Below are 57,671 nucleotides of genomic sequence, written 5' to 3'. Positions count from 1 at the left end.
GAAGCGTTGTCGGGGGATCTCGCCAGCCTGTTGCTCGACATGCGTCTGGCCCAGGATGGCTTTCAGCGTTTGGCACCCAATCTGTTGTTGGCGCCAGGAGACGAATGACCACAGCGTCTACACTCGCCGAACAGTCTTTTGTTTTCGGGAGTGGCTGATGCCTGCCAGCGGTGCCCTGCGTTTACCTTCCGTTGATGGTGTGTTGCGTCACCCGGCGTGCCTGCCGCTGGCCCAACGTTATGGGCGTGAGGCGTTGTTGACCTGTTTGCGGCAGTTGCTCGATGAGCTGCGTTCGAGCGTGCTGAACGGGCAGTTGTCTGCGATTGAAATCAGCCCCGAAGTGCTTGCCGGTCGCGTGGGTGAACGCTTGGCCCAGCAACAGCGCAGCCAGGTTCGACGGGTGTTCAACCTCACCGGCACGGTGTTGCACACCAATCTGGGGCGGGCGCTGTTGCCGGAGGAAGCCATTGACGCCGTACAAATGGCCGCGCGATACCCGCTCAATCTGGAATTCGATCTGGCCAGCGGCAAACGCGGCGACCGTGACGATCTGATCGAAGGCCTGATCCGCGAACTGACCGGTGCCGAAGCCGTCACCGTGGTCAACAACAATGCCGCTGCGGTGCTGCTGACCCTCAACAGCCTCGGCGCGCGCAAGGAAGGCATCATTTCCCGTGGCGAGCTGATCGAAATCGGCGGCGCCTTCCGCATCCCCGACATCATGGCCCGCGCCGGCGTGCGTCTGCACGAAGTCGGCACGACCAATCGCACCCATGCCCGCGACTATGAAGCGGCGATCAACCCGCGCAGCGGTTTGATCATGCGTGTGCACGCGAGCAATTACAGCATCGAAGGATTTACTGCGCGCGTACCGACCGCTGAACTGGCTGAGTTGGCCCATCGGCATGGTTTGCCGCTGCTGGAGGATCTGGGCAGCGGCAGTCTGCTGGACCTGACGCGGTGGGGCTTGCCGGCCGAACCGACGGTGCGCCAGGCGCTGCTGGACGGCGCGGATATTGTCACCTTCAGCGGCGATAAATTGCTTGGCGGCCCGCAGGCCGGGTTGATCGTCGGGCGCAAAGAACTGATCGCGAAGATCAAGAAGAACCCGCTCAAACGCGCATTGCGGGTGGACAAATTGACCTTGGCGGCGCTGGAAGCGGTGCTGGGTTTGTATCGCGATCCGGATCGATTGCCCGAACGCCTGCCGAGTTTGCGCCTGCTGACTCGGCCGCAAGCGGAGATTTTCGCTCAGGCTGAACGTTTGCAACCGATGATGGCTGAGGTCTTGGGCGAACCGTGGCAGGTCAGCGCCGTGCAGGCCTTGGGCATGATCGGCAGCGGCAGCCAACCGGTGGCGCGTTTGCCGAGCGCGGCGCTGTGTTGTCGCCCGCAAGTGTCGAAGCGTTTGCGCGGGCGTTGCCTGTTGAATCTGGAAGCGGCGCTGCGCGCGTTGCCGATCCCGGTGCTCGGTCGCATCGACGACGACGCGCTGTGGCTGGATCTACGGCAACTCGACGACGAACAGGCGTGGCTTACGCAATTGCCGCACCTGCAGGTCGACCCGTGATCGTCGTCACGGCGGGGCACATCGACCACGGCAAGACCTCGCTGCTGCAAGCGCTGACCGGGCAAACCGGCGACCGCCGCCCGCAGGAACGCGAACGCGGGATGACCATCGACCTAGGCTATCTCTACGCCGAACTCGAACCCGGCGCGGGGCTGACCGGGTTTATCGATGTGCCCGGCCATGAGAAATTCACCCACAACATGCTCGCCGGCGCCCAAGGTATCGATCTGGTGTTGTTGGTGGTCGCGGCGGACGACGGCGTGATGCCGCAGACCCGCGAGCATCTGGCGATAGTCGAATTGCTCGGCATCCCGCGCGCGCTGGTGGCGATCACCAAATGCGACCGGGTCGAAGCGGGCAGGGTGGAGGAGGTTCAGCGGCAGGTGCTGGATCTGCTCGCCCCGGGGCCGTTTGCCGAGGCGCCGATCCTGACCGTGTCGAGTCAGAGCGGGCAGGGCATTGATGGATTGCGCGAGGTTTTGCTGCAGACGCAGAGCGAAGTGCATGAACGCAGCCGTGAGGGTGGTTTTCGCTTGGCCATCGACCGCGCCTTCAGCGTGGCGGGTGCGGGGATTGTGGTGACCGGGACGGCATTGTCGGGCGCGGTGGCTGTCGGCGACAAACTCAGCCTCGGGCCTTTGGGCAAATCGGTGCGAGTGCGCGGCCTGCATGCGCAGAATCAACCTGCCGAACAGGCCTTTGCCGGCCAGCGAGTGGCGTTGAACCTCACCGGCGAACGCCTCGAACTGGCGCAGATCCATCGCGGCCAGTGGCTGCTGAGCGAATGGCTGCACGCGCCGACGCAACGGCTCGACATCGACTTTCAACTGCTGCCCGGGGAACGCACTTTCGAACACTTTCACCCGGTGCACGTGCACCTCGGCACGCAGGATGTCATCGCCCGGGTGGCCTTGCTCGAAGGCCCACGCTTGAGTCCCGGTGAGCGCATGTTCGCGCAACTGCTGATCAATGCGCCGGTGCACGCGGTGAAAGGTGATCGACTGATTCTGCGTGACCAGAGCGCGCAACGTACCCTCGGTGGCGGCCAGGTCCTCGACCCGTTCGCCCCGGCGCGACAACGTCGTAGCCCCGAACGTCTGGCGCAACTGCGCGCCTTGGTCTCGGGGGACGAGTTCGAACAGGTCTTGCCTGTGCTGCTCAACTACAGCGCTGGCGGCCTCGACCCGCTGCGGCTGGAGCGCCAATTCAATCGCCCGCGCTCAACCTGGGCATTAGCGGAAAACGTACGCCTGATCGACACCCGCCAAGGCTCGGTACTGTTCAACGTGCAGCGCTGGGCGCAACTGGAATTCACCCTGCTGGAACAACTCGCGCAGTTCCATGAGCTGGAACCCGATCAGATGGGCCCCGATCGCGATCGCTTGCGGCGCTTCAGTGGTCTGGCGCTGGAGCGTTCGACGTTTGTCAGTTTGCTGGATGAGTTGCTGACCGCCGGCTCGATTCAGGCGAGCGGGCCATGGCTGCACCTGCCGGATCATCAGGTGCGCTTGAATGCCGAGGACGAAAGGCACTGGCTAGGGTTGCAGCCGTTGTTCGAACAGGCCGGTTTCGATCCGCCGTGGGTGCGTGACGTGGCGAAAGCGCTGGGGCAGGACGACGCCGTGGTACGCCTGCTGCTGCGCAAACTGGCGCGGCTCGGGCTGATGCATCAAGTCGTGCGCGACCTGTTTTTGAGTGACGTGAAACTGCGCCAAATGGTCGACGTGCTACTCAAACTCGCCAAGGAAAATCCGCAGATCCAGGTGACAAGCTTCCGCGATGCGCTAGGCTTGGGACGCAAACGCTGTATTCAGTACCTCGAATATTTCGACCGCGTCGGCCTGACCCGACGCCTCGGCGAATCCCGCCAGATCCGCCCCGACAACACGCTAGCCCACGCCGACGCACAATGAGTTCAAGGAAGGCAATCGCGCCCGGTGGCGCGGCCGGGCTTCAAACCCGGTTGGGGACGGCATCCGTTCCCGGGCAGGTTCGACTCCGGCTGCCTTCCGCCAGTTTGCCAAAAGCAAAAGATCGCAGCCTGCGACATCCGAGACGTTGCCAGAGATTGCGCTGCGCTTCCATCCGATCATGCAGCACTCTGACGATCGCGATGCCTTACGCTGAGCGACCACTGCGTCGCGAGCGTTCTGGTCGCTCCAGCGGAACGCGCAGAAACCGGCAGTCAGGCAGAACGAGCGAAATTCACCGATGTAATAGGCCTTGCCGGGTTCAAGGCTCATCGGCAGATTGAATTTCTCTCGTGCCTCGGCGGAGGTGAAAACAATGCCGAGCCCAGCCGAGTTTGAATAACTGGAACATGCACATCCCTGAATCTGCGAATTGAATGACGGCAGACAGGGAGGTCAATCAATGCCTTCCTGGCTTGGCGTTTTTTGCGGGTGCGCAGGATAAGGGAGGTAGTGGCATTTGGCTGGCGGTGATGGCCGTGCTGCGTGCACAGACCCATGACTCAAACTCGTGGGTGCCAGCCTGCTGCCGATAACGGTGGCTCAGTCAATGAAAGAGTTGGCGGTGCTGGCCAAATCGCTGGCAGGCTGGCTCCCGCAGGTTGATTGCATTTCAGGCAGGATGGTCGTGTTGTGTCAGTAGCCGAGCGGGTACTGGATCACCACATAAATCCGATCAATATCATCCCCGGCCTGGGCCTCATTGGCCCGGTGCGAAACATGCGATACCTGCACCGACAAATCCTTCGCAGCGCCCGACTGGACGATGTACTTCAGATCAATATCGCGCTCCCAATGCTTGCCCCCGTCACCTTGCTGCGGCTGGTATTCACCGCTGTCGGCATCGAACGGGTTATACGCGCCGCCCTTGGGCGCACGGGTGCCGTCGATGTGGCTGCCGGTCACGTAGCGCGTCATGAACTTCAGGCCTGGAATCCCGAAGGCGCCGAGGTCGAGGTCGTAGCGCGCTTGCCAGGAACGTTCGCCGGCACCATTGAAATCGGCGTATTTGATTGAGTTGGCGAGGTAGATCGAGTCGCCGCCGACGAAATCGAAGGGTGTATTGCCATTGATCTGTTGCCAGCCGAGCATCACTGCGTGTGGGCCCAAGGCGTATTTGCCCGACAAGCTGAACGCCGTGTTGTCGATTGCCCCGGCCAGTGCCCGGCCTGTGTCTCGGGTGTGATAAAGATTGGCGTCGAGCAGCACGCCTGATTGCTTGAAGTGCAGGTTGGCGTAGTACTGATGCCAGGTGTCCGTCAGTTCAGACGCGTACAGCGCGCCTCCGATAGGACTGTCGCTGAACAGGTCGGCGCCGAGAAAGCTGATCCCGCCAGCCTCGGTGTTGGCGCCGTAGCCGTAAAAATCGCCTTTGCCGGAAGAACTGTCCTGATTCTTGAACGCCGTGAAATGCCCGGCCTGGAAGTTAACGTTGTCGATTTCCCGGCTGTTGAGCAGAAAACCCGTGGCGTATTCCGGTTGCAGACGTTTGTCGGAGGTATCGAACACTGGGGTTTGCACGGTCATTTCGCCGAATGCGAGCGTGGTGCGTGAGGCTTTCAACTTGAGGGCGGCGCCGGCGCTGGAATAATTGCTTTCGCTGCGGCCGTCGCTATCGACCGGCAACAACCCAGTACCGGAATGGCCTTTACCACCGTCCAGTTTCAGGCCGGTAAAGGCATGCGCATCGATACCAAACCCGACGGTCCCGGCTGTGAAACCGGATGAGAAGGTGCCGATAAACCCTTGTGCCCATTCCTGTTTGTAATTTTTTCCGGTGGGCGAGGGTGAGCGGTAGTCGTTGCTCAGGTAGAAGTTGCGGCTGAGCACTTCGGATTTGGCATCGTCGATAAAACCGCTCGCGACAGCCGTTTCGGTCAGCCCGCACAGCAGCAATAACAAGGTAAGACGCGAGCATGTGGGATTGATCATGATCGGTGGCCCGCATTAAAGAATGTGGCACTGATGATCAAGGGAATATTAGCGGGGGGATTGAGTCAATGTGCTGTGTTGATGAAAGTTGCCAGCGCGCCAATCCACTGTGGGAGCGAACAAGCCCGCTCCCACAGTTTCGATCGCGTTACGACAACGGTGGCGTGCGTGGCGGGATCATCCGTTTGCTGCCTGTCGACTCAAACGCAGCCGCGAGATGCAGCAGGCTCGAATCGTCGTAGGCACGGCCGGCGAAGGTCAGCCCGACCGGCATGCCGATATCCGCCATCACGCCCATGGGCACGGTGACTGTCGGCACGCCCAGGTGACGGATCGCGAGGTTGCCGTTGGCGACCCAGACGCCATTGCTCCAGGCGATGTCGGCCGATTCTGGATTGATGTCCGAGTCCGCCGGACCGACGTCAGCAACGGTCGGAAACAGCACGGCGTCGAGGCCCAGTTTATCCATCCAGTCTTCAAGGTCGATGCGCCGGGTCTGTTCGAGGCCGCGCAGGCCATCGGGCACGGTCGGGATTTCGTTCCACGATGTGATGCCGCGTTCGGCCATGCGCACGTATTCGTCCATGCCAGCGGCCAGGTCGCCCTCACGGTTGGGCAGGGTGCCCGGGTCGTGAGGGAAGATTTTCGGCCCATCAACTTCGACCAGACGATTGAGTTTCGGGTCGCCGTTGGCTTGCAGAAAATCGTCGAACGCCCAGGCGCTCAGATCCCACAGTTCATGATGAAGAAACTCTTTCGACACCAGACCACGGGTGAACACGGTCGGCGCACCGGGACGGTCACCTTCGCAGTTGGAGACCAGCGGGAAATCGGTTTCGATGACTTCGGCACCGGCCGCTTCGAGGGCCTGCCGCGCCTGTTTCCACAGGTCGATCACCGAATCACGGGTGTTGATGCGCTGGCCGGTCGGGCCACCGATGCCCGGCGCTTCGCTGGTGCCTGCATCAGGGTCGGCGTTGATGAACATACGCGGTACGGCGAAACGCTTGCCGGCCAGCGCGGCGCTGTCGGCAGCCAGTTCGGCGTAAGCGGCGGGGCGCACGGAACTGACGCTCGGGATCGGCACCCACGGTTGCAGGCGCCACAGATCGCCACGGGTGTCGGGGTCTTCGGCGACGATGATGTCGAGCACTTCCAGCAGATCAGCCATGGTGCGGGCGTACGGCACGACGACGTCCATGGTCGGGGTCAACGGCCAATTGCCGCGCACCGAGATCACTCCGCGCGACGGCGTATAGGCACACAAGCCATTGTTCGACGCTGGGCCGCGACCGCTCGACCAGGTTTCTTCGGCCAGACCGAACGCGGCGAAACTCGCGGCCGTGGCGGTGCCGGCACCATTGGACGAACCCGAGGCGAACGGCGCAGTCAGGTAGTCAGCGTTATAAGGGCTTTCGGCACGGCCGTAGACACCACGTTGCATCCCGCCATTGGCCATCGGCGGCATGTTGGTCTTGCCCAGGCAAATCGCTCCGGCACCGCGCAGGCGCTCAATGGTGAACGCATCGCGATAAGCGACCAGATCGGCAAACGCCGGGCTGCCAGACGCTGCAGTCAGGCCTTTGACCAGATAACTGTCCTTGGCGGTGTAAGGAATGCCGTCGAGCGGGCTCAGCGTTTCGCCCTTGGCGCGTCGGGCGTCGCTGGCCAGTGCTTCGTTGAGGGCTTCGCGATTGCGCACGACAACGGCGTTCAGCGCTGTCGGGGTGTCGGCGCCGTCGTAGGCATCGATGCGGGCGAGATAGGCCTGCACCAGTTCAACCGATGTGGTCTGGCCGGATTCCAGCGCAGCACGCAGTTGGGCAATGGAAACTTCGGTGACTTCGATCATGCGGTCACCGCCATTTGCAGTTGAGCGTCATTTATCTTGGAAGGGGCATTCATATCGGTTCTCGCTGCACGGCTTTACGCGACAAGGTTAAGACTGGCGCCTATTTAACACCAATCCTTCATCCAAACGACAGAACACCCACGTCACGGGCCGTACGGTCCGCTGGAATCCGCGCCCCTCAGGCCGTTTGAGTGTCATCGAACCAGCCGCGAATCATCTGGGTAAAGAACAGGTGCGTCGTATCCCACCAGCGTTTCCACCAACTGCCTGCTTCAGCGTCCTCAAGTGCGATCAACGGACGACTCCCCAGTAGTTGCCCGGCATCGTACAGCTCCAGTTTCCCGACGACGGTGCCCAGGGCGATAGGCGCTTGTAGCGCCCCATCAATCTCGATGCGTGTCTCTATTTTTCGATGTCTGTTCTTGGGCAGGGTGATGGTCATGTCGTCGAGTAAGCCCAGAGCGATCGATCGTTTCTCGCCTTTCCAGAGCGCAGCCGTTTTGAGTACTTCCCCGGCTTTTTTGTAGGTTTGGGTGTCATAGAAACGAAAGGCGTAACCCATGAGTTTTTCAGTTTCTGCCGTTCGTTTCTGCGTGCTGGTTGCGCCAAAGATCACGCTGATCAAACGCCGCCCGTCTCGACGCGACGAGGCCACCATGCAATAGCCAGCCGCTTCGGTATGGCCAGTCTTCAGTCCGTCGAAGCTGTCGTCTCGCCACAATAGAAGGTTGCGGTTGGCTTGCCGTATGCCATTCCAGGTGAAATGTTTTTTGGCGTACAGAGCATAGGTGTCAGCCCCTTCGTTGATGATCGCCCGCGCCAATATCGCCATGTCCCGGGCCGATGAGTAATGGTCTGGCTGAGGCAGGCCGGTGGAGTTCATGAAGTGTGTGTTGCGCATCCCCAAGGCCGTAGCCGTTGAGTTCATCATGCCGACGAAAACGCCTTCGCTTCCGGCGACATGTTCGGCGAGCGCCACGCTGGCGTCGTTACCCGAATCGATGATCACGCCGCTGAGCAAATCGTGAACCGAAACGGAACTGCCTGGGTCAAGAAACATGCGCGAACCGCCGGTACGCCAGGCATTTTCGCTGACAGTGACCATGCCATCCGCTTTGATACGCCCGGCCTTGATTTCGCGCGTGGTGACAAATGCCGTCATCATTTTGGTCAGGCTGGCCGGCGGCAGGCGCAAATCGCTGTTGTGACTGGTGATAACGGCACCCGTTGCTCCGTCGATGAGTATCCAGGCTTTGGCACCGAGCTTCGGTGCAGCAGGGATCATGGCGCCTCGGGTGTTGTTGTCAGCCAGAGCAGGGTGGGCCAACACAACAAGCGATGTTGCGCAGAGCAGGGTGAACACACATCGGAACAACAGGCATTTCACAAGCAAGAAGCCTTGGGTCAGCAGAAAGTGCCGCCACGCTAGCCCCCGAGCATGGGGCGCTCAAATTAAGCCGGGTTAAGTTTAATTTAATGTTCCGGTGCGGATAGCCTGACATTCAGGCGGGGGCCATCGGGCAATGAATCAGTACGCGGGTGCCACGCCCCATCGCAGCAGGCTGAATATCCAGCGAATAGCCGTGCAATTTGACGATGGCCGCGACCAACGATAAACCGAGGCCATGTCCGGGCTGCATTCTGCTTGCCTCCCCTCGATAGAGCCTGCGAATGACGTGCGAACGGTCCGCCTCGGGTATCCCGGCCCCGTCGTCGGCCACTTCAATGACAACCGTTGAATCCTCGATGCTGCCGCGCAACGTGATATGCCCGCCCTGCGGCGTAAACTTGATGGCGTTATCCAGCAAGTTGACCAGCGCCTCAAACAGCAGCGATGAGTCCCCATACAATTTGGGCAAGTCACTGGTGATCTGCAGGGACAGTGTTTGCGAACGGTCCAGCGCCATAGGCTCATAAAACTCATGTGCCTGTTGCAACAGCGCCATGATCGGAAACGGCGCAAATGCCGAGCGTCGGCGGATATCGTCGAGTTCGGCGACCCGAAGCAACCCCTGAAAGCGCACCATGATCGATTCACTTTCTTCAAGGGCCTGGTTCAATGTCTGCTGGTGATCAAGATCGAGTGGCAGTTGCTGGAGCTGATAAAGCCTGGCGCGCAGACGTGTCAGTGGCGTGCGCAAATCATGGGCAACCCCGTCGCAGACACTTTTGACTTCATGCATCAATTGCTCGATATGGTCGAGCATTGTATTGACGGCATTGGCCAGCATGTCCAGTTCATCACGGCGAGCGGAGAGGGGTAAGCGCTCTGCGAGGTTGCCTGAAACGATACTTTCCGTACACAACTGAAGGCGTTTGACACGCCGCAATGGCCGGCGCCGCAATAAGCGCCAGCCGATTAATCCGGGAATCAGCGTCAACGAAAAACCCCACATCAAGGCCTGTTCGATAATCCCGCCCACGGCAGAAATCGAACCACCGTCACGCGCCAGGATAAGCATGTGCCCGTCGGGGCGTCGTGCTAACAGGGCATAACTGCTGCGGGTTTCTTTATTGGGTAGCGCAATGCTCAGCCCACGTTCCAGATAATGAACCTTGCCATCATCGGGCAGGCTGGAACGCAGTTTGAGCAGGTCTCCGGCAACGTGCTGCCCATCGGCGGTGAACAATCCGTAGGCATCGATTCCGGGGGTTGAAAAGGCTTCACTGGCCGCCAGTTCATTCACCAGTTTTTCGTCATCGATCTTTTGATAGTAGTGGGCGCGTTGCAGTAATGTTCGCTCTGCAACGGTTCCCAGGTAGTGGGAGATTTCCCAGTACAACACGCCTGTAAAGAGCGCACCCCAGGCCACGAAAAACAGGGCATAGAACCCGATCAAACGACTACCTGACGAGCGCCATTCCTCAGTTTTTGGCAGCAAGGACATAACCCGCACCGCGTATCGTATGAATGACGGGCGTCCCTTCATCGCCTTCAAGCTTTTTGCGCAGCCGACCAATGTGCACATCGATAATGTTGGTGCCCGGGTCGAATCGATACCCCCAAACCTCTTCGAACAGCATCGTGCGGGTGACCAACTGGCCGGCGCTACGCATCAGGTAGTTGAGCAGTTTGAACTCGGTGGGCAGCAGCACGATGGGTTCGCCATTTCGAGTCAGTTTGTGCTCGACCAGGTCCAGTCGCAGGTTTCCACAACTGAGTTGCGGATGGCTGGCGTCGGCATGAGTGCGCCGAAGCAATGCGTCAAGTCGCGCAACCATCTCGGTAGCGGAAAAGGGTTTGGTCAGATAATCGTCGCCGCCCGCTCGCAGACCCTGAACGCGCTCATCGACGTCGGAAAGTGCACTGATCATCAGCACCGGCGTCTGAATCCCAAGGCTGCGCAATGTGCTGACAATCGTCAGTCCATCGAAGTCGGGAAGCATGCGATCCAGGGTAATGGCGTCAAAACCACCGGCAATCGCCGAGGCCAGTCCGTCCCGTCCGGTAGCGGCCCATTTTGAACTGAACCCGTGGCGTTGGAGTTCAGCGATGATGACTTCCGCCGTCACCTTGTCGTCCTCTATGACCAACGCGCAACTCATATTTTCCTCCATTGGAATCTGTTTTCGGCCATTGCGACGTAATGTCGACACCCAGTGCAGGCATACCCTAGTGATCTGCGATCAAGCCGAACATTAAAATTATTTAACCCACCTTAACGCCGTCGTCTGCCGTGCGGGTGCCCATTTAAGTTCAAGTGCACGGCCTGTGTCAGCTTTGCGGGGGAGGGCAGGCGAATTGGCCAGACGGATATGGCCTTTGATCAGATCGCAACAAGTGAAACGAGCAGCCCGCAATCGCTGGATTTTCCTGCTGTAGCCTTGATCAATATAGAAATGCAGCGCGGTGCCCTTGGGCACCGCGCATGACAGTCAGCCCGGCTCTGCAAGAGTGCGGGTGAGTGCAGTGCCTTACGGCAACGCGTAAGCCATTACGTAGTCGCCACGATCGGTCGACTGACGAGCGCCACCTGCGGTGATGACGATGTACTGTTTGCCGGTTTTTGGCGACACATAAGTCATCGGGCCGCCCTGGCTGCCGACCGGCAGGCGGGATTTCCAGATTTCCTCACCGTTGGCGCTGTTGAAGGCACGCAGGTAGAAGTCCTGAGTGCCGGCAATAAAGATCAAGCCTCCTTGAGTCGACAGGGTGCCGCCGAGCGTCGGCAGACCGACCTTGATTGGCAAGTGCATGCGAATACCCAAAGGTCCGGTGTCTTCAACGGTACCCACGGGTACTTGCCAGGCGATTTTTTGGGTCTTCATGTCGATGGCTGTCAGCGTGCCGAACGGCGGCGCCTGGCAAGGAATGCCGGCGACCGACAGGAAGCGGTTCTTGTTCACCGCGTAAGGCGTGCCCTTGAGCGGTACGGCGCCCATGCCGGTGTTCAGCGCTTCGCCACCGGAAGTGGCCTGCCCCTTGTTCTGTGAAGGGATCATCTGAATCCACAGACCCAGGCGCATGTCGTTCACGAAGATGAAACCATGTACCGGATCAGTGGAGATGCTGCCCCAGTTCATGCCACCCAGCGAGCCCGGGAAGCTCAGGGATTTGTCGGTGCCTGGCGCGGTGTACAAACCGTCGTAACGCATCGATTTGAAATCGATACGGCACAACAGTTGGTCGTAAGGCGTGGCCCCCCACATGTCCGACTCGGTCAGGTGCTGGGCACCAATCTGCGGCATGCCGACCGATTTTGGCTGGGTAGGCGAGTAAGGCTCGTTAGGGATGTTCGCTGCCTTGACCGGCACTTCCTCAACGTTGGTCAGCGGCTTGCCAGTGGCGCGATCCAGCACGTAGATCTGCCCGGCCTTGGTACCGATGACCAGCGCCGGTACGGTTTTGCCGTCCTTGGTGAAGTCGATCAGGCTCGGCTGCATCGGCAAATCGAAATCCCAGAGGTCGTTGTGGACCGTCTGGAAGACCCACTTTTCCTCGCCATTGTTGGCGTCCAGGGCCAGGATCGAAGCGCCGTAGGTGTGATCCAGCTTGCTGCGTTCGACACCATAGATGTCGGTGGAGGAACTGCCCATGGGCAGGAAGACCGTGTTGGTGGCCGCGTCGTAAGACATTGGCGCCCAACTGTTCGGCGTGCTGCGCACATAGGTGTTGCCGTCTGCCGGCGCCTTTTTATCCTGCGGGTTGCCCGGGTCGAAAGCCCAACGCATGGCGCCGGTGATCACATCAAAACCACGAATCACGCCGCCCGGCATGTCGGCTTGCACGTTGTCAGCCACGCGACCGCCAACCACCACGGTAGTGCCTGCCATCAACGGTGCGGAAGACAACTGATAGTAGCTGTCCGGGACATCGCCCAGACCGGCCTTGAGATCCACTTGACCATTGTTGCCAAAACCCTGGCAGAACTCGCCGGTGTCGGCATCCACCGCGATCAGGCGAGCGTCGATGGTGTTGGTCAGCAAGCGGCGCTGGCAGTTGGCAACTGGCGCTGGCTGGCCCACGGCAACGGGTGAGCTACCCGACTCGGCAACTGCTGCAGTCGCGTCGAAATAGGCCATGCCACGGCAACGTTGCCAGACTTTTGACTGGGCGTTGATGGCGTTCTTCCAGAGTTCCTTGCCGGTGTCGGCATCCAGCGCAATCAGATTGTTGTGCGGGGTGCAGATAAACACCTTGTTGCCGATTTGCAGTGGAGTGAGCTGGTCTTCGGCGCCGTTACCGTCGCTTTCGGCGACGTCTGCGGTGTGATAGGTCCACGCCACTTGCAACTTGTCGACGTTGTTGCGGTTGATCTGATCCAGTGCAGCAAAGCGGCTGCCGCCTTCAGTATTGCCGTAGTGAGCCCAGTCTTTCTGGGCTTTTTGCGGATCAACCGGCGTGATGCCCGGGCCGGTGCCCGTAGCCGCAACCGTCGGGTGCGCGACGAACATGTTGCCGGCGGCCAAGGCCAGACCGACCGCCAGTACCCCAGCAACGGCATAAGCACCGCGCCCCGGAACGCTGCCATTGGCACGTTTCAATACTGGATAGACCAGCGTGACGACCAGGCCCACTGCGCTGAACATGAACAGGCGCGAGAACACTGGCCAGAACACCAGGCCGGCATCGTTTACTGCCCAGATCGCTGTCCCCACCAGAAACGCTGCGAACAACCAGGCACCGGCCGGTTTGAAGCGAGCAATCAGCAGACCGGAGGCCGCCATCACCAGCCCACCCACCAGGAAGTACCAGGAACCTCCCAGACTGACCAATTTCACGCCGCCAACGGCGAGTGCCAGACCGAGGAGGGCAATGATCACGCCCAGCCCTACCAGAATGAATGTTGATACGCCCGAGAGGCGTTGACTCTGCTTCACGTTGAATGTCCCGTCGAAATGAGGCGGGCAGTATATAGATAGGTAACTATCTGGTTAAAACATAATTTCGAAGTGAGGCGCCGCACGCAGAGCAATCAACCGCTCAAGGGAAGGGTGGACGTGCGTGCCCTCACGACGCCCATCACCGTTCATCGATTGCCGGACGGGTACCTGCTCCATAGCCTCCTTGTCCTATCCAGGCTTCCAAAGCCTTCGCACTCATAGGTTTGGCTATAAAGTAGCCTTGTGCATCCGAACATCCCCACTGCATTAAAAGGTCGAGGATTTCTCCGTTTTCTACACCTTCCGCAACCACCCGGTAGCCAAGTCCCTTCGCCAGCCCTATGAGGGTTTTAACGAGTTTTTTATCATTTTGATTGCTACCCAGCCCGCTGATCAGCGATTGATCAAGTTTGACGGTGTTGGCTGGAAGTTCCTTCAAGTACGCCCAGTTACTGTATCCGGAGCCAAAGTCGTCAACGGCCACTTCTACGCCAAATTGACGAACACGCTCCAGTTGCCGTATGACTTCTTCAGGGTTTGTCATCAGCATACTTTCGGTGAACTCAAGCTCAATGCTCGCAGGGGCCAAATCGTGCTGTTGAACTTCATGAATCATCGCGTCCACGAACTCTGCGCTTTCCAGATCGCTGACGGTTATATTCATCGCTATCCGCAGGCTCAAACCTTGTGCTTTCCAAACAACGGCTTGTTGCACAATCGCGTTGAGCACCCATATTCCTATGGAGGGTATTAGTGCGGTCTTCTCAGCCAAAGGTATGAATTCAGCAGGGCTGATGTTCCCGAGCGACGGATGAGTCCAACGGAGCAATGCTTCGACTGAATCACAGTTTCCTGACGATAGATTTATTTTGGGCTGATACACGAGGCTGAACTGTTTGTCCGCGTTGACCGCTTCAGGTAACGAACTGAGTAACCTGAAGGCGCGTTGTTGCGCTGCATCAAATTGCGGCTCATAAAGAGACCATCCCAACTGGCGGTCACGGGCTTCATCTGCAGCGCTGACGACCAGGCGCAGCCAGTCCTGCTGGGGATCTTCCGATTCCAGAATAGGCAGAACACCTATCCCCACCTGCATCAAAATGGGGATGGCGTGGCATTCAACCGGTTTTTTGAAGTTATGCAGGATGCTTTCGCAAATAGGCTCAGCCGTTTGATCACCCTTGAGAATGAAGCCAAACCGCGTCGGGCTGATTTTATAAAGCAAGCAGTCTTGAGGTAACAGTTTCTGTAGTCGGGACTTGATAGCCAGGATCAGGTCTCCTGAAAAACTATAACCCAGTGCTTTCACTATATCGTTGAGGAACTTCGGCGAAATGACGTCGATCGCATAAATCTGGCAGGTGTCTTTGATCTTTATCGTTTGACGTATATCTTCCTCAAACCTCACTCGATTGAACAGGCCGGTGGGTTGATCTACGAAGTTGCGAGATCGCACGCCACGTATGCGCATCATGACTAATTCAGCGAAGGCATTGAGCATCGTCACGTCACGATCACTCATGGGAGAGCGTGCAACGGTATCAATGATGCAAAGACTTCCCAGTGTAAAACCATCCTCCGTAATGAGTGGCGCGCCCGCGTAATAACGAATATGCGGATGCCCCGTGACCAACGGATTGTTCTTGAAACGGGTATCAAGTGTTGCGTCCAACACCTCCAGCCGGGTGTTGTCCAGCGTAGAGTAGGCGCAAAAGGAAGTCTCTCTGGGTGTCTGAGTCTCTTCAAGCCCCACGCGTGCCTTGAACCATTGCTGGTGTTTATCGACGATTGAAATCAGTGCTATTGGTGCGTTGTAGTACGCAGAGGCCATCGCGACGATCTTGTCGAAGACATCGTCGTCTTCGCAGTCGGTTGGACAAAATTTTTCGACCTCTTTTAGCCGTTCAATTTCATTCGGCGGAATGGGAGCGCCTTCGCCCATGATATCCCTCGCAGTGGCTGAGTTCTTTCGACAAAGTATCAGACATGGCCATCATTATGATGTTGTTTTTCAATTCACCTGACCTCCAACAGGATAGAGTGTCCGCCAATGTCTGCTCATAAGACCCCTCACTCGATTCGTGCAGTCGCGCCTAGCGGTTCCAGCGAACGGTCGGGCAAAAAAACCGTACATCAATCGTTATGTGAAGAATGAATCGTCCGCTGTTTGTTTCTCTGGATGGGCCCAAGGGGACCGGCAAAACCACGCTGTTGGAAGCCATTACGAAAGCACTGAGGGCTGACAATAAAAAGGTGATCCGACTCTGCGAGAAAAAAAGCGATCCCTACAGGGGTGAAACAATGGCTCTCGTCAACCAGCTCGTCCGGCATCCCTCTCGGGATTTGGAATTGCGGGTTTGTGAGCGCTTTGCCGATAGCCGTGCCTGGATTTCCCGACACGTGCTCGATAAACAACCCCCAGACAGCATCATCCTGATCGATCGCTGGTATCCGTCTGAGGCCGCGTTTCGGCGGATAGTCCCGTTTGCAGAGATTCTACAGTTGAACATTGATCGAGCCGTGCGAGTGCCAGACGTGCATGTCGGGGTTGTCACCGCTCCTGATATTTCATGGGCGAGGGCAGCGACACGACGGCGTGGACTGAGCAGTACGGTGATCCATAAGCTGGAAGAACAGATCGCTTGTACCAAGGCGTTCGAGCAAGCGATTGCAGATAACGGCTGGGTGCTATGCCGCAACGAAGGAACGATCAAAGACGCGACGATGCAGGTGGTTTCTGAAATTCACAGAGTCCTTTGATGATTTTGAGATATTCCAAAAGAAAACGGACGACGTTGCTGGGGCATCTGACACCTCGCTCTGGCGAGTATGCTCGCTCAAATGAGTGTCCGGTTTCATAGACCACTCCAAGTCGAGACGAGATTCTGCAATCCAACGTTCATGAAAGCTTCACGAAATTGCTGCAGTGTTCGGGAACCCTTATAAGGAGTTTCCTCGATGATACGTTTGATGAAGTCTGCTGCGCTTGCCGTTACCGCATCTCTTTTGGCTACCTCAATGTCCTTCGCAGCGGAAAGCGTCCGACTCACGGGCTCGGGAGCCAGTTTCCCGGCACCGATCTACCTCACCTGGTTCAAGGATTTCAGCAAGAAAACCGAAGGTGTCACTGTGGATTACCAATCCAAGGGCAGCGGGGCGGGTGTGCAGGACTTCCTGAATAAAACCGTTGATTTCGCCGCCAGTGACTCGGCGATGAAAGACGAAGACATCGCCAAGGTTGCCGAAGGTGCGCAGTTGCTGCCGATGACCGCGGGTGAAATCGTGTTGGCATTTAACCTGCCGGGCAATCCTAAAGAGCTTAAATTGCCACGCGATGTTTACTCCAACATCTTTCTGGGCAAGATCACCCAGTGGAACGACCCGCAGATCGTTGCAGCAAACCCGGGCGTGAAACTGCCTGATATGCCGATCACGGTTGTCGTGCGCGCAGACTCCAGCGGTACCACAGCGGTATTCACCAAGCACTTGTCGGCGATCAACCCGCAGTTTCAGAAGGACTTGGGTGAAGGCAACACCGTCAACTGGCCGGCCAGTGACAAATTCATCAAATCGCCGAAAAACGATGGTGTGACGGCGACGGTGCGCCAGACTCCGGGCGCTATCGGCTACATCGAATACGGTTTCGCCAAGTTGGCCAAGGTCAACTTTGCCCAACTGCAGAACAAGGCCGGCAATTACGTTGTACCTAACGCGCAAAGCGGTGCAGAGGCCCTGGCAGCGGTGAAAATGCCCGACAGCCTGGTGGCCTGGCTGCCGGATCCGGACGGCGCCAAGTCGTACCCGATCACGTCCTACACCTGGATGATCTTCCGCAAGCACAACGAGAGCCCGGCCAAAGCCAAGGCCATGCGCGAAATGGTCGAATACAGCCTGACTGAAGGGCAGAAAATCGCCGACTCGATGGGCTACATCCCCCTGCCGCCATCGATCGTCGATCAGGTTCGCAAAGCCTCCGCCAACATTCAGTAACGCTCGTGAGGCCTCTCTCGGTATGCGCGGCAAGCCATGCCGGGGGAGTTCCTACTCTGATCCGGAACTCGCCAATGAACACACCTTTTGTCGTACCGGTTAACCCGGCTTCTGCCTGCCAGCCGCCCTCTGCAAAGGACTTCCTGGTTGATCGCATCTTTCGTGCGCTAGCGCGAATAGGGGTGGTTCTGATTCTGGCGTTGGTCTTTGCGCTCATATTTGAAGTGGGACGCAAGGCCATTCCAGGCATGGAAAAGCACGGCCTGGATGTGATTTTTGGATCCGTCTGGGACGTTAACCAAAGCAAATACGGCATTCTGCCGGCCATTTGGGGCACGCTCTACAGTGCCCTGATCGCGTTGCTGATTGCAGGCTTTTTCGGTGTGAGCATGGCGATTTTCCTGACCCAGGATTTCCTGCCGGCGAAGCTGGCAGCCGTGTTTCGCACCATCGTCGAATTACTGGCAGCCATTCCCAGCGTCGTTTATGGCCTCTGGGGGATTTACGTGGTAATCCCGGCGATTCGCCCGCTCACGGCGTGGCTGAACAGCGAACTGGGCTGGATACCTTTTTTTGGCACGTCCTTGAGCGGGCCAGGACTGCTACCTGCGGCACTGGTACTGGCCATCATGATTCTGCCGACCATTGCTGCCGTTTCGCAGGACGCCCTGACCGGGGTCCCGATGAAAACCAAGCAAGCCGCCTACGGCATGGGGACCACCCATTGGGAAGCGATTCTCAAGGTGATGGTGCCATCCGCGGCCACTGGTATTTTCGGCTCGCTGGTTCTCGGCCTGGGCCGCGCGCTGGGTGAAACCATGGCGCTGGCCATGCTGGTGGGCAACGCTAACAACATTTCGCTTTCTCTGTTTGCACCGGCCAATACGTTAGCGGCCTTGCTGGCGCTGAATTTCCCCGAAGCCGGGCCGAACGAGATCGAAGTGTTGATGTACGCCGCACTGGTGCTGATGTTCATCACGCTACTGGTGAACATTATCGGTTCGCTGATCATGGTCTACGCCCAGCGGGGTACCCAATAATGACGGATCTCTCATCTCCTATCACCGCGATGCCGAGCCTACAGCGCCGGTTCGAAGGCCGTGCCCTGCGCAGCCTGGTGCTGACGACACTGGTCTGGGCTGGCGCTCTACTGGCCAGCGTGCCGCTGATCTCGGTGCTCTACATGCTGATCACGCGCGGAGGGGCACGTCTGAGCCTGGAGGTGTTCACCGAACTGCCGCCAACCGGGTTCGAGACCGGTGGTGGCTTCGGCAACGCGATGGCAGGCACCTTCGTCATGGTCGGTATCGCGGCGGCAATCGCGGTTCCGGTCGGCATCATGGCGGCTATCTTTCTGGCTGAACTGGGGCCGGACAGCAAGCTGGCAAACGCCTCGCGCTTTGCCGCCAAGATGCTCACGGGCCTGCCATCCATTCTCGCCGGGGTGTTTGCCTATGCGCTGGTGGTGATGACCACCGGTACTTACTCGGCACCGGCGGGCGGCGTGGCGCTGGCGGTACTGATGTTGCCCATCGTCGTACTCACGGCTGAAGAGTCGATGAGGATGGTGCCCAAGATCATGAAGGATGCCGCCTACGGCATGGGCTGCACCCGCTCGCAGGTCATCTGGAAAATCGTATTGCCTACCGGTATGCCGGCGATCCTGACGGGCGTCATGCTGGCCGTGGCTCGCGCGGCGGGCGAAACCGCGCCGTTGTTGTTTACCGCGTTGTTCAGCAACTACTGGATTTTCCACGACGGCAGCCTGGCAGTCATGAATCCGACAGCATCGCTCGCGGTACTGATTTACAACTTCTCCGGCATGCCATTCGACAATCAACTCGAACTCGCCTGGGCAGCTTCGCTGGTGCTGGTGATGATCGTGCTGGTTGTGAACATTCTGAGCCGCATTTTCGGCAAGCCCAAGTATTGAAAACGGGAGCATCTGAATTTTGAACGTATCAACTGCGCCAATAGCCGCTCCTTTTGTCACCCAGACACCTGTGGTCATGGACTGTAAGCTCGACAAGATTTTCTACGGCAACTTCATGGCGGTGCGTGACAGCCATGTACCCATCGAAAAAAACAAAATCACCGGTTTCATCGGTCCGTCTGGCTGCGGCAAGAGCACGGTGCTGCGCAGCCTCAATCGGATGAACGATCTGGTGAAAGGTTTTCGGTTTGAAGGGCACGTGCATTTCCTTGGGCAAGACGTCTATGGCAAGGGCGTTGATCCGGTGGTCGTGCGGCGCTACATCGGGATGGTGTTTCAACAACCGAATCCATTCTCGATGAGCATTTTCGACAACGTTGCGTTTGGCCTGCGCCTCAACCGCTACAAGGGCGACCTGGGTGACCGCGTCAAGCACGCCTTGCAGGGCGCCGCGTTGTGGGATGAAGTCAAGGACAAGCTCAAGGTCAGCGGCCTGTCACTCTCCGGAGGCCAGCAGCAACGGCTTTGTATCGCTCGGGCCATCGCGACCGAACCGGAAGTCCTGTTGCTGGACGAGCCCTGCTCGGCACTCGACCCGATCGCTACCCGACGGGTCGAGGAGCTGATGGTTGAGTTGAAGAAGGATTACACCATCGCTCTGGTCACCCACAATATGCAGCAGGCCATCCGTGTTGCTGATACGACGGCCTTTTTCTCGGTTGATATTTCCCAGGGCACGCGCACCGGCTATCTGGTTGAGATGGGCCCAACGGCGCAGATTTTCGATAACCCGCGCGAACAAATGACGGGGGATTACATCAGCGGCAAGTTCAGCTAAACAACCAGCGTCCGGTTGTTTACCTTCTTATCCACCGTTTCTCAGGATTGCCAATGTCTGTAACGCGTCGTCTGGATTTGTCTGCCATTGAACGCGCCCTGCGAGAGGTGCAGGGTCGCTTTTGCGAGCTCAGCAGGTACTTCACCGAGCAGCGCGATCCCTTGACTGACGAAGTGCTGCACAATGTGCTTGAAGGTTATGCGTTGATTGACGGCTATGTCGCCAGCGGCGTCGACCTGTTCGACCTTCAGCAACTGAACCTGATGCTTGAGATCAATGCCACTGTACTCTGTGGCACAGACCCGGTCCGCCGACAGGAGTACGCTCAACATCTGGCCGCCACCGAGGAACACTTCTTCAACAACGTTGAGGGAGGAATAAAGGACTTGTTCAATTGGTACTGCGCGTATCGCAGCGAATCAGTCTGGAAGCGTGCGGCCGGTGTTTATGTGCGAATCCTCAGCAAGCCGCAGTTGTTTATTGAAGGCAATAACCGCACTGGGTCGCTCCTCGTCAGCTATTTGCTCATGCGCGCCGGTTTGCCTCCGTTCGTACTGACGCTGGAAAACGCCGAGGGCTACTTCAACCCATCATCGGTCATACGCAACTCTGCAAAGCATGGAGTCAAGGCGTTGTACGAATTACCCAAGATCAAGAAAAAATATGCAGCCTTCCTGGAAAATCAGGCGCCTGAATCGATGAGTTTTTTTCTCAGCGACAGGGCCCTGCACGTCTTCCAAGGGGGAAATTGATGAACGGGTTTCCAATACCCGCCAAGTATCGATCCTCCGGTAGCCGGGTATGGCAAGCCTTGCGGTGTGCTATCCCGATGCACGTATTCAGACGTCAGCGCATCCGGGTTTCGTTCGATATCGATGACACGCTGGCCTGCCAACTCCACCACTGCGCAGTCGAGCAGAGCTGGTTGCCGGCCTGTGTTCATCGTTGGCTGGGGGAACCACTGCGAATCGGAACGCGCGCTCTGAGCCGAGAGTTGCGTCGCCAAGGCTGCAGTATTTGGGTCTATACGTCGTCCGGCCGGACACCGTCCTACATCAGACGTTGGTTGTTGCTATATGGCATCCGTGTCGACGGGGTGGTCAACAGTGTGTTGCATAACCGTGCGCTGACGATCAATGGGTTGTCAAAAGGCCCGTCGAAATTCCCGCCGGCCTTCGATATCGACTTGCATGTCGATGACTCCGAGGGCGTACGCACGGAAGGGCATGATCACGGCTTTCGCGTTGTTGTCGTGCATCCGGAGGATGAGAACTGGGCGCAGAGAGTCCTGGATGCCGTCGCCGAAGTCCAGGCGCAGCTCGCTTGGCAGCAGCTCAGGAGCAACATGCCCGCGCCACAACGCTCAGAAGTCGCGTCCTCCTGATTTTTAGTGCATACAAAAACGCCGCTCAGTGAGCGGCGTTTTTGGAGCAGGCAATGAAGCTCAGCTATAGGTTGTGAGCCTCAGTCGCTTCAGCTCCAGGGACGGTCTCCATTCTCGTCCTTGATGCGGGTCGGCAGGCCCATCACATCCAGCGCCTTGAGGAATGGCTCGGCCGGCAGTTCCTCGACATTGGCCATTCGCTGCACATCCCACTCGCCACGGGCGACCAGCAACGCTGCGGCTACCGGTGGTACGCCAGCGGTATAGGAAATGCCCTGGCTATCGGTTTCGGCGTAGGCTTCCTCGTGGTCGGCCACGTTGTAGATAAACACCTCGCGCGGTTGACCATCCTTGGTGCCCTTGACCAGATCGCCGATGCAGGTCTTGCCGGTGTAGCCGGGCGCCAGCGAACTCGGATCAGGCAGCACGGCCTTCACCACTTTCAGCGGCACAACTTCCAGGCCTTCGGCGGTCATGACCGGTTGCTCGGAGAGCAGACCGAGGTTTTTCAGTACCGTAAACACATTGATGTAGTGTTCGCCGAAGCTCATCCAGAAACGCACATTGGGCACGTTGAGATTCTTGGACAACGAGTGCACTTCATCATGGCCGGTCAGATACAGATTCTGCGAGCCGACTACCGGCAGGTCGTCGGTACGCTTGACTTCGAACATGGTGTTGCTGGTCCACTGGCTGTTCTGCCAGCTCCACACCTGTCCGGTGAACTCACGGAAGTTGATCTCCGGGTCGAAATTGGTGGCGAAATATTTGCCATGGGAGCCAGCGTTGACGTCGAGAATGTCGATCGAGTCAATGCTGTCGAAATACTGTTGTTGCGCCAGCGCTGCATAAGCGTTGACGACACCTGGGTCGAAGCCCACGCCGAGGATGGCCGTGATGTTCTTCTGTTTGCACTCATCCAGGTGGTTCCACTCGTAGTTGCCGTACCACGGCGGAGTCTCGCAGACCTTGCCCGGCTCTTCGTGAATGGCGGTGTCCAGGTAGGCCACCCCGGTATCGATGCAGGCACGCAGCACCGACATGTTAAGGAACGCGGAACCGACGTTGATCACGATCTGTGATTCGGTTTCCAGGATCAGCGCCTTGGTTGCTTCAACATCCAGTGCATTGAGCGAAAAGGCGCAGATGTCGGCGGGTACCTTGAGGCTACCCTTGGCTTTGACGCTGTCGATGATGGCCTGGCACTTGGAGATGTTGCGCGACGCGATAGCAATACGACCGAGTTCGTCGTTGTGCTGCGCGCACTTGTGGGCCACCACCTTAGCGACACCTCCTGCACCAATGATAAGAACGTTCTTTTTCAATTGCTTTCTCTCTCCTGTATCTGTCCGTTTACGAAAGGCTGGACAGGTAGTCTTCATAACCAAATTCGCGAACCACTTCGACTGTACCGTCGAGTTGTTTCACAACGATGGATGGCATTTTCAGGCCGTTGAACCAGTTCTTCTTGACCATGGTGTAACCCGCGGTGTCGACGAATGACAGCCGATCACCGATGGCCAGCGGACGGTCAAATTGATACTCACCGAAGATGTCCCCGGCCAGGCACGACTTACCGCACACCATGTAGGTGTGATCACCCTCGCTCGGCGCCAGTTTAGCGTTGAGGCGATAAATCAGCAGGTCAAGCAGATGGGCTTCGATGGAACTGTCCACCACCGCCAGGTGCTTACCGTTGTAGAGGGTGTCGAGCACCGTGACTTCCAGTGAGGCACTGTTGGTGATCGCCGCTTCGCCAGGCTCCAGGTAGACCTGAACGTCGTACTTTTGCGAGAACGCCTTGAGCCGTGCGCAGAACGCGTCCAGCGCATAGCCTTCGCCGGTAAAGTGAATACCACCGCCCAAGCTGACCCAACTGACCTTGTGCAGCAGCTCACCGAAGCGTTCTTCAATGGTGCAGAGCATTTGGTCGAACAGGCTGAAGTCGCCGTTCTCGCAGTTGTTGTGGAACATGAAGCCGGAGATCTGGTCAATGACGCCTTCGATCTTCACCGGGTCCCACTCGCCCAGACGGCTGAACGGGCGCGCCGGGTCGGCCAGCAGATAATCAGAGCTGCTGACTTGCGGGTTGACGCGCAGGCCACGGGTTTTGCCTTCAGAGCGCTTGGCAAAGCGTTGCAGTTGGCTGATGGAGTTGAAGATGATCTTGTCGCAATTGTCGAGCATCTCCTCGATCTCGTCGTCGGCCCAGGCCACGCTGTAGGCATGGGTTTCGCCTTCGAACTTCTGACGACCTAACTTGAGTTCGTAAAGCGACGACGATGTGGTGCCGTCCATGTATTGCTGCATCAAATCGAACACCGACCATGTAGCGAAGCACTTGAGCGCCAGCAGGGCCTTTGCCCCGGACTGTTCGCGCACATAGGCAATCTTCTGCATGTTCGTCAGCAGTTTCTGTTTGTCGATGAGGTAGTACGGCGTTTTGATCATTTCGAGGCCTCCGGCACGGCCAGCCAAAAAAAGGATGCGCATTGTGCCCGGACTGACGGCATATCGAAAGAGCAGAAGCTAGCGAGTCGGATGGGGCAGGGCGCGCAGTGAGGCCTGGGTGCTGTTGTTTGGACGACTCATCAGCTGAGCCGAAGATGGAAGATCAGGTCGTCAAATCATGTGTCGTGTGTAACGCCAGCATCCAATGCTCCTTGCACGATCGATGAGGGACAGACTTTTTTACGCGGGGCGTCGGCAAAGAGCAACGCAGTCTGACCGAAAGAAAGCCCGGATATGTTCGGTCAGTGCGAGCGCCTGTAATCTGTCATCGTTCAAAAAACGATGACAGTTCACACGTTATGTACCCCTTGAGTTACCAGTCGACCGAGTAGCTGACGCTCAGCGTACGCCCTTCGGCATTGGCAAAAGGCGCACGGGCGTTGGCCTGGGCGAAGAGGTTTTGGTAGGTGCGGTTGGTGAGGTTGTAGACCCCGCCTTCAAGTCGGCCGACCGGCAGTTCCACCGAACCGAGCATGTCCACCAGGGTATAGCCCTGGATTTCGCGGCCGTTGTTGTCTTTGGCAGCCTCGTCGTAGCTGGACAGATGCATACCCTGCAGACGCAGGCTGTAGTCGTCCTCAGTGAAACCGACGAACAACGTAGTTTTGGCCGGTGAAATGCGGGTGGCCGGCAGGTCGATCCATTTGCCGTTCTGTTGGGTTTCACCTTTGGCCCATGCGTAAGTGCCGCCCACCGACCAGTGCTCGGTCGGGCGATACGTCAGGCTGTTCTCGATGCCGCGCACGCGTTCCTTCTGGTTGATCAGGCGTAACACACGGTCGTTGGCGTCAAAGAACTGGGTGACGTCAGAGGTGTTTTCATACACGGTGACGTCGGCTTGCCATTTGTCCCAATTGCCGCGCCAGCCCAGCTCGTAGCTGTCGACCTTGATCGCTTGGGCGTTGAGGGTCTGAATATCGAAGCGACTGTTGACGTCCCGCAGGAAGCGTTGGATGTCGGGCAGCGAGAAGCCCTGACTGTAATTGGCGAAGATGTCCTGGTTTGCGCTCAGGTGATAGACAGCACCCAGGTTGTAGAGGGTCGCATCATATTTGAGAGTGTCGCCGGGCAAGGTCGCGCGTTTGCCAGTCTGGACGATTTCACCGTAGGCGATGCTGTCGGAGACTTCGCTTTCGATCCACTCGCGCCGTATGCCACCGCGCAGGGTCCAGTCGCCGATGTCCCAGGACATTTGCCCGAACAGCGCTTTGGTGGTGGTTTCGGTGTCCGGGCCCAGTTCATAGGTGGTGCCGGTCTTGGTGTAGTTCAGACCGTTGACCCGGTACTGGTCGCCGCGCTGACGAGAGCGCTCGTGGTCGTAATCGGCGCCCCAGACCAGATTGCCGGTAGCATCGCCGATCGACGGCAGCGGGGTGTCGATGGCCGCACGCAGGCCATACACGTCTTGCACGCTGTTGTTGTCCGAAACGCCGGCTTTACCCCGTGACAGGTCGGGGAAGAACAGCGCATCGGCACGACGCCAATAGCTTTCGACTTGCAGACCCTGGCCGTAGAAATCCTTGTCGGCGTAGTTGAGATTGACTGCCTGGTTATGGGTGTAGGGCTGGTCGTCGAGCTTCAAGCCCTGGACCGCGACGGCCTCACCATTGCGCGAGGCTTTGGTGTAACCGGTATCCTGCTGGTCCTTGTAGTCTTGTAGCGACAGGCTGAGCTTTTTGTCGGCATCCAGTTCATAACCGAACCGACCTTGCAGGTCATAGGTTTCGGTGTCCATGTTGCTGCCTTGGGACGTGTCCTGAGGAATGCGGTTGCCGTTGCCGTCGAACTGGTCGTTGCGTTGCGTCATGTCTGCCGAAACATACCAGTCCAGTGCGTCCTGACGGCCTGTCGCACTTTGGAACGCCTCGTAGACGAAGCCTTTACGGTTGAGGTTGTTACCGCTGCTCATGCCCAGTTTGCTGCTGAACGCGATGTCCTGGCCCTGATTGCGCTTGGTGATGATGTTAATGATGCCGCCCGAAGCACCGGCACCGTAGATGCTGCTCGCGCCGGACACCACCTCGATGCGCTCGATGCTGGCGGGCGAGATGCTGTTCAACTGGCGGAAGTTGTCTCGGGTAGCGTTTTGCGACACGCCATCAACCAATACCAGAATGTTGCGCCCGCGCAGGGTCTGACCGAAGTTGCTCATACCGCCAGTGGGTGGGGCAATCCCTGGCACCAGTTGCCCAAGGATGTCGGACACTCGACGACCGGCGCCGCTTTGTTCTCGGATCTGTTGCTCGTCGATAACTTGTACCGAGCCGGGAATCGAGGCAATGCTCGCTTCGCTGCGGGTGGCCGAGACGACGGTAGCTTGCATGTTCAGGGTACCTGGCTTCTCGGATTCCACGGCCCAGGTCCGGGCACTGAAGGTGCTGAGCAGCGCAATCAACAGGGATAGCTTGGTTCGGGTCATGATGTAGTCTTTTTTTAGTTGTGATGAGTGTTGGTAGAGAAAACAGTGGGCTGCATCGCGGTTGAGGCTCGTACCCAGCGGACACCCAAAGCGGCCAAGGCGTAGGTCAGGGCCACCAGCCAGAAGCTATGGTCCAGCCCGACCAGCCCCATGCCGATGCCGCCCAGGACGGCTCCCAGCAGAGCGCCGGCTTTCGCCGCGCTGTTGCCCAGGCCCAGAGCAAAACCCTGCTTGGTGGGGCAAACAGTATTGGCGATCAGGGCATAGGCCACTGGTAGCAGGGCGCCTTGCCAAAGGCCCCACAGCAGTCGGGTGGCGAGAAAGCCGATCCATTCGTTGGCCAGTGCGGTCGCGGCAAGGGTCAATGCACACAACCACGCCACGCCTTCGATGACGCGCAGGGTATAGGCCGGTTGCCAGCGATCGAACAGCCGCCCCCACAGCGGCGCGGAAATGGCCAGGGTTGCGGCGCTGGCGGCGTAGGTAGCGCCAATCAGCCAGCCGGGCGCTTGCAGTACATTGGCGACGTACAGCGCATAGAAGGGCTGAGGCATCATCTTGGCGGCCTGGATCAGTACGATCACCAACAAAATTCCGCCCATCCAGCCTTTCGGCAAGGTCGCGCTGGCAGATGTTTTTTTCTGTGCTGGCCGGGCCGTATCGGCCGGCAGAAAGAAACTACCCAACGCACACAGCAGGCAAATCAGCGTAGCGCCATAGCAGAGCAGGGCAAACCCTGAGACGTCCATCAACCAACCGCCCAGCACCGGCCCCACCAACGAGCCGACTGCGGTTGCCGATTGCAATCGCGCCAGGGTTCGCCCGCGATCCGAGCTGTCGCAACAGGCCAGGGCGTACGCCTGAGCGGCGGCTAGAAAGCCGGCCAGTGCGCCTTGCATCACCCGGATCGCGACCAACAACCAGGGATCGAGCGTAATGGCCGCCAGCCCCTGGCACAGCGCCAATGCCAGCAATGCCCGAACGATCATCGGCTTGTGCCCGGTGCGGTCACCCAGACGGCCCCACAACGGCGTCAAGAGCATGGCCGCAAGCATGGGGCCGGCATAGACCATGGCGGATAGCAGTGCAGTGTAACGGGCCTGTTCGGGCCCGAGCAGATGTTGAATTTGCAAGGGCCAGAACGGGCCGCTCATCTCCATGGCACCCATGGAAATGAACTGGATCAGCACCAACAGCCTTAAAGCGCTGCCGTTAGCCGCCATGGGCGTTGACTTTCAGTGGGTTGCTGAGACGGCCGACAATGTCGGCATGGCTGTCGAGCAAGCGCATGCGCATAAATGACTTGGCCGGCCAGTCCTGCACAAGCAAGGCTTGACGTTCGGTTTCCCAGCGTTGCGGTTCGACGCGCTCGCGCAATGCGTCAAAGCAATCACTGACCTGCGCCGCCAATTCATCCCACAGGAGTTTCTCCGGCACGTTCCAATGACGAGCGCAGAGCAAGGCCAGTTCACCCAAATGGCACATGAATGTGGTGTGCAGAAGTTTGTCTCGGACAAAACTTGATTCGTCGTAGAGCGTCATCTTCGGGTCGTGCAGCTCAATATCGAGGCCATGGGCATGCAGGGTCTTGCGATCAATGCGAATGTCACCGAAGTCGCGCAGCAACAGGCGACTCAATTGCCCATCGGCGCCCATCACCATAAAGCTGTTTTGCTGGTGGGCTTCGAAGGCCACGCCATACATCAGATAGATACCGAGCAGACTCGGTACGGCAATCGACAGGTAGTCGCGAAAGAATGCCTGCATGGCTTCGCCGTCATCACGCCCCTGGGCCAGGCGCACCCACTGACGAAGTAACGGCTGCTGATGCTCATCCATCGCGAACAGGCTGCCGACCGGGACAGCCATTTCACCGGTTTGCAACAGGCTCAGCGGGTTGTCCCGGTAAAGCACGGCGGCATGTCGTGAGCGTTCATCGTCCACCGGTTGTGGCGCGTAATGCACGCCGATACGTTCCGGCACGATGTTCAGCAAGCGCTGGATCTGCTGCTCCTGATCGAGAATTCTCAGCAACAAATGACTGATACGCGGTCCCATCCGCGCCGAGCGCGGCGAGACGGTGCGCTGCACGCTGGTCAGACGCAGTGCCACCGGGAGTTTGACCATCGGCGCGGTGCGGCTGGCACCCGGCACAACAGTGCGGAACGACATGGTGGGATGAGCGGTGAACGCGACGATATCAGTCAGGATCAGTAGGTTGTCGGCGATCTCATTGGCAAATGAGCGTGGTAACTCTTCATGGGCCTGCCAAGGGTGCGCGGGGAGTGGGAGGTAATCCGCTGCATCCAGTCCTCTGCTTTGCAAATGAGCGTGCAGGTGTTCGGCGGCCTGTGGAAAATTGCCTTGCCACCAGTCCCAATAATCCGGCGTACCTGTCAGTGATTCGACGTGGGTGTATTGGCGGTGCAGAGCGCACAGCATAATTGGAAACCTCGCCTCGAATTCCGGCGAAAAGGCGATCACCTGAGAGGCACTGAGGCCGAGTTTGGTCTTGTAGTTCGGATGCCACGGATGGCCCAGCGTGCCCCATTGTTCCAACAGCAAGGTGGGGTTCTCCAACGCGCTGCTGTCTTTGAGCCAGGCCAACAAGTTGTCGTCGTAGCTCGGGTCGATCCGGTTCTTGAGCTGGAGAGTCCAGTTGTGATGGAAGGCCAGGCACAGCGTGTCATTGCTGAAGCTGTCATCGAGCTCGAAGGCCAGACGCTCCAGTACTTCCTTAGAAGCAGCAGGGTTGAGCTGGGGGCTGAGATGGGCCAGCAATTCAGAGGGCAGCAGGATTTTTTGCGGCAGGCTTGCGGGGCGGTGAAGCGTAATGCTGCCACGGACGTCCCAGCTGTTCATTCGCCCGGCAGACAAGTGTTCGAAACAAAGACGCGCGCCATTCTCAAGCGGCAACCAACAGTGGTTGTATTCGTCGTATTCACAGTCGTCGGGCCTGATCAGATCTTCGCGAAACAGCGCCTGAATCAGACGTTGGAAGCTACGCTGCGACGCAGACTCCAGTGCATTGCTCAAATGGTCGAGCGTGATGCGATGGGATCTAAAGGCCGGGGTAGCGAGCGCCTCACTCCAGCGCGAGAGCAATAGCTGTTGTTTTTCCGGATTAGTGTGCGTCAAGCCCGACTCCTTATGGACATGATTCAGATACAAAGCGTGCAGATAATACGCTTCGAAAACACTAATGCCAATGATAATTGTTGTTATTCGCGCGACAAGGAAATGCTTATTGGCGGAGTGCTGGATTATCTCGGCCTGCCAGGCACAAGGTCCGTCGCAAGAGCAGGCAGGTTGGCATAGCGCTGTTCCAGCGCCCGAGTGACACGCTCACCGGCATGGTGCAAACGCCAATGGATCAGCTTATGGAGGAGGCCCGGGAAGTGATCTCCCATAACGCCGGCTTGAGCAGATCTCAGCTCGATGTGAAGAGGTAAAGGTACTTCACAGGCCGCTGCTGTAGCCGATCTGCGTGAGCAAGAAACCGTGGCGTTGGTAGCGTCGGTTCAAAAAGAGAATGAGCAACCGCGGCAGGCTGAAAAGGTGCCACGGGCCTGCGAAGTTTTGAACATCAAGAATTCGAGCTTTAGAGGCGTCAGCTGCGAAAACGCAGTTTCGTGACAGAGCAGCGTAATGGCAGTTGTAAGAATGGGGCGGCAAGGGGTTGAGATATCTAGGTAAGTGGAAACAGACAGCTTATGAACATCTACGACATGACCTGTCGTTTAACATAATATACATTATGCGAACCTTCATATGCGGGACTGGGGGGCTCTGGTGATCAGATTTAGAGCCTGGCACTGACTGGTTGACGAGTCATTTCCTCCAGCACCTGATCCAGGTGCGGCGCGAGCTTCAACACATCCAGGTCAACGGCCTGAACCGAGTTGGCTTCATATGGATATCGAGTGCCAACGAAAAGCTTCGAGCTAGCCGTGATCCATTTTTCCAATTGAAAGCCTGGAGCCAATCTCTCCGACGTTTCACGCAGCTGGTTAGCTAGCTCAATAGGAATAGCGTTGTACAGATCGATCAGGCCATGCCTGTTTCCTGGCAAGCCGGCGACCAAACGCAAATGTCCTTCAGGATCATATTCAGACCTTGGAAATCGTGGGTCAGCCTCAACAAGGAATGACTTAAGAAGCAGCTCAGATGCAAGCGCCGAATTCATCACGGCTGGCCAGTAGAGCTGGAAATCATCGTTTGAAGCACCTTGTTCGAGGATCTGTGCGGCCCTCAAAAAAGCACGCGCTTCCTCGATAACCCAGGTACTCGGCAAACGCTCATAGTCCATAATCCATTGCTCTTTATAGTGAATATATCGACGGCGAAGGATGAGCTAACCCTAGGTCATTGGTGAGCTACCCTCCTCCATCTTTAATAACAATTAAATATAACTAAACTAAATAGTCCTTTAGTTTAGTTATAAATTGCTGCGACTGGTGTCTTGCACAACATTGAACTTTGCGCCTGGCGACATCAAAAACGCTAATGCGTCAGGCGCCCGGCAGAACGTCTGACGTTTGTTTACCTGCGTTCGAAGCGATTTTACGCAGTGATTTAGCGAAAAAAATACAGATATATTTCCCAGCGAAACATAATTATTATTTGCGCATGATCAAAGAACTTAAAACACTAATCGCTGTGGCGAGAGAAGGTACTTTTGCGGCGGCTGGCAGCAAAATCGGCCTCACCCAGGCCGCCGTCAGCGCCCAGATGCAACGACTTGAGGCAGAGCTTGGGGTCGAGTTGTTCGACCGAACAGGACGCTCCGCGCAGCTCAACCGAATGGGCCACCAGGTTTTGTCGCAAGGCCAGGAACTGGTTCGCCAGTTCAAAGATCTGGGCACGATGTCGGTGGGTCTTCCCGCCAATGTTTTGGTCACCATTGGGGCAATTGCCTCGGTTCAGCGCTCCTTCTTGCCGGAAGCCTTGGCTGAGTTTCATCAACGATCCTCACAGTGCAGAACACGCGTCCTGCCTGGCCTGTCGATGGAATTGGTAAATCAGGTCGATTCAGGTGAAATCGATATGGCGGCGATCATCCGTCCACCCTTCTCTCTTCACAGCGATCTGCGCTGGACAACATTGGCACGCGAACCTTACCGATTGATTGTCCCGGCTGATATGCCTGGCGAGGATTGGGCTGAGTTGGTATCGAGCCAGCCCTTTATCCGCTATGACCGTTCATCTTTTGGCGGACGCCAGGTTGATCGGTTCTTGCGACAAACCCATTTTTCATTACACGAAGTCTGCGAACTCGATGAATTGGATGCGATTATCAAACTGGTTGCAAACGGCGTCGGAGTGGCCTTGGTGCCAGAAACGGCCACCCATAAGGAATGGCCAACTGAAGTGCGTGTAATGGACCTGAAACAACGTACATTCCATCGCGATATTGGTTTAGTGCATCGTGCACGCCGCAGCCTAATCGAGCCCGTGAAATTACTGGCTCAATTGATTACAGAGCACGCCGTGAAGAAGCATTAAACGAGTAATGACGTCCAGCTTTCCATTTTACTCGCACTCGAATATCAGCACCGTCCTGAGCTAATCAAGGCGCTGCATGCGCTTGGAAAATCTTGCTGACTACCGTCCACTTGCCTTCTACTTTCAGCAGATGGAAGAAGTCGGTGAAAGAGAGGCCTGACATGCCGTTGGCGTCAATGCGAGCACTAGCGGCATTACCGACGATTTCAATGCGAGTAATAGCCGCCTGTGCGTCAGGAGAGGGGCGGAAATCCTTGTCGATCCCCTCGAACAGGATTGGAATTGCGCCGCCGGCCAGTTGACCGTCGCCATCGACGCTAAACATCGTTGCTTGATCATTGAAAGCAGGCTTCATGATGCTGCTTTTGGCCTGTTTACAGCCCTCAATGTACTTGTTCAGCACCTCGGTGATGGCTTGGTATTCGTGTACGTAAGTAGGGTTGCTCATGGTTTTATTCCTGCTTCATTGGATTGGATTGAGGATCAGAACCGTCCAGCCGTCCGCTTAGGACGTGGACTCATTCACGCTTTGGTATCAAGCCATACAGAACCGTAACGAGTTCAGGCGGCTGGAGTCTCAATGATTTCTTTCAAGTCATCTGCTGCAGTGCGCACCCAGAATGGATCACGCAGCATTTGCCGTCCGACAAAAACCAGGTCAGCTCGACCGTTCTGCAGGATTTCTTGGGCTTGACGACCACTCTGGATGACACCCACGGCCCCTGTCGCAATATGCAGTTCCTTACGCAGCAACTCAGCGGCGGGTACTTGGTAACAACCCGGCAACTAATTGCCAAACTAAGGGGAAACGTTTCATGTCTAGCCTTTTTGTTGGAATGAAAGGACTGCTTGAGGGCAGTAGGCAGATTCATGAGTTTCCAGCTCATTTAAGTGTTCTTGGCGCGCGCTTGATGGCGCGCCAGCTTTTTATCATTTGGCGAAGAGCTGGCTCATATCCTTGAACGCTTTGAACTCAAGTGCGTTGCCGCACGGGTCGAACAGGAACATGGTGGCCTGCTCACCAACCTGGCCTTTGAAGCGAATGTAGGGTTCGATCACAAACTGGGTTTCGCGCGCCTTTAAGCGCTCGGCCAGGGCTTCCCATTGAGCCCATTCCAGAATAATGCCGAAGTGCGGAACCGGTACGTCGTGACCGTCTACCGGGTTGCTGTGCACGCTTTCCTGCGAAGCAGTTTTAGGATGTTCGTGGATGACCAGTTGGTGGCCGTAGAAATCGAAGTCTACCCACTGGTCGCTTGAGCGACCTTCGCAAAGGCCGAACACCTCTCCGTAGAAGTGCCGTGTGGCGGCCAGGTCATAAACAGGGATTGCGAGGTGGAAAGGAGAAAGACTCATCAGGACTCCGATAACAATTTTTTATGGGTTTGTGGTGCCGGCCACCGAACTCGCTGCCCAGCGGGTTTTTTGAAGCTGGATTTATGCTAAAGCGGTACCAGGCTGAAAAAAATCAATATAAATTTTTCACACATACAATTTTATTTTGTTAATCGATTACCTCTGTTTACTGCTGCACACCTGCCTGAACCGAACGCGGGTTACCTGTCGTTAAACTTGAGCGATCACACGCGTCGACCGCAGCGTGCGCTGGCGCACAGAACAAAGCTCTGCTCAAGCGCATCGTCGAGCCTTATTGATGAACCTCGCGGGATGGTTTTCATGACGATGCTTGACCCAGCACAAGCGTTTCATCCGCCTGATGTCGATCCTGTGTCGCTCCAGAAGTACCGGCAGCCGCTGATCGCCGGCAACTGGAAGATGAACGGCATGGCGGCCCAGCTCAGTGAAATCGAAGCGGTGGCGGCTACGGTGCAAGCGAAGCAGCCACCGGTCGAGGTTTTGATGTGCCTGCCCGCGACGCTGATTGCGCAAGCGGTGTTGACGGCCGCTGGCCGCATCGCCATTGGCGGGGAGGATTGCAGTGGCGATATTTCGGGGGCTTTTACCGGCGACCTCAGCGCAGAGATGCTTAAGGATGCCGGTGCCTGCGCGGTCATCGTTGGGCATTCGGAACGCCGCCAACATCACGCGGATACCGATGCAATCGTGGCGAGGAAGGCAAAAGCGGCGCGACGCGCGGGTCTTTTGGCAATCATCTGCATCGGTGAAACGAATGAGCAGCGGCTGGCAGGAAACGCCTTGTCCGTCTGTGGTGATCAGATCGCCGGGAGTGTGCCTGAAGGCATGACGGCGTCCAACGCGGTGATCGCCTACGAGCCTCTCTGGGCGATCGGATCGGGCCATATGCCAACGTGCGAACAAATCATTGAAATGCATGCGCACATCCGGGCCTGCCTGACCCTGCGTCTGGGGGCTGAGGGTAAAAACCTGCGAATCCTGTACGGCGGGTCGGTCAAACCGGCCAGTGCCCACTCGATCCTCACGCTGCCGGAAGTCGGTGGTGTCCTCGTCGGCGGCGCCAGCCAGAAGTCTGCGGATTTTCTTGCGATCTGCCAGGCAGCCACAGCCACGTCTGCTCATTCCGCCAATTTCCCAAAGGAACACTGACCATGAATGATGCGATCACGTTGACGCAAGAGAGTGAAAACGTAGAAATCCCCGGCCTTTCAGCCGCTGATGTCCCAACATTGGGTGCAGATGAATTGCAGCGAATGAACGCCTACTGGCGCGCTGCTAATTACCTCTCGGTCGGCCAGATGTACCTCTACGACAACCCGCTGTTGCGTGAGCCGTTGACAATGGCGCACGTCAAGCCGCTTGTTGTCAGTCACTGGGGCACGACACCAGGACAAAACTTCATCTACGTCCATTTGAACCGAGTCATCAAGAACCACGATCTGGACATGATCTACGTTGCCGGTCCCGGCCACGGCGGCCCGGCAATCGTCGGCAACGTTTACCTCGAAGGCACCTGGAGCGAGGTCTATCCGAATGTGGGTGAGGATGAAGCCGGGCTGAAGAAGTTGTTCAAGCAGTTCTCTTTTCCGGGTGGTATTTCCAGTCATGTCGCACCGACGACGCCAGGCTCGATTCATGAGGGTGGTGAGCTTGGCTATTCGCTCAGCCACGCCTTCGGTGCCGCATTCGATAACCCTAATCTGATAGTCGCCTGTGTCATCGGCGATGGCGAGGCCGAAACCGGCCCCTTGGCTACGGCGTGGCAGTCCAACAAGTTTCTCGATCCGGTCACCGACGGTGCGGTGCTGCCGATCCTGCATCTGAACGGCTACAAGATCAGTAATCCGACGGTACTTGCGCGCATCGGTCATGACGATCTGGAGCAGTTCCTTCGAGGCTCCGGCTGGGAACCGTACTTTGTCGAAGGCGACGATCCAATGACGATGCACGAGTTGATGGCCCGTGCCACTGACAAAGCCATCGCGCAAATCCAACAATTGCAGAAGCACGCCCGAACGACCGATACGCCCACACTCCCCCTCTGGCCGATGATTGTTCTCAGATCGCCCAAGGGCTGGACCGGGCCGAAAGTTGTCGACGGGCTGCCTGTCGAAGGGACCTTCCGCTCGCACCAAGTGCCGTTGCTGGTCGATGCCAATCACCCTGAGCACTTGGCGCAACTTGAGCGCTGGATGAAGAGTTACAAGGCCGAAGAACTGTTCGATACCAACGGCCGATTGATCGAAGAACTGGCTGAAATGGCGCCCAAAGGCCTGCGGCGCATGGGCGCCAATCCAAATGCTAACGGCGGCCTGTTGCTACGCGATCTGCACATGCCCGACTTCCGTGTGCATGCCGTGCGTGTCCCCTCGCCCGGCGCCGTCTTCGCCCAGGACACGCTGGTGCTCGGTGAGTTCTTCAAGGACATCATCCAACTGAACCCCGACAACTTTCGTGTCTTCGGCCCGGACGAGACCATGTCGAACCTGCTTGGCGCCGTCTTCAAGGTCACCAACCGTCAATGGGATGCGGCGACCGTTGCGAACGACGAGTTTCTTGCGCCCGCCGGCCGCGTGCTCGATTCGATGCTCAGCGAGCATCAGTGCGAAGGTTGGCTGGAGGGCTACCTGCTGACCGGTCGGCATGGGCTTTTCAATAGCTACGAAGCCTTTATCCGCATCATCGACTCGATGTTCAGCCAGCATGCCAAGTGGCTCAAGGTCACCAAAGAGTTGGCGTGGCGGCGGCCGGTCGCCTCACTGAACTACCTCCTCGCCTCGCACGTCTGGCAGCAGGACCATAATGGCTTCACGCACCAGGATCCCGGCTTCCTAGACCATGTGATCAACAAAAAAGCCGACATCGTTCGCGTCTATCTGCCGCCCGATGCGAACTGCCTGTTGTCGACATTCGATCACTGCCTGCGCAGCCGCAATTACGTCAATGTCGTCGTCGCTGGCAAGCATGCGCTGCCGCAATGGCTGACCATGGATGAGGCGATCGTGCATTGCACTCAGGGCGTTGGGATCTGGCAGTGGGCGAGCAACGATCAGGACAGCGAACCGGACGTCGTCATGGCTTGCTGCGGCGATACGCCAACACTGGAGATTCTGGCGGCGGTGTCCATCCTGCGCGAGCATTTGCCCGAACTGAAGATCCGCGTCGTCAATGTTGTCGATCTGATGAAGTTGCAGTCCGCCAGCGAACATCCGCACGGGTTGAGTGATGGGGACTACGACTCACTGTTCACCAAGGACAAGCACATCATCTTCGGCTTCCACGGCTACCCCTGCCTGGTGCATCGACTTACCTATCGCCGAAACAACCGCAATCTCCATGTGCGGGGTTATAAGGAGGAAGGAACGATTACCACGGCTTTTGACATGCGGGTTCAGAACGACCTGGACCGGTTCCATTTGGTACAGGACGTTGTCGACCGTCTGCCTCATCTCGGCAGCCGGGGTGCTTATCTGAAGCAGATGGCTCGCGACAAGCTGGTCGAACACAAGCTCTACATCAACGAGCACGGCGAGGATCTGCCGCAGATTCGTAACTGGAAATGGGGGGGGCCGCATGAACTCAGTGCAACTTGTCGACACGGCGCGCCAGATGCTGGCTAGCGGCAAGGGCCTGCTGGCGATGGACGAGAGTTCACCGACTTGCAACGACCGCTTCGCCGCACTCGGCATTACGCCGTCTGAAGCGTCGCGCCGGGCGTGGCGTGAGCTGCTCATCACGGCGCCGGGGCTGGCCGAGAGTATCGGCGGTGCCATTCTCTACGACGAGACAATCCACCAGCAGTGCACCGATGGCACGCCGTTCGTGAAGGCGCTGACTGACGTCGGCATCCTGGTCGGGATTAAGGTCGATGCCGGTGCGAAAGCACTGGCTGGGCGTCCCGGCGAAAAGATTACCGAAGGGTTGGACGGTTTGCGTGAACGGTTGCAAGGCTATGCGGCCATCGGTGCGCGCTTCGCCAAGTGGCGCGCAGTGATCACGATGGGCGCCGGTCTTCCCAGTGCGGCGTGCATCGCGGCCAACGCCCATGCACTGGCGCGCTACGCGGCCCTTTGTCAGGAGGTCGGGCTTGTGCCCGTGGTCGAACCTGAAGTGCTGATGACGGGTGATCACTCGCTACAACGTTGTGTCGACGTCAGCGCAAAAGTGCTGCACGAGGTCTTCGAGCAGCTACATGTACAGGGCGTGCTGCTCGAAGGCATGGTGTTGAAGCCGAACATGCTCCTGTCGGGCCTGAGCTGCCGCCATCAGGACAGTGTCGACGAGGTCGCCGACGCCACCGTGACGACCCTGCTACGCGCCGTGCCAGCCGCCGTGGCGGGCATTGCGTTCCTGTCTGGTGGGCAGAGTCCCGAGTTGGCTTCTGCGCGGTTGAACGCGATGAACCGACGCTTCAAGTCGCGACTGCCTTGGGCGTTGACGTTTTCTTTCGCGCGCGCAATCCAGCAGCCAGCCCTCGAGATCTGGGGCGGCGACCCCGGTAAAGTCGCGCAAGCTCAACGTGCGTTACTGCACCGCGCCGCCTGCAACCGGGCGGCGCGGCAAGGTGATTACTCGGTCGACATGGAAAACCCGGTAAACCTGATCATCGGCGCATAGCCGGCGGACACAGGTGTGAGAGATCAAGCGTGACGAGATCGCCGATGCACTCAATCGTTAAATCGGCTTGCGGTTGGGCGGCGATGATTCGCGGATCCATCGCGTAATGGCCCTGTCGCACAAAAACGCTGGTCAACCGTTCACCCCATATGCCCTTCATGGCCGCCAGAATCGCGAGCTTGTCGTCGACCATCACGTAGTGACGGGCGGGGTAGTGACGTTCTACGGCCTGTAGCATCTTTTCCTTGTGAACATAGACCAGTGCGCGGCCCTCCAGGGCCTGCCACAGACCTGAGCGCTGTAACTTGCGCGGCTGTAAAACCACATCGCCGTCGGACAGGATTACGGTCAGGCCGTACAGGCCCAAATGCGTGATGACGTCCATTGCGTGGGGATAGAGTCGATCGGCAAACGGGTAGTCGATGAGGAAGGAGGACATCAACAACAGTCTTTGTTCATCCGCACTGCCCTGCCCAATCTCCAGCCGATAGCGCTGCAAGGCGCCCAGGTAATCGACATAGCCGAGCTCTTTGCGCAACGCGTTGAAGACTGACCAATAACGCTGTGCATGGGCGTCACCCAATTGCTCCTTCAAGTGCCGGTGAAAATCGGCGACAACGCGGTCGCCGTCCAGCAACGTGTTGTCGACGTCCAGCAGAAACACCACTTCAGCCATCATCGGCAGGCTCGTTGGGCTTGACCGACCTGTAGCAGTGCATGTGGGGCAGTGCTGTGAGGATTCAAGGCGCGACGCTCCTTTGTGGTGTTGGCAGACGATCAGGCAGCGTGCGCGAGGTCGTTGCAGCACGTCTGTGTGCTGACGCACAGACGGCTGTTTTTCTTGAGGTCACTGTGGCATCGGGCAAGCGCCAAAAGGATTGATGATGAATGACCTGACGTTACGCAGAACCATTCTGGACGAGCTGGAATTTTTGCCGCACATCGATGCTGCGGCTATCGGTGTCACCATCGAAAACGGCGTTGTTGTGCTCAGCGGGCATGTGCGGACCTACGCTGAAAAAATCGCCGCTGAGCGCGCCGTCCAGAGCGTTAAAGGCGTCGTCGCCGTGGCCGAGGAACTCGAAGTGCGGGTGTCCGGTGCTCACACTGTTGATGATGGCGTGATCGCCTCGCGTTGCCTGGATCTGATCCACTGGGACACGGCGGTTTCCAAGGAACCCATTCACATCAAGGTGCAGCACGGGTGGGTAACGATTGAGGGCCACGTGGAGTGGCAATACCAGAAAGACGCCGTGAAAGCGCTCATACAACAATTGCAAGGGATTGTGGGTATCGACAATCGTTTAGCGATAAAGCCTAAAGACAGCATTCAAGATATCAAAACACTTATCGAAGAAGCCTTGGCACGAAGTGCCGAACTGGATGCCGGCAAGATTCACGTCACGGTCCATGGCAATCAAGTAACGCTCGAAGGCACTGTTAACAGATGGCTCGAACGTAAAGCGGTCGAACACACAGCCTGGGCAGTACCCGGTGTCTATCGTGTAGAAAATCACCTTCTCATCAGTTGACCCAGCACCGCGCGCGGTTATCCGGGTGTGCGAGCACACGTCTCAGATCAGGAGAAATATGACAAGCATAGGGACACGCATCAGGCTGTTGTTACCTCGTTTGGCTGCCGTTTGTCGAACCGGTAAGTTCCCCGGTCGCAAGTTCGCCTATGAGCCGATTCTGCGCGCCGAACTGTTCAACGCAGACCAAATGGCCAATCACGGCATCGCGCTGGCCAACCAGCATCAGGTCAGTGCCGTGTCCTCCCGCGATGCTCTACTGGGCAGGCTGGATGACAATGAGGTTGTGCTCAATCGCAGTTGCACCGCGCTGACACAGGCGCAGTCTTCCAGTCGCCCCGTCACCCCGGCCGCCGAGTGGTTACTGGACAACTACTTCCTTGTTGAAGATCACATTCGTACCGCCAGAAAGCATCTGCCCAAAGGCTATAGCCGAGAGTTGCCACGCTTGACCAACGGCCCTTCCGCAGGCCTTCCACGGGTCTACGACATTGCGCTGGAAACGATCTCCCATGGCGACGGCCGATTCGATGAGTTAAGCCTCAGGCGCTTCATCGTTGCTTATCAGACCGTCATGCCACTGGCGCTGGGCGAGCTTTGGGCGATCCCGATCATGGTGCGCCTTGCATTGATCGAAAACCTGCGCCGAGTGGCGTCACGGGTAATGGCAAATTCGGACGACCGAAACAGGGCGGACGACTGGGCCGAACGTCTGATCGAGGTCTCCGGTCGCGATGTAAAAAACGTCGTACTGACCGTCGCCGACATGGCTCATTCGGGACCCCGTTTGAGCGCTGCGTTCGTCGCCGAGTTTGCCCGCCGCTTGCAGGGCCAGAGTGTGGCTCTCGCCCTGCCCCTCAATTGGATCGAACAAATACTGGGTGAAACGGGCTCCAGCACAGAGCGTCAGGTGCACCTCGACGCGCAGCAACAGTCTGCCGACCAAGTGTCTATCAGCAATAGCATCGCAAGCCTGCGTCTGCTAACGGCCACCAATTGGCGCGAGTTTGTCGAATCGATGAGTCATGTCGAACAGACCCTGAAGAACGATCCCGCCGCCGTTTACCCATTCATGGATTTTGCCACCCGCGACAGTTATCGACACATGATCGAACGGCTCGCCAGGCGCAGCCATCGCTCAGAGATCCAGGTGGCCCAGATCGTCGTGGATCTGTCGAGACAGCAGCACGCCGCGGCACTCGACAGTGCGCTGCACAACCACATCGGGTATTACCTGATCGGTGCAGGCATCGGTGCTCTTGAGCGAAGGCTGGTCGCCAAGGTGCCTCTGCATGAGCGCTGGAAACGCCTTCTGCAGTTTTCTCCATTGATGTTTTACCTGACACCGGTTGGCGTTCTCACGCTGATTTTTGCCTTGCCATTGCTCGCGTCTGCAAGTCGCGACGGACTGCCCGACGTTGCCTTGCTGGCGCTGGCAGTGCCCTGCCTGATCATGACCAGTCGCTTGGCAATCAGCCTGATCAACTGGCTGGTGACCTTCAGTATGTTGCCCACGATATTGCCGAAGATGGACTACGCCGGCGGTATTCCTGAGGAAGCTCGCACGCTGGTAGCCATTCCTTCACTCATCGCCACGCGTGCCGATGTCGAGGAGTTGGTGGAAGGCCTTGAGGTCAGGTACTTGGCCAATCGTGACGGCAATCTGTTTTTCGCCTTGCTCACTGATTTTCTCGATGCGCCAGAAGAGGTCGAGGTTCACGACGCACAATTGCTGGCACTCGCCGCTCAGGCGATCAACCAGCTCAATCGTAAATATGCTGAAGGCACGGTCGACCGGTTTTTCCTGTTTCATCGATCGCGTTGCTGGAACCCCGGCCAACAGGTGTGGATGGGGCATGAACGCAAGCGAGGCAAACTCAATGACCTCAATGCGTTGCTGCGTGGCATGGGCGAGACGCGTTTCACGACGATTGTCGGTGACATACGCCCCCTTCTGTCCGTGCGTTACGTGCTGACCCTGGATACCGACACATTGCTGCCGCAGGATGTTGCTCGCCAATGCGTGGCAGCCATGATGCACCCACTCAGCCGGCCCTTGTTCGACACTCGCAAGGAAAAAATCGTATCCGGTTACGCGTTGTTGCAGCCGCGTGTCGGCATCAGCCTGGCGAGCACTCCGCGCACCCTGTACTCCCGGCTGTTTGGTTGTGACGGGGGTGTCGACCCCTACACCCGTGCGGTGTCGGACATCTATCAGGATCTGTTCCAGCAAGGGTCTTTCATTGGCAAGGGCATCTATGACGTGGATGCCTTTACCTGTGCGCTGGAAGGCTGCCTGCCCGATAACCAGATACTCAGCCACGACTTGATCGAGGGCTGCTATGCACGCTCGGGTTTGCTCAGCGATGTGCAGTTGTATGAGCAATACCCCTCGCGTTACAGCGCTGACATTAAACGCAGGCATCGCTGGATCCGTGGTGACTGGCAGTTAGTCCCATGGCTGCTCCCTTGGGCGCGCAATACACAAGGTGAATGGACGCGCAACCGCTTGGACGTCATGGCGCGCTGGAAGATTCTTGACAATCTACGGCGCAGCCTGGAGCCACTGGCATTGCTGTCAATGCTGGTCTGGGGCTGGTTTGCCAGCAGTGAACCCTTGGCCTGGACACTGGCGGTGGTCGGTTTGCTCGTCATCCAGCCGTTGCTCAGAACCTTTACCGATGTCCTGCAACCGCCACTGAACGTGCCTTATCGGGAGTACCTCAGAGCCCTTCTTGATGGGCTGGCACAAGACCTCGCACAGGTCTGCGCCACCATCGCGTGGCTACCGTTCGAGATGTACTACAGCGCTGGTGCCATTGCGCGGTCGCTGTGGCGGATGTTTTTCAGCCGGCGTTTGCTGTTGCAATGGCAGCCGTCCCGCGAGGTGGAGCGCAGTTCGGCGAATCGGCTGTCCGGACTCTACCGCGAGATGTGGTTTGGACCAGTGCTGGCGCTGATCGCGCTGGTCGGGTTATCGACTGATCCGCTCAGGCTGGCCATTGCCGCCCCACTGCTTCTGGCGTGGTTGGCTGGCCCATGGATCGCCTGGCGCCTGAGCGCCAAACCGGAGCACGCGACATTCACTCCCTCGCCCGAGTCGTTGCACTTTTTGCGGGTGCTGGCCCGTCGAACCTGGGCGTTTTTCGATGAGTACGTAGGCCCGCAGGACAACTGGTTACCGCCGGACAATATTCAAGAAGAACCTAAAGCGGCGATTGCACACCGCACCTCCCCCACCAATATGGGCATGGCGCTGCTCGCCCACTTGGCCGGCCACGACTTCGGTTATTTGAGTACCGATCGCCTGTTGCAACGCTTGGCCGCCTCACTGGACAGCATGAACGCGCTGGAGCGTCACCGGCAGCATTTCTACAACTGGTACGACACGCACACCTGCCAGCCACTGAGGCCGCAATACATCTCGACGGTGGACAGCGGCAACCTGGCGGGCTTGTTACTCACTTTGCGGGCGGGCCTGGTGCAACTGCCGGATCAACCACTCTTCGGCCTTTGCGTCATTAAGGGCCTGCGTGACACGTTGAACACACTGGCTGAAACCCAAGGCACGAAAGAACTGTGTGATCAGCTAAGCCCGGTCCTTGAGCGCGCCGCGCAAACCATCGAACCCCATGCCTTGCTGGATCACTTGCAAACGGCTAGGGCCATCGCCGCCGCGCAGGCAAACGCCGATGACGAAAGCGCCTACTGGCAGCGTGTGTTCATCGCTCAATGCGACGACTGGATTGCGACACTTGTTCGCTATCAACTGCCTGCGCCACTCAGCAACCACGAACCGTTCAGCCAAACGCTAAGGCAACTGGCCCGGCTCAACCGTGACGACTGGTGCGCCGAACACCATGATTGTATTGAGGCGGTACGTAAACGCGCCGGCGAGGCCATCAGCGTCCTGAACCGGTTGATCGAGCTGAGCGGCGACCTTGCGCAGATGGATTTCTCGTTGCTCTTCGACAGCAAACGCGATTTGTTCTTCATCGGCTACAACGCTGAAGAACGTCGCCTGGACACCGGCTACTACGACCTGCTGGCCTCCGAGGTGCGCCTGACCAATTTCGTGGTGATTGCTCAGAGTCAAATACCCCAACGGGCCTGGTTTACCCTGGGCCGATTGTTAGGTGTCTATGCCGGCGTACCGACCTTGATGTCCTGGTCCGGATCGATGTTCGAATACCTGATGCCGTTGCTGGTCATGCCCAACTATGACGGCAGTCTGCTCGACCAGACTTGTCGTGCCGCCGTAACTCTACAGATCGAACAAGGCAAAGGCCTGGGCATCCCTTGGGGCGTATCGGAGTCGGGCTACTACATGCTCGATACCCACTTCAATTACCAATACCGAGCGTTTGGCGTGCAGGCGCTGGGCCTAAAGCGCGGCTTGAGCGAAGACGTGGTGATAGCGCCCTATGCCAGTGCCCTGGCGCTGATGGTAAATCCCGAGGCGGCCTGCAAAAACCTGCAACGCCTGGCTAATCAGGGGGCGGCGGGACGTTTCGGACTTTACGAAGCCGTTGACTACACAGAAGCACGATTGCCTCGAGGCCAGCGGTTCGCCTTGGTGCAATCGTTCATGGCTCACCATCAAGGCATGAGCCTGCTCGCTTTGACGAGCGTGCTGCTCAACCAGCCGATGCAACGTCGTTTCGAGTCCGACCCGGCATTGCGATCTGCCCTGCTGTTATTGCAAGAGCGCGTCCCCAAGACCGCAGAGCCTTATCTGCAAACCGAACAACCGACAGCCGTGGGTGACAAAGGTCTAAACCAGGACAACAAACTGCGGTTTTTTGCCCATCCAGGGCATAAGCGCACCGCCGTTCAATTGCTCTCGAACGGCAACTATCATGTGATGCTCAGCAGTGCCGGCGGCGGCTATAGTCGCCGCAGCGACATGGCCGTGACGCGTTGGCGCGAGGACATCACGCAAGATAATTGGGGCACGTTCTGTTATTTGCGGGACATCGCCAGCGGCGAATTCTGGTCGGCAGCGTTTCAACCCACCCTGCGTCGAACAGAGAGTCAGGAGGCCATTTTCAGCGACGCTCGTGCGGAATATCGCGCGCTGGAAATGGATTACGACTCCCACATGGAAATCGTCGTTTCGCCAGAGGACGACATCGAGCTACGACGGCTGCGCATCACCAACCGGGGTACTTCTGCCAGGAAATTCGAGATCACCACCTACGCTGAAGTGGTACTGGCCGCGCCTGATACCGATGCCATGCATCCGGCGTTCAGCAAGTTGTTCGTACAAACCGAGTTGCTGTTACCGTTGCAAGCCATCCTTTGCAGTCGCCGGCCTCGGTCCAGCGTTGAGCCCACGCCGTGGATGTGCCATCTGTTGGCGGCGCACGGGGTTCATATCGACACGATCTCCTACGAAACGGACCGCGCCCGCTTCATCGGTCGAGGGCTTGACCTGAGTGCGCCTGCCGCGTTGGCGCATGAATGTGAGCAACTATCGGGCAGTCACGGCGCGGTGCTTGATCCGATCGTGGCGATCCGCTGCCGCATCACACTGCAACCAGGCCAACAGGCCACCATCGACCTTGTAACGGGCGTGGCTGACAACCGAGACGACTGCATCGCGCTGATCAACAAATATCGCGATCGACACCTGGCCGACAGGGTCTTCGATTTGTCATGGACCCACAGTCAGGTTCTGTTGCGCCAGCTCAACGCTTCACCCGCAGACGCCCGGTTGTTTGAGCAGATGGCCGCGTCGCTGCTCTACGCCAACGCCGCATTGCGCGCAGACAGCGCCATATTGATGAGCAATCGACGCAACCAGCAGGGACTGTGGGGGCAGTCGATTTCCGGCGATCTGCCCATCGTGCTCTTGCGCGTCAAAAGCCTGGATAACTTCGAGTTGGTCCAGAAGATGATTCAGGCTCATGCGTACTGGCGTCAGAAAGGCCTGGTGGTTGACCTGTTGATCTGGAATGAAGACCAGAGCGGTTACCGCCAGCAACTGCAAGACGCCATCATGGGGCTTGTCAGCTCCGGCAGCGAAGCCACGCTGATGGACCGTCCCGGTGGGATTTTCGTGCGTAGCGCCCAACAGATGTCGAATGAGGATCGCGTACTGTTCCTGTCTGTCGCGCGGTTGGTGCTCAGCGAAGGGCTGGGGTCAATTGGCGAACAAATCAACCGCCGACGCGTAGCACCGGTCTATGCTCCATTCGTGGCGACACGTCAGTACCGCCCCACCGCAGCGGCAAAGCGGCTTGCGCCAATCCCTCCTCCGCTAATACTGGACAACGCCTATGGCGGTTTCAGTGAGGATGGCTGCGAATACGTGATCAACTCGACAGCCACCACCCCCACACCGGCGCCTTGGGCCAACGTCATCGCGAACGCGCAACTCGGCACTGTGATATCCGAGTCCGGCAGTGCCTACACTTGGGCGCAAAACGCGCATGAATACCGGCTCACACCCTGGCACAACGACCCGGTTACCGATCCCAGCGGCGAAGTCATCTATTTGCGCGATGAGGAGACCGGGCATTTCTGGTCAGCCACTCCCCAACCCTGCCCTGGCGCGGGTCACTATCAAACGCGCCACGGCTTCGGCTACAGCGTTTTCGAGCGTGAAGGCGACGGAGTCAAAACAGAGTTGTGGGTGTACGTCGCACTCGATGCACCGATCAAATTCTCACGGCTGGTGGTGCGCAACATGTCCGCACGCACCCGAACACTCACGGTGACGGGGTACGTCGAATGGGTACTAGGCGATTTGCGCAGCAAGTCAGCGATGCATGTGGTGACACAATCCGATCCGGTCAGCGGTGCGTTATTCGCTCGAAACGCTTACTCGGTCGAATTCGGTGAGCGTGTGGCGTTCTTTGACACCGACACAATCGACCACACCATCACCGGCGATCGCAGCGAGTTCATTGGCCGCAGCGGCACTCTGCAATCCCCCGCAGCCATGCGGCATGCAGGACTGTCCGGGCGCATCGGCGGAGGCCTGGATCCTTGTGCGGCGATTCAAATAGCCGTGACACTCGCGCCTGGGGAAAGCACAGAAGTGATTCTGCGCATGGGCGCAGAGAAGAACGCTCAAGCGGCGACTCAATTGGTGCAGAGCTATCGGGGCGCCCAGGCTGCCGCCACACAGTTAAAGAAAGTTCGAGAGCACTGGCGTTCGCTGCTTTCGGTGATCCAAGTGAAGACACCGTTAGCCGGGCTGAATGTGATGCTCAATGGCTGGCTGATGTACCAGGTCATTGCCTGCCGCTTCCTGGCCCGCAGTGGCTATTACCAATCGGGTGGTGCGATCGGATTCCGCGATCAGTTGCAAGACAGCATGGCCATGATTCATGCAGACCCTGCAACGGTACGCGCACATTTATTGCTGTGCGCCAATCACCAGTATCAGGAGGGTGATGTTCAGCATTGGTGGCATCCACCACTCAATCGCGGCGTGCGCACGGCCTGCTCGGACGATTTCCTGTGGCTGGTGGCGGCCACCAACCGCTATGTGGAGATAACAGGTGATCTGTCTGTGCTGGACGAGCCTGCCGGATTTCTGGAAGGCCGCGAATTGAACAGTGGCGAGGAGTCCTATTACGACTTGCCGGGCGTGTCGGACTTGCGCGAGCCACTTTATCGCCATTGTGTTCGCGCGATCGAGCACAGTCTGCGCCGTGGCAAGCACGGATTGCCGTTGATGGGGAGTGGCGACTGGAACGACGGAATGAACCGTGTCGGTTATCTCGGCGAAGGCGAAAGTGTGTGGCTGGGGTTCTTTTCTTGTGACGTGCTCAAGCGTTTCGCCGCTGTCGCGCAGCGCTACGGTGATGATGACTTTGCACAACGCTGTAACGAAAATGCCAGGCTGCTCAGCGACCATCTGGAGAAAGCGGCGTGGGACGGCGCCTGGTATCGCCGTGCATGGTTTGATGACGGCCAGCCATTGGGTTCGTCGATCAATGATGATTGCCGCATCGACTCCATAGCCCAGAGCTGGTCAGTCCTGTCGGGTGTGGGGTCGGCAAACCGTCAGCGCTTGGCCATGCGTGCGATGGATCAGCACTTGGTAAAACCCGAAATTCGCGCCGTGTTACTGCTTGATCCGCCGTTTGACAAAGGCGAACAAGACCCCGGTTATATCAAGGGCTATGTGCCAGGTGTGCGAGAGAACGGCGGACAATACACCCACGCCGCAATCTGGGCGGCGATGGCGTTTGCTCAGTTGGGCGATACCGACAAAGCCTGGGAATTGCTGAACCTGATCAACCCCGCCGACCCGCTCAACAACGCCAGGATCGAGACCTACAAAGTCGAGCCCTACGTGATGGCCGCCGATGTTTACGCCAAAGACCCCCACGCCGGGCGCGGCGGCTGGACGTGGTATACCGGCTCGGCGGGCTGGATGTACCGCTTGGGGGTGGAGTCACTGCTTGGCCTGCAACGCAGCGGCAACACGCTCAAGATTGAGCCGTTGATCCCGCAGGATTGGCCCGGGTTTACGCTGACCTACCGCTTTGGTGCAACCCAGTACCATTTCGAAGTCAGCCAGGGCACGACAGACACCACCTCAATGACGCTCGACGACCAGCGCGTTGAAGAAGATGCACTGTTGTTGATCGATGATGGCATCGAACACCGGGTTCACATCGAGTGCCGCGTTCGCTCGCCTGGCCGGCAGCAGCGCGAATATGCGAAAGCGAACGATGAGTAGATATATCTGTCGACGTATAGGTGTCTGGATAAATCTATTCATTTCTACGTCGATATTGATTGGAGATTTCGATGGATTCTCGGGATTTGTTTCAAAACTTGTTAGGATAGACCGGCAAATTTCTCGTTTAAACATAGGAACAGCGGGGCTACAGACCATCGCACGCACAAGCGTGCCACTACCAAGGAGGCTCTCATGGGGAAAAACCCTATGGATGATCTACCAGCTAATTCTCAATCTGCCAGTGAGGATGGCATCCCGGCTCCAAGCGGAGCAGCCAATCTGATCGATACCGACTACGTCATCGGTCAAGACAATATCAAAGGTGAGTTTTCGTTCTCGCTCGATATCCACGGCAAAGTTTTCATCATCTCGGCAGCCACGATCGTGCTCTTCGTCATCTTGACGCTGGCACTGCAAAACGAAGTAGAGCCACTCTTCAGTTCGATCCGTAACTGGTTGACCAGCCATTTGGCCTGGTTCTTCATGAGCGTCGCCAACATCTTTGTAGTGCTGTGTCTGGCGTTGATCGTTTCGCCACTGGGAAAGGTTCGATTGGGCGGCCGCGATGCCAAGCCTGATCACACGTATCTTGGCTGGTTTTCAATGCTCTTCGCCGCCGGCATGGGCATCGGTCTGATGTTCTACGGCGTTGCCGAACCCATGTCGCACTACGCGGCCTCGATGGGGGGCGTCACACTCGACGCCAACGGGGTTCGTACTGACTGGGCGCCTCTGAGTGGCGCAGCAGGCGATATGAAAGGCTCAGCCGAACTGGCCATGGCCACGACGATCTTCCACTGGGGCCTGCACCCTTGGGCGATCTACGCGATTGTTGCTCTGTCGCTCGCGCTGTTCTCCTATAACAAAGGCTTGCCACTGTCGATTCGTTCGATCTTTTACCCATTGCTGGGTGAGCGGGTCTGGGGCTGGCCGGGGCATATCATCGACATCCTCGCGGTATTCGCGACACTGTTCGGGTTGGCGACGTCCCTGGGCATCGGCGCGGAACAGGCCGCAGCGGGGATCGAATATCTCTTTGGCATCAAGTCGACAAATCTCAGCAAAGTACTGCTGATCATCGGCATCACCATGGTCGCGTTGTGGTCGGTGCTTGCCGGCCTGGACAAGGGCGTCAAGGTGCTGTCCCAGATCAACATGGGCCTGGCCTTGCTTCTGCTCGGGTTCATCATTGTCGTGGGCCCTACCCTGGCCATCTTCACGGGTTTTTTCAAAAACCTGGTGAGTTATGCCGAGTATCTGCCCGCCCTTTCCAATCCTTTTGGACGAACCGACACTGAGTTCACCGAGGGCTGGACGGCGTTCTACTGGGCGTGGTGGATCAGTTGGTCGCCTTTTGTCGGGATGTTTATTGCCCGGGTGAGTCGCGGTCGTACCGTGCGAGAGTTCCTGGTCTCCGTTCTGCTGGTGCCTACTGTGGTTTCGGTACTGTGGATGACGACGTTCGGCGGAACGGCGATTGATCAAGCGACCGTTCAAGGCTTTGTGGGCGTTAAAGATGCCGTCCTGGAACTGAAGCTGTTCGCCATGCTGGGGCATTTGCCGCTCAAGGAAATCACCTCATTCCTGGGCATTGTTCTTGTCATCGTCTTTTTCATCACGTCCTCGGACTCCGGCTCGCTGGTGATCGACACCATTACCGCGGGTGGCAAGGTCGACGCGCCTGTTCCGCAGCGTGTTTTCTGGGCAGTGATCGAAGGTGTGATTGCTATCGCGCTGCTGCTCGGCGGTGGTTTGGTCGCACTACAGGCAATGGCGGTCTCCACCGGTCTGCCTTTCGCTATTGTGCTGATGGTGGGATGTGTCTCTCTGGTCAAAGGACTGCTGTCTGAACCCCGATCCTGATGCGTCATTGCTTTTAAATGGATAGGTGAGTTCGATTTACCTGCGAGACTGTGATTTCGTTATTCGATTACATGTCTCGCAGGGCTTTACTGGAGACCTGCATGCTACAAAACACGATTGACCTCTTTGTAAATTACAGTTTTCTGGGGATCGCTTTAGGGCATTGGCTACTGGCACTCCTCGCAACAATCCTCAGCTTCATTCTGGCCAGAACGGCCATTCGATTTGCCCTCAAGAAAATCCGAAAGAGATCCTCGCTACCCGACGCAGACTTCAGTCACATCGCGCTCGAAGTGCTTTCGGTTACCAGCAACACCCTTTTGTTTTTAGCCTCGGTCCTTATCGGCATCGGCTTTCTTGATTTGCCTGAGCGCTGGATGGGGCGTGTCAGCAGTCTGTGGTTCGTGGTAGCGGCCTTGCAAGCGGGCCTTTGGGCGAACCGTGCGATTGCATTGGCGCTAGCACGCTACTTTCGACGCCATGGCACTGCCGAGACATTCCAGGCCAGCGCCCTGGCGACGCTTAGCCTATGGGGTGCGAAAGTATTTCTGTGGGTCGTCGTGGTCATGGCAATGCTGTCAAACGTCGGGGTGAACATCACCGCCTTCGTTGCCAGCCTTGGCGTAGGCGGTATTGCGATTGCGTTAGCGGTGCAGAACATCCTTGGAGACGTATTCGCCTCCCTCTCCATCGCGGTCGACAAGCCTTTTGAAGTGGGCGATTTTATTGTCGTCGGCTCGCTGTCCGGTACGGTCGAACATGTCGGTCTGAAAACCACACGGATCCGCAGCCTCGGTGGCGAGCAGATCGTGATGGCGAATGCGCAAATGATCGGCAGCACCATACAAAACTATAAACGCCTGCAAGAGCGCCGCATTGTGTTTGAGGTCGGCCTGACCTACGACTGCTCTGCCCAACAGGTCAAGGAAGTACCGCAACGGATTGAGAAGATCATCAAAGGACAAAAGCTGGCGCGGTTCGACCGCTCGCACTTCCGCAGTTTCGGCGATAGCGCCCTGGAGTTCGAAACGGTGTATATCGTGCTCGATCCCAGCTACAACGTTTACATGGATGTTCAGCAAGCAATAAACCTGGGGATGATGGACGCTTTTGCCGAACTGGGCGTCAGTTTTGCGTTCCCTTCGCGCACTGTTTATGTCGCTTCAATACCGGATGCCAAGGCTCCCAAGACGGCCAACCTGGCCGCTGAACAGCACCGTTGATGCAGTGATCGAGCAAAAACCGGCCCGCCTCCCTGCTGCGGTCCAACTCTGCTGCGCGCAATTTTTGCCGTAGCGAACCCACAACCAACTGGATACAGACACGCCTGCATGGCTCAGCGCTCTGAGCTGCGCGTCATGACGTGCCTGCAATGGGTGAATCAATGCTTGAACATATCAAAACCGCTTGGCTATCAAACATCCGGGCGGATGTACTCGCGGGTCTCGTCGTTGCGTTAGCGCTCATTCCTGAAGCTATCGCCTTCTCCATCATTGCCGGAGTCGACCCCAAGGTTGGCCTCTACGCCTCTTTCTGTATCTGTACCGTCATCGCCTTTGTCGGCGGTCGCCCGGCGATGATCTCTGCGGCCACCGGCGCCATGGCATTGCTGATGGTGAACCTGGTCAAGGATCACGGTCTGCAATATTTGCTGGTTGCCACACTCCTCTGCGGCGTCTTGCAGGTCATTGCCGGTTACCTGCGACTAGGCGAGCTGATGCGCTTCGTTTCGCGCTCGGTCGTGACCGGATTCGTCAATGCACTGGCGATCCTCATTTTCATGGCGCAACTGCCGGAACTCACCGGCGTCACCTGGCCTGTTTATGCAATGACGGCCGCAGGTTTGGCGATCATTTACCTGTTCCCACTATTACCGGTCGTGGGTAAGGTGCTGCCCTCGCCTTTGGTGTGCATCCTGGTGCTTACCGCGATTTCCGTGTCGATGGGGCTCAATATCCACACGGTCGGTGATATGGGATCGCTGCCGGACAGCCTGCCGATCTTCATGTGGCCTGAGGTGCCGCTGAATCTGAACACCCTACTCATCGTGCTGCCTTATTCCGCCGCGCTGGCGGTGGTGGGCCTGCTGGAATCGATGATGACCGCCACGATCGTTGATGATCTGACCGATACGTCCAGCGACAAGAGCCGCGAATGCAAAGGCCAGGGCGTTGCCAATATCGTGAGCGGGCTGATTGGCGGTATGGCCGGTTGCGCGATGATCGGCCAGTCGATGATCAACGTGAAGTCGGGCGGCCGCACTCGCCTGTCGACGCTGAGCGCGGGCGTGTTGTTGCTGATCATGATGATCTTCCTCGGGGACTGGCTGGCGCGCATACCGATGGCCGCACTGGTGGCGGTGATGATCATGGTATCGATCAGCACGTTCAGTTGGGGCTCGATTCGCAACCTCAAGCAATACCCGTTGTCCACGAACGTTGTAATGGTCGTGACCGTGATTGTCGTCGTTGCCACCCACAACCTGGCGTTTGGTGTGATCGCCGGGACATTGCTGGCCGCCATGTTCTTCGCCAACAAGATTGCCCACTACCTGGACATCACCTCCAGCCGTGATCCCGAGCATCGCCACCGTACGTACTATGTGACCGGGCAAGTTTTCTTCGGCTCGGCAGATCGCTTTGCCAGCGCGTTCGACCTCAATGAACAGCTCGAAACGCTCACCATCGATCTGCGCGAAGCGCATTTGTGGGACATCACCGCCGTCGCGGCCTTGGACAAAGTGGTGCTCAAGCTTCGTCGTGAAGGCATTCAGGTCGATGTGATTGGCATGAACCGGGCAACAGCCACGCTCGTGGATCGATTCGGCGTGCACGACAAGCCCGATGGCATTGACACGCTGATAGGCCATTAATCGACAGGCCCTGCCCCTTCTGCGCTTGCGCAACTTGACGGGTGCAGGGTGATCGATGGCCCCTGAGTTCGACAGCTCAGTGATTGAGAGGCGACCTCAATTCCACAGTGCCTCAATCGGCGTCGACGGTGAATAGTGGTTGGCGATCTGTGCCTGTAACAGTTCGGCAGCCGCCAGGGCATCGGTCAAGGCATGATGCGCGTGGTAAGCCGGCAGGTTGTAGCGCGCGCGACTGTCGGCCAGCCTTATTGAAAGCCTGGGCCGGCGCAGCAGTCGGTCGAGCCAGGTTCGCTTTTGTCGATGCATGCGTGCTTCCAGTTGCATTGTGTCGATAACCGGAAATTGCACGCCCTCCCCCAACAGAAGGCGAAGCGCCTGATCGAGGAAGCCCCGCTCTATGTTTCGGTAATGCACGACCATGACTTTACCGGCCATGGCTTCCAGCAGCTCCCCGACGATCTCGGAAAGCCGCGGGGCGTCCAGAATGTCGGCGTGGGTGATGTGGTGGAATGTGACCGATTGGTCATTGAGCTCGGACGGCGGTTGTATGACCCAATACAACGCCTGACCACAATGTATCCGCTGCAGCGTGAACGGGATCAGGCCAATGCTGACAATGCTGTGGGCTTGGGCATCAAGACCGGTCGTTTCAATGTCCATCGCCAGCAGTTGCACCTGCTCTATTGAGGTCTGTGGCGGCACAGACCCGGCCTGATAGAACTTCTTCAGATGGGGATGGCTCACTGCCTCTGCCAATACCTGAAACCTTGCAGCCCAGTCTATTTTCTCGAACTGTCGATCGACCTTCACGGCGCTCATTACGATTGACGCCCCTTGAGTGGGTAGCGGAATCGCAAGAAATTCTGCGCGTTGCTCAAGACCTGAAACGCATCCTTGAGGTTATGCCGTTCGCTGGTGGAAAACCGCTCCGGCTCGATGTAGTTGTCGGGTAGGGTTCCTTGCTCCAGCGCATCAGCCTGGTGCCGGATCCGGACCATGGACAGGAACTCCAGAGCGTAACGCAGGTGCATCAATGCGTCCGGTGGCATGAGCTGGGTATTGCTGATGGCATCAAGGCGATCAAAGGAGTTTTGCGCCGTGCTTGCGCAAGCAAGGGCGTGGATGCGGATAAGGTCAGTCAGCGGCGCAGTGCCTCGGCCCTTGAGGTTGATGATGCCTTTCTGCCGGCCGTCTGTTTCCACCACGAACGTGCGGAAAAAGCCCAGCGGCGGCGTCCGATTAAGTGCGATCCGGGCCAGGGCATGGAGAAAACCTGGGTTGGTACTGGATTTACTGGCGCACAAATTCTTGAGCTCCTGCACTAACTCCAGTTGACCGTAGACCCCGTCCAGATCGAAAAAAATACAGCTGTTAAGCAAGGTGGCCGGATTGGGCTTTTCGATCCATTGCTCAAAGTACGCGCGCCAGACGCGTAACGGTTGCCGCCATTGATCGTTGGTGGCCATGATTCCACCCTTGCAGTAGCTATAACCGCAGGCGGCCAGGCCATCGCTGACAAATGTGGCCAGGCGCTTGAAGTATTCATCATGCTGAACGGGGTCGAATCGATCATCGAGTACTAGGGCATTGTCCTGGTCGGTCACCAGCAGCTGCTCGTCTCGGGCCATCGAACCCAACGCCATGAAGCAATACGGCACGGGGGGTGGCCCTAGCTGTTTTTCCGCCAACTCGATCAAACGCTGAGTGAAGGCACGGCCAACACCTGCAATCGCGCTGCCAATCATGTGCGCTGTAGCGCCGTCACGCACCATGCGGATGTAGGTCGCGCGCAGATCACGCAACAGTGATCGCAGGCCCTCGACTGAGGTTTGATTGGAGATCCGGTTGACCAGGTACAAGCTGCTTTGGGATTCGTACCGGATGATGTCCGACAGATTGATCAGACCCAAGGTCTTGCCTTTAGAGGCGACCGGAAGGTGATGGATATTGCGTCGCAACATGACCAGCATGGCCTCGAATACCGAGTCATCGGCCTGAATTGCCGCCGGATCGGTCGACATGATTTCGCTGATGCAGGTAGCGCTGTCACTTCGTCCCTCTGCGACCACCCGAGTGCGCAGATCGCGGTCGGTGACAATGCCGACCATTTGCGCTTGCGGTCCCTCAGGCCCCATGACCACGACGCAAGAAACGCTTTGCTCGGTCATCACTTTCGCGGCTTCATGAACTGAAGTGTCGCTGCTCACCCACACCAGTTCACGCGATATCAAGGCGCGGCATTTCAACTGGATGAGCTCACTCGCGCGGCCCTGTGCCTCGACGGCGGTCTGTAGCCTTGAGTGACCTTCAGCCTCGACGAAGTCAGCGAACGCGTCATGCTGCGCGCACAAGTCTGCAAACATATCGGCGGGAATAAAGTAGATCAGGCTGTCTTCCAGAGCTCTTGCGGGAAAACGAACTTTGTTGCTGCGTAATAAGCCCGCCTGCCCGAAGATATCGCCCTCGACGAGGCGGTTATAGAGATCGCCGTTGCGCCGATAAATCTCCACGGCGCCGCTGCGCACGTAGTGCAAATCATGAATGACGGCGCCGGCCACAAGAATTTCGCTGCCGGCCTTGAAATAGCTGACGTCGATACGCCGGGCGATTGCGTCCAGCGACTCCTGAGGCAACTGATCAAAGGGAGGGAAACGATGAAGGTGGTCGCGAATCTCCTGTAACTCGATTTGCATGGAACCTCGGAGATGATCAAGAAAAAGATGACTGAGCCTGGCACCTGCCTATGGGATCTGGCGCGCTGAAGACAGCGCTTACCAGACCATATCCAGTCACGTTGTTCAACCTTTGGCAGTGATCAAGTCACTCCCCACCAGCGTGTTCCATGAAGGTGGCGGTCAATATCTCCAGAACACCGGTGTTATGAGCACCAACACCGTCAGGATTTCCAGCCGTCCGAGGAGCATTCCGATGGTCAATAGCCATTTGGCAGCGTCAGGCAATGATTCGAAATTACCGGCCGGCCCAATGATCGTGCCAAGCCCTGGCCCGACGTTACACACTGCCGTCGCGGCGCCGCTCAGGGCTGTTGTCCAGTCGAGCCCGATAAGGGCCAGGCCCAAAGCGATGGCGGCAATGGTAATGGTGAAAAAAAACGAGAAGGTCAAAAGCGAGCGCAAGATCTCCTCATCGATGGGGTGACCGTTGTACTTCTTTTGAATCACCGCACGAGGGTGAATCAGTTGTTTCAAGCTGCTGACCAGCAACGTGGCAGCCACTTGAAAACGGAAAATCTTGAGCCCGCCAGCCGTGGAACCTGAACATCCGCCGACGAAGGTCAGGTAGAAAAAGAGCAGCACGGCGAAGCTGCCCCATAGGGTGTAATCACCCAATGCAACACCCGTGGTGGTGACGACCGACGTCACATTGACAGCCACGATACGCAGCGCATCCCACCATCCGTATTCGCTGTTAAAGCACAGCCAGGTCCCCACCGCCAGCCAGGTAACGATCAAGAATCCGATAAAGCCGCGTACCTGATGATCCTTGAGCAGCGCACGTCGATGACCACGCAATGTCGCGACATACAAGGTAAAGGGCAGGCTGCCCAGAATCATGATTACCACCGCCACCCAGTGAATCGCGGGCTGCGTCCAGTGCCCAAGTGAGGCGTCCGAGGTTGAGAATCCCCCGGTGGAGATCATCGACATGGCGTGGTTGATCGCTTCAAACGGCGTCATCCCGGCGATCCAGAGTGCAAGTGCGCCGGCCCCGGTAAGCCCCAGATAAAGGAAAAGGATGTACTTGGCAGCCACATGAGAGCGCGGGGTAACCTTTTCCGACCAATCCGAGGATTCTGTCTGGAAAAGACGCATGCCCCCCACTCGCAGCAGCGGAAGGATCGCCACGGCCATACCGATAAAGCCGATGCCGCCCAGCCACTGCAGCATCGAGCGCCAGATCAGCAACCCGGGAGAGGCCGTGTCCAACCCACTCAGAACGGTTGAACCGGTGGTTGTGATACCCGACATGGTTTCAAAAAAAGCGTCGGTGTAACTGATGTGGCTGATAAAGACCATTGGCAACGCGGCGAAGGTACACACCACCACCCAACTGCCGGTCGTGAGCAAATACATATCCCTGGGACGAAGTTGTGCCGTCTCCGGGCGCCCACGCACGATCAGCAAAAGACCGCAGATAAAGGTAATCAGACTGGACCAGAGAAAGGCTGACAGATCGTCGCTGCGGTCATAGAGCACTAACGTAAGCATGGGGATGGCCATACTGACAGCCAGCGTGATAAGGAAAATACCCAAGATGAAGCCAATAAGTCGTATTGCCGCTATGGACATAGAACTAACCTGAAAAATGAGTGCCGCGCGGTATTGGAGGCTCAGCCTCCAGGACCCGCCATTTTAAGTGCGATCAGCAGGATCACAATGCGTTGGCGTGATTCTCGCCGATTAAGGGGGGCGTCCACCTCAAAACTTTGTTATCTCCCCGGTTTTATCCCAAAATTG

Annotated in this window: 39 protein-coding genes and 1 tRNA gene (1 of these 40 cut by a window edge); 20 read left to right on the top strand and 20 right to left on the bottom strand. The window is 57.7% G+C overall.

The genetic code is table 11. The features are described 5' to 3' along the window. From fdhE to K5E40_RS16700, 4 genes are all read left to right on the top strand, one after another. Positions 1–108, top strand: the final stretch of a protein-coding gene (gene fdhE, locus K5E40_RS16715) for a formate dehydrogenase accessory protein FdhE (protein ID WP_221731780.1). Its footprint begins 816 nt before the window's first position; 108 of the gene's 924 nt are visible here — the last part of the coding sequence; the start codon falls outside the window, past its left edge; its stop codon occupies positions 106–108. A 49-nt stretch (positions 109–157) separates the two neighbouring features. Further along, positions 158–1,570 (top strand): L-seryl-tRNA(Sec) selenium transferase, encoded by a 1,413-nt coding sequence (gene selA, locus K5E40_RS16710; RefSeq protein WP_221731779.1) that lies wholly within the window; start codon positions 158–160, stop codon positions 1,568–1,570. Then, the gene (selB, locus tag K5E40_RS16705) at positions 1,567–3,483 is read left to right on the top strand and encodes a selenocysteine-specific translation elongation factor (RefSeq protein ID WP_221731819.1); all 1,917 of its coding nucleotides are present in this window, start codon (positions 1,567–1,569) and stop codon (positions 3,481–3,483) included. Before selA ends, selB begins: the two co-directional genes overlap by 4 nt. A 6-nt stretch (positions 3,484–3,489) precedes the next feature. After that, positions 3,490–3,585: transfer RNA gene (locus K5E40_RS16700), tRNA-Sec, on the top strand. A gap of 591 nt (positions 3,586–4,176) precedes the next feature. Here K5E40_RS16700 and K5E40_RS16695 read toward each other — a convergent pair. The 7 genes from K5E40_RS16695 to K5E40_RS16665 all read right to left on the bottom strand — a co-directional run bounded on the left by K5E40_RS16695 (position 4,177) and on the right by K5E40_RS16665 (position 15,590). Next, the gene (locus K5E40_RS16695) at positions 4,177–5,472 is read right to left on the bottom strand and encodes an OprD family porin (RefSeq protein WP_221731778.1); all 1,296 of its coding nucleotides are present in this window, start codon (positions 5,470–5,472) and stop codon (positions 4,177–4,179) included. Between the two features lie 148 nt (positions 5,473–5,620). Next, on the bottom strand, positions 5,621–7,324 hold the full coding sequence (locus K5E40_RS16690; protein WP_221731777.1) for an amidase: 1,704 nt from the start codon (positions 7,322–7,324) through the stop codon (positions 5,621–5,623). 178 nt (positions 7,325–7,502) lie between these two features. After that, the gene (locus K5E40_RS16685) at positions 7,503–8,609 is read right to left on the bottom strand and encodes a D-alanyl-D-alanine carboxypeptidase family protein (protein WP_221731776.1); all 1,107 of its coding nucleotides are present in this window, start codon (positions 8,607–8,609) and stop codon (positions 7,503–7,505) included. Positions 8,610–8,826: 217 nt separating this feature from the next. Continuing rightward, positions 8,827–10,212: a HAMP domain-containing sensor histidine kinase gene (locus K5E40_RS16680; protein ID WP_221731775.1), complete on the bottom strand. Its 1,386-nt coding sequence runs from the start codon at positions 10,210–10,212 to the stop codon at positions 8,827–8,829. Continuing rightward, positions 10,190–10,870, bottom strand: coding sequence for a response regulator transcription factor (locus K5E40_RS16675; RefSeq protein WP_221731774.1), 681 nt, complete (start codon positions 10,868–10,870; stop codon positions 10,190–10,192). The genes K5E40_RS16680 and K5E40_RS16675 overlap by 23 nt, the downstream gene beginning before the upstream one ends. A gap of 369 nt (positions 10,871–11,239) precedes the next feature. After that, complete coding sequence (locus tag K5E40_RS16670; RefSeq protein WP_221731773.1) at positions 11,240–13,645, bottom strand: glucose/quinate/shikimate family membrane-bound PQQ-dependent dehydrogenase; 2,406 nt, start codon at positions 13,643–13,645, stop codon at positions 11,240–11,242. A gap of 142 nt (positions 13,646–13,787) precedes the next feature. Continuing rightward, positions 13,788–15,590, bottom strand: a complete 1,803-nt coding sequence (locus K5E40_RS16665; RefSeq protein ID WP_221731772.1) for a GGDEF domain-containing phosphodiesterase — start codon at positions 15,588–15,590, stop codon at positions 13,788–13,790. A gap of 209 nt (positions 15,591–15,799) precedes the next feature. Here K5E40_RS16665 and K5E40_RS16660 point away from each other — a divergent pair, with 209 nt between their 5' ends. The 7 genes from K5E40_RS16660 (at position 15,800) to K5E40_RS16630 (ending at position 21,793) form a co-directional block, all read left to right on the top strand. Further along, positions 15,800–16,408, top strand: a complete 609-nt coding sequence (locus tag K5E40_RS16660; RefSeq protein WP_221731771.1) for a dTMP kinase — start codon at positions 15,800–15,802, stop codon at positions 16,406–16,408. Between the two features lie 198 nt (positions 16,409–16,606). After that, entirely contained in the window at positions 16,607–17,638 is a 1,032-nt protein-coding gene (pstS, locus tag K5E40_RS16655) for a phosphate ABC transporter substrate-binding protein PstS (protein ID WP_221731770.1), read from the top strand. A gap of 74 nt (positions 17,639–17,712) precedes the next feature. Further along, positions 17,713–18,678: a phosphate ABC transporter permease subunit PstC gene (pstC, locus tag K5E40_RS16650; protein WP_221731769.1), complete on the top strand. Its 966-nt coding sequence runs from the start codon at positions 17,713–17,715 to the stop codon at positions 18,676–18,678. Further along, positions 18,678–19,571 carry a phosphate ABC transporter permease PstA gene (pstA, locus tag K5E40_RS16645; protein WP_221731768.1) on the top strand — a complete coding sequence of 298 codons (894 nt, stop codon included), beginning with the start codon at positions 18,678–18,680 and terminating at the stop codon, positions 19,569–19,571. Before pstC ends, pstA begins: the two co-directional genes overlap by 1 nt. Before the next feature lie 76 nt (positions 19,572–19,647). Further along, positions 19,648–20,409 carry a phosphate ABC transporter ATP-binding protein PstB gene (gene pstB, locus K5E40_RS16640; RefSeq protein WP_017847588.1) on the top strand — a complete coding sequence of 254 codons (762 nt, stop codon included), beginning with the start codon at positions 19,648–19,650 and terminating at the stop codon, positions 20,407–20,409. A gap of 53 nt (positions 20,410–20,462) precedes the next feature. Beyond that, entirely contained in the window at positions 20,463–21,161 is a 699-nt protein-coding gene (locus tag K5E40_RS16635; RefSeq protein WP_221731767.1) for a hypothetical protein, read from the top strand. 77 nt (positions 21,162–21,238) lie between these two features. After that, positions 21,239–21,793: a hypothetical protein gene (locus K5E40_RS16630; RefSeq protein ID WP_260455808.1), complete on the top strand. Its 555-nt coding sequence runs from the start codon at positions 21,239–21,241 to the stop codon at positions 21,791–21,793. An 89-nt stretch (positions 21,794–21,882) separates the two neighbouring features. On the opposite strand, the gene K5E40_RS16625 is transcribed toward K5E40_RS16630, so the two are convergent. The 6 genes from K5E40_RS16625 to K5E40_RS16600 all read right to left on the bottom strand — a co-directional run bounded on the left by K5E40_RS16625 (position 21,883) and on the right by K5E40_RS16600 (position 31,032). After that, on the bottom strand, positions 21,883–23,118 hold the full coding sequence (locus K5E40_RS16625; protein WP_221731765.1) for a saccharopine dehydrogenase family protein: 1,236 nt from the start codon (positions 23,116–23,118) through the stop codon (positions 21,883–21,885). A gap of 28 nt (positions 23,119–23,146) precedes the next feature. Then, the gene (locus tag K5E40_RS16620) at positions 23,147–24,244 is read right to left on the bottom strand and encodes a carboxynorspermidine decarboxylase (RefSeq protein WP_221731764.1); all 1,098 of its coding nucleotides are present in this window, start codon (positions 24,242–24,244) and stop codon (positions 23,147–23,149) included. 373 nt (positions 24,245–24,617) lie between these two features. Then, complete coding sequence (locus tag K5E40_RS16615; protein WP_221731763.1) at positions 24,618–26,723, bottom strand: TonB-dependent receptor; 2,106 nt, start codon at positions 26,721–26,723, stop codon at positions 24,618–24,620. A 14-nt stretch (positions 26,724–26,737) separates the two neighbouring features. Then, the gene (locus K5E40_RS16610; protein WP_221731762.1) at positions 26,738–27,946 is read right to left on the bottom strand and encodes an MFS transporter; all 1,209 of its coding nucleotides are present in this window, start codon (positions 27,944–27,946) and stop codon (positions 26,738–26,740) included. Then, entirely contained in the window at positions 27,936–29,861 is a 1,926-nt protein-coding gene (locus tag K5E40_RS16605) for an IucA/IucC family siderophore biosynthesis protein (protein ID WP_221731761.1), read from the bottom strand. Before K5E40_RS16605 ends, K5E40_RS16610 begins: the two co-directional genes overlap by 11 nt. A gap of 664 nt (positions 29,862–30,525) precedes the next feature. Next, entirely contained in the window at positions 30,526–31,032 is a 507-nt protein-coding gene (locus tag K5E40_RS16600; protein ID WP_221731760.1) for a hypothetical protein, read from the bottom strand. Between the two features lie 320 nt (positions 31,033–31,352). Here K5E40_RS16600 and K5E40_RS16595 point away from each other — a divergent pair, with 320 nt between their 5' ends. Next, complete coding sequence (locus K5E40_RS16595; RefSeq protein ID WP_221731818.1) at positions 31,353–32,228, top strand: LysR family transcriptional regulator; 876 nt, start codon at positions 31,353–31,355, stop codon at positions 32,226–32,228. Between the two features lie 64 nt (positions 32,229–32,292). Here the strand turns inward: K5E40_RS16595 and K5E40_RS16590 are convergent, their stop codons facing one another. From K5E40_RS16590 to K5E40_RS16580, 3 genes are all read right to left on the bottom strand, one after another. Next, a complete protein-coding gene (locus K5E40_RS16590) occupies positions 32,293–32,676 on the bottom strand; it encodes a nuclear transport factor 2 family protein (RefSeq protein WP_221731759.1) in 384 nt (127 codons plus the stop codon). A gap of 113 nt (positions 32,677–32,789) precedes the next feature. Continuing rightward, complete coding sequence (locus K5E40_RS16585; protein ID WP_260455807.1) at positions 32,790–32,981, bottom strand: hypothetical protein; 192 nt, start codon at positions 32,979–32,981, stop codon at positions 32,790–32,792. Between the two features lie 177 nt (positions 32,982–33,158). Further along, positions 33,159–33,584, bottom strand: coding sequence for a VOC family protein (locus K5E40_RS16580; protein WP_221731758.1), 426 nt, complete (start codon positions 33,582–33,584; stop codon positions 33,159–33,161). Between the two features lie 321 nt (positions 33,585–33,905). Between K5E40_RS16580 and tpiA the strand changes: the two genes are divergently transcribed. From tpiA to K5E40_RS16565, 3 genes are read left to right on the top strand one after another with little or no spacing between them, the layout of a single operon-like run. Continuing rightward, positions 33,906–34,754, top strand: coding sequence for a triose-phosphate isomerase (tpiA, locus tag K5E40_RS16575; RefSeq protein WP_260455806.1), 849 nt, complete (start codon positions 33,906–33,908; stop codon positions 34,752–34,754). A 2-nt stretch (positions 34,755–34,756) separates the two neighbouring features. Next, complete coding sequence (locus K5E40_RS16570) at positions 34,757–37,225, top strand: phosphoketolase (RefSeq protein WP_221731757.1); 2,469 nt, start codon at positions 34,757–34,759, stop codon at positions 37,223–37,225. Next, positions 37,179–38,222: a class I fructose-bisphosphate aldolase gene (locus K5E40_RS16565; protein ID WP_221731756.1), complete on the top strand. Its 1,044-nt coding sequence runs from the start codon at positions 37,179–37,181 to the stop codon at positions 38,220–38,222. The genes K5E40_RS16570 and K5E40_RS16565 overlap by 47 nt, the downstream gene beginning before the upstream one ends. Here K5E40_RS16565 and K5E40_RS16560 read toward each other — a convergent pair. Continuing rightward, positions 38,209–38,901 (bottom strand): HAD family hydrolase, encoded by a 693-nt coding sequence (locus K5E40_RS16560; RefSeq protein ID WP_221731755.1) that lies wholly within the window; start codon positions 38,899–38,901, stop codon positions 38,209–38,211. The genes K5E40_RS16565 and K5E40_RS16560 overlap by 14 nt on opposite strands. A gap of 205 nt (positions 38,902–39,106) precedes the next feature. Here K5E40_RS16560 and K5E40_RS16555 point away from each other — a divergent pair, with 205 nt between their 5' ends. The 5 genes from K5E40_RS16555 to K5E40_RS16535 all read left to right on the top strand — a co-directional run bounded on the left by K5E40_RS16555 (position 39,107) and on the right by K5E40_RS16535 (position 53,193). After that, entirely contained in the window at positions 39,107–39,754 is a 648-nt protein-coding gene (locus K5E40_RS16555) for a BON domain-containing protein (protein WP_221731754.1), read from the top strand. Between the two features lie 58 nt (positions 39,755–39,812). Further along, on the top strand, positions 39,813–48,455 hold the full coding sequence (locus K5E40_RS16550) for a GH36-type glycosyl hydrolase domain-containing protein (protein WP_221731753.1): 8,643 nt from the start codon (positions 39,813–39,815) through the stop codon (positions 48,453–48,455). 195 nt (positions 48,456–48,650) lie between these two features. Further along, a complete protein-coding gene (locus K5E40_RS16545) occupies positions 48,651–50,321 on the top strand; it encodes a BCCT family transporter (RefSeq protein WP_221731752.1) in 1,671 nt (556 codons plus the stop codon). 101 nt (positions 50,322–50,422) lie between these two features. After that, positions 50,423–51,544 (top strand): mechanosensitive ion channel family protein, encoded by a 1,122-nt coding sequence (locus K5E40_RS16540; protein ID WP_221731751.1) that lies wholly within the window; start codon positions 50,423–50,425, stop codon positions 51,542–51,544. 161 nt (positions 51,545–51,705) lie between these two features. Next, complete coding sequence (locus K5E40_RS16535) at positions 51,706–53,193, top strand: SulP family inorganic anion transporter (RefSeq protein WP_221731750.1); 1,488 nt, start codon at positions 51,706–51,708, stop codon at positions 53,191–53,193. A gap of 96 nt (positions 53,194–53,289) precedes the next feature. Here the strand turns inward: K5E40_RS16535 and K5E40_RS16530 are convergent, their stop codons facing one another. From K5E40_RS16530 to K5E40_RS16520, 3 genes are all read right to left on the bottom strand, one after another. Then, on the bottom strand, positions 53,290–54,012 hold the full coding sequence (locus K5E40_RS16530; protein ID WP_221731749.1) for a 3'-5' exonuclease: 723 nt from the start codon (positions 54,010–54,012) through the stop codon (positions 53,290–53,292). Further along, the gene (locus K5E40_RS16525) at positions 54,012–55,886 is read right to left on the bottom strand and encodes a DUF294 nucleotidyltransferase-like domain-containing protein (RefSeq protein ID WP_221731748.1); all 1,875 of its coding nucleotides are present in this window, start codon (positions 55,884–55,886) and stop codon (positions 54,012–54,014) included. The genes K5E40_RS16530 and K5E40_RS16525 overlap by 1 nt, the downstream gene beginning before the upstream one ends. A gap of 162 nt (positions 55,887–56,048) precedes the next feature. Continuing rightward, a complete protein-coding gene (locus K5E40_RS16520) occupies positions 56,049–57,503 on the bottom strand; it encodes a TrkH family potassium uptake protein (RefSeq protein ID WP_221731747.1) in 1,455 nt (484 codons plus the stop codon). Between the last annotated feature and the right edge of the window lie 168 nt (positions 57,504–57,671).

The sequence above is a fragment of the Pseudomonas baetica genome, from assembly GCF_019733355.1.
Taxonomy (GTDB): domain Bacteria; phylum Pseudomonadota; class Gammaproteobacteria; order Pseudomonadales; family Pseudomonadaceae; genus Aquipseudomonas; species Aquipseudomonas baetica_A.
This window is presented reverse-complemented; position numbering and strand designations above follow the sequence as displayed.

Excerpts from the sequence above, each read along its gene's own strand:
- K5E40_RS16680 (WP_221731775.1), bottom strand. The coding sequence starts at position 10,212 with ATGTCCTTGCTGCCAAAAACTGAGGAATGGCGCTCGTCAGGTAGTCGT.
- K5E40_RS16600 (WP_221731760.1), bottom strand. The coding sequence starts at position 31,032 with ATGGACTATGAGCGTTTGCCGAGTACCTGGGTTATCGAGGAAGCGCGT.
- K5E40_RS16540 (WP_221731751.1), top strand. The coding sequence starts at position 50,423 with ATGCTACAAAACACGATTGACCTCTTTGTAAATTACAGTTTTCTGGGG.
- pstC (WP_221731769.1), top strand. The coding sequence starts at position 17,713 with ATGAACACACCTTTTGTCGTACCGGTTAACCCGGCTTCTGCCTGCCAG.
- tpiA (WP_260455806.1), top strand. The coding sequence starts at position 33,906 with ATGACGATGCTTGACCCAGCACAAGCGTTTCATCCGCCTGATGTCGAT.
- K5E40_RS16525 (WP_221731748.1), bottom strand. The coding sequence starts at position 55,886 with ATGCAAATCGAGTTACAGGAGATTCGCGACCACCTTCATCGTTTCCCT.
- K5E40_RS16610 (WP_221731762.1), bottom strand. The coding sequence starts at position 27,946 with ATGGCGGCTAACGGCAGCGCTTTAAGGCTGTTGGTGCTGATCCAGTTC.
- K5E40_RS16685 (WP_221731776.1), bottom strand. The coding sequence starts at position 8,609 with ATGATCCCTGCTGCACCGAAGCTCGGTGCCAAAGCCTGGATACTCATC.
- K5E40_RS16535 (WP_221731750.1), top strand. The coding sequence starts at position 51,706 with ATGCTTGAACATATCAAAACCGCTTGGCTATCAAACATCCGGGCGGAT.
- K5E40_RS16615 (WP_221731763.1), bottom strand. The coding sequence starts at position 26,723 with ATGACCCGAACCAAGCTATCCCTGTTGATTGCGCTGCTCAGCACCTTC.
- K5E40_RS16555 (WP_221731754.1), top strand. The coding sequence starts at position 39,107 with ATGAATGACCTGACGTTACGCAGAACCATTCTGGACGAGCTGGAATTT.
- selA (WP_221731779.1), top strand. The coding sequence starts at position 158 with ATGCCTGCCAGCGGTGCCCTGCGTTTACCTTCCGTTGATGGTGTGTTG.
- K5E40_RS16660 (WP_221731771.1), top strand. The coding sequence starts at position 15,800 with ATGAATCGTCCGCTGTTTGTTTCTCTGGATGGGCCCAAGGGGACCGGC.
- K5E40_RS16550 (WP_221731753.1), top strand. The coding sequence starts at position 39,813 with ATGACAAGCATAGGGACACGCATCAGGCTGTTGTTACCTCGTTTGGCT.
- K5E40_RS16545 (WP_221731752.1), top strand. The coding sequence starts at position 48,651 with ATGGGGAAAAACCCTATGGATGATCTACCAGCTAATTCTCAATCTGCC.
- pstS (WP_221731770.1), top strand. The coding sequence starts at position 16,607 with ATGATACGTTTGATGAAGTCTGCTGCGCTTGCCGTTACCGCATCTCTT.
- pstB (WP_017847588.1), top strand. The coding sequence starts at position 19,648 with ATGGACTGTAAGCTCGACAAGATTTTCTACGGCAACTTCATGGCGGTG.
- K5E40_RS16675 (WP_221731774.1), bottom strand. The coding sequence starts at position 10,870 with ATGAGTTGCGCGTTGGTCATAGAGGACGACAAGGTGACGGCGGAAGTC.
- K5E40_RS16630 (WP_260455808.1), top strand. The coding sequence starts at position 21,239 with ATGCACGTATTCAGACGTCAGCGCATCCGGGTTTCGTTCGATATCGAT.
- K5E40_RS16595 (WP_221731818.1), top strand. The coding sequence starts at position 31,353 with ATGATCAAAGAACTTAAAACACTAATCGCTGTGGCGAGAGAAGGTACT.
- K5E40_RS16635 (WP_221731767.1), top strand. The coding sequence starts at position 20,463 with ATGTCTGTAACGCGTCGTCTGGATTTGTCTGCCATTGAACGCGCCCTG.
- K5E40_RS16580 (WP_221731758.1), bottom strand. The coding sequence starts at position 33,584 with ATGAGTCTTTCTCCTTTCCACCTCGCAATCCCTGTTTATGACCTGGCC.
- K5E40_RS16620 (WP_221731764.1), bottom strand. The coding sequence starts at position 24,244 with ATGATCAAAACGCCGTACTACCTCATCGACAAACAGAAACTGCTGACG.
- K5E40_RS16665 (WP_221731772.1), bottom strand. The coding sequence starts at position 15,590 with ATGGGCGAAGGCGCTCCCATTCCGCCGAATGAAATTGAACGGCTAAAA.
- K5E40_RS16520 (WP_221731747.1), bottom strand. The coding sequence starts at position 57,503 with ATGTCCATAGCGGCAATACGACTTATTGGCTTCATCTTGGGTATTTTC.
- K5E40_RS16565 (WP_221731756.1), top strand. The coding sequence starts at position 37,179 with ATGAACTCAGTGCAACTTGTCGACACGGCGCGCCAGATGCTGGCTAGC.
- K5E40_RS16530 (WP_221731749.1), bottom strand. The coding sequence starts at position 54,012 with ATGAGCGCCGTGAAGGTCGATCGACAGTTCGAGAAAATAGACTGGGCT.
- K5E40_RS16570 (WP_221731757.1), top strand. The coding sequence starts at position 34,757 with ATGAATGATGCGATCACGTTGACGCAAGAGAGTGAAAACGTAGAAATC.
- K5E40_RS16590 (WP_221731759.1), bottom strand. The coding sequence starts at position 32,676 with ATGAGCAACCCTACTTACGTACACGAATACCAAGCCATCACCGAGGTG.
- K5E40_RS16690 (WP_221731777.1), bottom strand. The coding sequence starts at position 7,324 with ATGATCGAAGTCACCGAAGTTTCCATTGCCCAACTGCGTGCTGCGCTG.
- K5E40_RS16695 (WP_221731778.1), bottom strand. The coding sequence starts at position 5,472 with ATGATCAATCCCACATGCTCGCGTCTTACCTTGTTATTGCTGCTGTGC.
- K5E40_RS16560 (WP_221731755.1), bottom strand. The coding sequence starts at position 38,901 with ATGATGGCTGAAGTGGTGTTTCTGCTGGACGTCGACAACACGTTGCTG.
- pstA (WP_221731768.1), top strand. The coding sequence starts at position 18,678 with ATGACGGATCTCTCATCTCCTATCACCGCGATGCCGAGCCTACAGCGC.